The organism is Lacisediminihabitans sp., assembly GCF_036404185.1.
GTDB lineage: Bacteria > Actinomycetota > Actinomycetes > Actinomycetales > Microbacteriaceae > Lacisediminihabitans.
Genome location: NZ_DASWPB010000109.1, coordinates 1 through 57,671, shown reverse-complemented (window position 1 = coordinate 57,671; position 57,671 = coordinate 1). Strand labels below are relative to the sequence as shown.

At 68.3% G+C, this 57,671-nt stretch carries 50 protein-coding genes, 1 tRNA gene and 1 other RNA gene (1 of these 52 running past the window's edge); 17 read left to right on the top strand and 35 right to left on the bottom strand.

Going from position 1 to position 57,671, the window contains the following annotated elements; all coding sequences use genetic code 11:
* Positions 1-1,753, bottom strand: partial view of a phosphoketolase family protein gene (locus VGC18_RS08000; protein ID WP_414672867.1) — the 5' portion only. 704 nt of this gene lie to the left of the window's left edge; 1,753 of the gene's 2,457 nt are visible here — the first part of the coding sequence; the start codon lies at positions 1,751-1,753; the stop codon falls past the left edge of the window.
* A 315-nt stretch (positions 1,754-2,068) separates the two neighbouring features.
* Positions 2,069-2,165: signal recognition particle sRNA small type (gene ffs / locus VGC18_RS07995), an RNA gene on the bottom strand.
* A 102-nt stretch (positions 2,166-2,267) separates the two neighbouring features.
* Here ffs and VGC18_RS07990 point away from each other — a divergent pair.
* From VGC18_RS07990 to VGC18_RS07980, 3 genes are all read left to right on the top strand, one after another.
* Positions 2,268-2,717 (top strand): MaoC/PaaZ C-terminal domain-containing protein, encoded by a 450-nt coding sequence (locus VGC18_RS07990; protein WP_331096055.1) that lies wholly within the window; start codon positions 2,268-2,270, stop codon positions 2,715-2,717.
* Between the two features lie 121 nt (positions 2,718-2,838).
* Positions 2,839-2,923, top strand: a tRNA-Ser gene (locus VGC18_RS07985).
* A 387-nt stretch (positions 2,924-3,310) separates the two neighbouring features.
* Positions 3,311-4,348, top strand: coding sequence for an ice-binding family protein (locus VGC18_RS07980; protein WP_331096053.1), 1,038 nt, complete (start codon positions 3,311-3,313; stop codon positions 4,346-4,348).
* Between the two features lie 67 nt (positions 4,349-4,415).
* On the opposite strand, the gene VGC18_RS07975 is transcribed toward VGC18_RS07980, so the two are convergent.
* Positions 4,416-4,850: a hypothetical protein gene (locus tag VGC18_RS07975; RefSeq protein WP_331096051.1), complete on the bottom strand. Its 435-nt coding sequence runs from the start codon at positions 4,848-4,850 to the stop codon at positions 4,416-4,418.
* 277 nt (positions 4,851-5,127) lie between these two features.
* Here VGC18_RS07975 and VGC18_RS07970 point away from each other — a divergent pair, with 277 nt between their 5' ends.
* From VGC18_RS07970 to VGC18_RS07940, 7 genes are read left to right on the top strand one after another with little or no spacing between them, the layout of a single operon-like run.
* The gene (locus VGC18_RS07970; protein WP_331096049.1) at positions 5,128-6,174 is read left to right on the top strand and encodes a response regulator; all 1,047 of its coding nucleotides are present in this window, start codon (positions 5,128-5,130) and stop codon (positions 6,172-6,174) included.
* Entirely contained in the window at positions 6,171-7,163 is a 993-nt protein-coding gene (locus tag VGC18_RS07965; protein ID WP_331096047.1) for an ATP-grasp domain-containing protein, read from the top strand. Before VGC18_RS07970 ends, VGC18_RS07965 begins: the two co-directional genes overlap by 4 nt.
* Entirely contained in the window at positions 7,163-7,885 is a 723-nt protein-coding gene (locus VGC18_RS07960; protein WP_331096045.1) for a PHP domain-containing protein, read from the top strand. The genes VGC18_RS07965 and VGC18_RS07960 overlap by 1 nt, the downstream gene beginning before the upstream one ends.
* Positions 7,882-9,378 carry a glycosyltransferase gene (locus VGC18_RS07955; RefSeq protein ID WP_331096043.1) on the top strand — a complete coding sequence of 499 codons (1,497 nt, stop codon included), beginning with the start codon at positions 7,882-7,884 and terminating at the stop codon, positions 9,376-9,378. Before VGC18_RS07960 ends, VGC18_RS07955 begins: the two co-directional genes overlap by 4 nt.
* The gene (locus tag VGC18_RS07950) at positions 9,375-9,521 is read left to right on the top strand and encodes a hypothetical protein (protein WP_331096040.1); all 147 of its coding nucleotides are present in this window, start codon (positions 9,375-9,377) and stop codon (positions 9,519-9,521) included. Before VGC18_RS07955 ends, VGC18_RS07950 begins: the two co-directional genes overlap by 4 nt.
* On the top strand, positions 9,518-9,865 hold the full coding sequence (locus tag VGC18_RS07945; protein ID WP_331096037.1) for a response regulator: 348 nt from the start codon (positions 9,518-9,520) through the stop codon (positions 9,863-9,865). The genes VGC18_RS07950 and VGC18_RS07945 overlap by 4 nt, the downstream gene beginning before the upstream one ends.
* Complete coding sequence (locus tag VGC18_RS07940; protein WP_331096035.1) at positions 9,862-11,664, top strand: ATP-binding protein; 1,803 nt, start codon at positions 9,862-9,864, stop codon at positions 11,662-11,664. Before VGC18_RS07945 ends, VGC18_RS07940 begins: the two co-directional genes overlap by 4 nt.
* Positions 11,665-11,677: 13 nt before the next feature.
* Here the strand turns inward: VGC18_RS07940 and VGC18_RS07935 are convergent, their stop codons facing one another.
* The 12 genes from VGC18_RS07935 to VGC18_RS07880 all read right to left on the bottom strand — a co-directional run bounded on the left by VGC18_RS07935 (position 11,678) and on the right by VGC18_RS07880 (position 24,628).
* On the bottom strand, positions 11,678-12,475 hold the full coding sequence (locus VGC18_RS07935; RefSeq protein ID WP_331096033.1) for a TIM barrel protein: 798 nt from the start codon (positions 12,473-12,475) through the stop codon (positions 11,678-11,680).
* A 46-nt stretch (positions 12,476-12,521) separates the two neighbouring features.
* The gene (locus VGC18_RS07930; RefSeq protein WP_331096031.1) at positions 12,522-14,681 is read right to left on the bottom strand and encodes an alpha-galactosidase; all 2,160 of its coding nucleotides are present in this window, start codon (positions 14,679-14,681) and stop codon (positions 12,522-12,524) included.
* Positions 14,678-16,714: a beta-galactosidase gene (locus tag VGC18_RS07925; protein ID WP_331096029.1), complete on the bottom strand. Its 2,037-nt coding sequence runs from the start codon at positions 16,712-16,714 to the stop codon at positions 14,678-14,680. Before VGC18_RS07925 ends, VGC18_RS07930 begins: the two co-directional genes overlap by 4 nt.
* Entirely contained in the window at positions 16,711-17,601 is an 891-nt protein-coding gene (locus VGC18_RS07920; RefSeq protein WP_331096027.1) for a carbohydrate ABC transporter permease, read from the bottom strand. Before VGC18_RS07920 ends, VGC18_RS07925 begins: the two co-directional genes overlap by 4 nt.
* Positions 17,598-18,587 (bottom strand): sugar ABC transporter permease, encoded by a 990-nt coding sequence (locus tag VGC18_RS07915; protein WP_331096025.1) that lies wholly within the window; start codon positions 18,585-18,587, stop codon positions 17,598-17,600. Before VGC18_RS07915 ends, VGC18_RS07920 begins: the two co-directional genes overlap by 4 nt.
* 76 nt (positions 18,588-18,663) lie before the next feature.
* Positions 18,664-19,959 carry a sugar ABC transporter substrate-binding protein gene (locus tag VGC18_RS07910; RefSeq protein ID WP_331096023.1) on the bottom strand — a complete coding sequence of 432 codons (1,296 nt, stop codon included), beginning with the start codon at positions 19,957-19,959 and terminating at the stop codon, positions 18,664-18,666.
* Between the two features lie 97 nt (positions 19,960-20,056).
* Complete coding sequence (locus tag VGC18_RS07905) at positions 20,057-21,214, bottom strand: ROK family transcriptional regulator (protein ID WP_331096021.1); 1,158 nt, start codon at positions 21,212-21,214, stop codon at positions 20,057-20,059.
* 141 nt (positions 21,215-21,355) lie between these two features.
* Positions 21,356-21,895, bottom strand: a complete 540-nt coding sequence (locus tag VGC18_RS07900) for a hypothetical protein (RefSeq protein WP_331096018.1) — start codon at positions 21,893-21,895, stop codon at positions 21,356-21,358.
* Between the two features lie 33 nt (positions 21,896-21,928).
* Positions 21,929-22,240: a hypothetical protein gene (locus VGC18_RS07895; RefSeq protein WP_331096016.1), complete on the bottom strand. Its 312-nt coding sequence runs from the start codon at positions 22,238-22,240 to the stop codon at positions 21,929-21,931.
* The gene (locus VGC18_RS07890; protein WP_331096014.1) at positions 22,237-22,803 is read right to left on the bottom strand and encodes an RNA polymerase sigma factor; all 567 of its coding nucleotides are present in this window, start codon (positions 22,801-22,803) and stop codon (positions 22,237-22,239) included. The genes VGC18_RS07895 and VGC18_RS07890 overlap by 4 nt, the downstream gene beginning before the upstream one ends.
* Positions 22,804-23,076: 273 nt before the next feature.
* A complete protein-coding gene (locus tag VGC18_RS07885; RefSeq protein ID WP_331096012.1) occupies positions 23,077-23,529 on the bottom strand; it encodes an Asp23/Gls24 family envelope stress response protein in 453 nt (150 codons plus the stop codon).
* Between the two features lie 130 nt (positions 23,530-23,659).
* A complete protein-coding gene (locus tag VGC18_RS07880; RefSeq protein WP_331096010.1) occupies positions 23,660-24,628 on the bottom strand; it encodes a diacylglycerol/lipid kinase family protein in 969 nt (322 codons plus the stop codon).
* Between the two features lie 238 nt (positions 24,629-24,866).
* Here VGC18_RS07880 and VGC18_RS07875 point away from each other — a divergent pair, with 238 nt between their 5' ends.
* Positions 24,867-26,090 carry an acyl-CoA desaturase gene (locus VGC18_RS07875; RefSeq protein ID WP_331096008.1) on the top strand — a complete coding sequence of 408 codons (1,224 nt, stop codon included), beginning with the start codon at positions 24,867-24,869 and terminating at the stop codon, positions 26,088-26,090.
* 48 nt (positions 26,091-26,138) lie between these two features.
* Here VGC18_RS07875 and sufU read toward each other — a convergent pair whose 3' ends face one another.
* From sufU to VGC18_RS07860, 3 genes are all read right to left on the bottom strand, one after another.
* A complete protein-coding gene (gene sufU, locus VGC18_RS07870; protein WP_331096007.1) occupies positions 26,139-26,588 on the bottom strand; it encodes a Fe-S cluster assembly sulfur transfer protein SufU in 450 nt (149 codons plus the stop codon).
* Entirely contained in the window at positions 26,585-27,865 is a 1,281-nt protein-coding gene (locus VGC18_RS07865) for a SufS family cysteine desulfurase (protein ID WP_331096005.1), read from the bottom strand. The genes sufU and VGC18_RS07865 overlap by 4 nt, the downstream gene beginning before the upstream one ends.
* A 122-nt stretch (positions 27,866-27,987) precedes the next feature.
* Complete coding sequence (locus VGC18_RS07860; RefSeq protein ID WP_331096002.1) at positions 27,988-28,158, bottom strand: hypothetical protein; 171 nt, start codon at positions 28,156-28,158, stop codon at positions 27,988-27,990.
* 295 nt (positions 28,159-28,453) lie between these two features.
* On the opposite strand from VGC18_RS07860, the gene VGC18_RS07855 reads away from it, so the two are divergent.
* Positions 28,454-28,990: a hypothetical protein gene (locus VGC18_RS07855; protein ID WP_331096000.1), complete on the top strand. Its 537-nt coding sequence runs from the start codon at positions 28,454-28,456 to the stop codon at positions 28,988-28,990.
* Positions 28,991-29,012: 22 nt separating this feature from the next.
* Here the strand turns inward: VGC18_RS07855 and VGC18_RS07850 are convergent, their stop codons facing one another.
* The 9 genes from VGC18_RS07850 to VGC18_RS07810 form a co-directional block, all read right to left on the bottom strand.
* Positions 29,013-29,615 (bottom strand): GNAT family N-acetyltransferase, encoded by a 603-nt coding sequence (locus tag VGC18_RS07850; RefSeq protein ID WP_331095998.1) that lies wholly within the window; start codon positions 29,613-29,615, stop codon positions 29,013-29,015.
* Between the two features lie 58 nt (positions 29,616-29,673).
* Positions 29,674-31,158: a multidrug effflux MFS transporter gene (locus VGC18_RS07845; protein ID WP_331095996.1), complete on the bottom strand. Its 1,485-nt coding sequence runs from the start codon at positions 31,156-31,158 to the stop codon at positions 29,674-29,676.
* Between the two features lie 256 nt (positions 31,159-31,414).
* Positions 31,415-32,314 (bottom strand): 1-phosphofructokinase family hexose kinase, encoded by a 900-nt coding sequence (locus VGC18_RS07840; protein ID WP_331095994.1) that lies wholly within the window; start codon positions 32,312-32,314, stop codon positions 31,415-31,417.
* Between the two features lie 88 nt (positions 32,315-32,402).
* Entirely contained in the window at positions 32,403-33,617 is a 1,215-nt protein-coding gene (locus VGC18_RS07835) for an ROK family transcriptional regulator (RefSeq protein ID WP_331095992.1), read from the bottom strand.
* A gap of 69 nt (positions 33,618-33,686) precedes the next feature.
* The gene (locus tag VGC18_RS07830) at positions 33,687-35,123 is read right to left on the bottom strand and encodes a GH1 family beta-glucosidase (RefSeq protein ID WP_331095990.1); all 1,437 of its coding nucleotides are present in this window, start codon (positions 35,121-35,123) and stop codon (positions 33,687-33,689) included.
* Positions 35,124-35,271: 148 nt separating this feature from the next.
* The gene (locus tag VGC18_RS07825; RefSeq protein ID WP_331096072.1) at positions 35,272-36,357 is read right to left on the bottom strand and encodes a Gfo/Idh/MocA family oxidoreductase; all 1,086 of its coding nucleotides are present in this window, start codon (positions 36,355-36,357) and stop codon (positions 35,272-35,274) included.
* Between the two features lie 23 nt (positions 36,358-36,380).
* Positions 36,381-37,172 (bottom strand): ThuA domain-containing protein, encoded by a 792-nt coding sequence (locus VGC18_RS07820; protein WP_331095987.1) that lies wholly within the window; start codon positions 37,170-37,172, stop codon positions 36,381-36,383.
* Positions 37,173-37,308: 136 nt separating this feature from the next.
* Positions 37,309-38,316, bottom strand: coding sequence for a sugar phosphate isomerase/epimerase family protein (locus tag VGC18_RS07815; RefSeq protein WP_331095985.1), 1,008 nt, complete (start codon positions 38,314-38,316; stop codon positions 37,309-37,311).
* A 44-nt stretch (positions 38,317-38,360) separates the two neighbouring features.
* Positions 38,361-39,542, bottom strand: coding sequence for a Gfo/Idh/MocA family oxidoreductase (locus VGC18_RS07810; protein ID WP_331095983.1), 1,182 nt, complete (start codon positions 39,540-39,542; stop codon positions 38,361-38,363).
* 385 nt (positions 39,543-39,927) lie between these two features.
* On the opposite strand from VGC18_RS07810, the gene VGC18_RS07805 reads away from it, so the two are divergent.
* From VGC18_RS07805 to VGC18_RS07790, 4 genes are all read left to right on the top strand, one after another.
* Positions 39,928-40,974 carry a LacI family DNA-binding transcriptional regulator gene (locus VGC18_RS07805; RefSeq protein ID WP_331095981.1) on the top strand — a complete coding sequence of 349 codons (1,047 nt, stop codon included), beginning with the start codon at positions 39,928-39,930 and terminating at the stop codon, positions 40,972-40,974.
* Between the two features lie 708 nt (positions 40,975-41,682).
* Entirely contained in the window at positions 41,683-43,014 is a 1,332-nt protein-coding gene (locus VGC18_RS07800) for an ABC transporter substrate-binding protein (RefSeq protein ID WP_331095979.1), read from the top strand.
* Positions 43,015-43,103: 89 nt separating this feature from the next.
* Positions 43,104-44,066, top strand: a complete 963-nt coding sequence (locus tag VGC18_RS07795; RefSeq protein ID WP_331095977.1) for a sugar ABC transporter permease — start codon at positions 43,104-43,106, stop codon at positions 44,064-44,066.
* Positions 44,063-44,950 carry a carbohydrate ABC transporter permease gene (locus tag VGC18_RS07790; RefSeq protein WP_331095975.1) on the top strand — a complete coding sequence of 296 codons (888 nt, stop codon included), beginning with the start codon at positions 44,063-44,065 and terminating at the stop codon, positions 44,948-44,950. The genes VGC18_RS07795 and VGC18_RS07790 overlap by 4 nt, the downstream gene beginning before the upstream one ends.
* Before the next feature lie 288 nt (positions 44,951-45,238).
* Here VGC18_RS07790 and VGC18_RS07785 read toward each other — a convergent pair whose 3' ends face one another.
* The 7 genes from VGC18_RS07785 to VGC18_RS07755 form a co-directional block, all read right to left on the bottom strand.
* Positions 45,239-47,122, bottom strand: coding sequence for a glycoside hydrolase family 127 protein (locus VGC18_RS07785; protein ID WP_331095973.1), 1,884 nt, complete (start codon positions 47,120-47,122; stop codon positions 45,239-45,241).
* Between the two features lie 68 nt (positions 47,123-47,190).
* A complete protein-coding gene (yicI, locus tag VGC18_RS07780; RefSeq protein WP_331095970.1) occupies positions 47,191-49,539 on the bottom strand; it encodes an alpha-xylosidase in 2,349 nt (782 codons plus the stop codon).
* 72 nt (positions 49,540-49,611) lie between these two features.
* Positions 49,612-51,615, bottom strand: coding sequence for a beta-galactosidase (locus tag VGC18_RS07775; protein ID WP_331095968.1), 2,004 nt, complete (start codon positions 51,613-51,615; stop codon positions 49,612-49,614).
* A 45-nt stretch (positions 51,616-51,660) separates the two neighbouring features.
* The gene (locus VGC18_RS07770; RefSeq protein WP_331095966.1) at positions 51,661-52,620 is read right to left on the bottom strand and encodes an aldo/keto reductase; all 960 of its coding nucleotides are present in this window, start codon (positions 52,618-52,620) and stop codon (positions 51,661-51,663) included.
* Entirely contained in the window at positions 52,617-53,480 is an 864-nt protein-coding gene (locus tag VGC18_RS07765; RefSeq protein ID WP_331095964.1) for a carbohydrate ABC transporter permease, read from the bottom strand. The genes VGC18_RS07770 and VGC18_RS07765 overlap by 4 nt, the downstream gene beginning before the upstream one ends.
* A complete protein-coding gene (locus VGC18_RS07760) occupies positions 53,477-54,427 on the bottom strand; it encodes a sugar ABC transporter permease (protein ID WP_331095961.1) in 951 nt (316 codons plus the stop codon). The genes VGC18_RS07765 and VGC18_RS07760 overlap by 4 nt, the downstream gene beginning before the upstream one ends.
* A 65-nt stretch (positions 54,428-54,492) precedes the next feature.
* A complete protein-coding gene (locus VGC18_RS07755; RefSeq protein WP_331095959.1) occupies positions 54,493-55,686 on the bottom strand; it encodes an ABC transporter substrate-binding protein in 1,194 nt (397 codons plus the stop codon).
* 288 nt (positions 55,687-55,974) lie between these two features.
* Between VGC18_RS07755 and VGC18_RS07750 the strand changes: the two genes are divergently transcribed.
* A complete protein-coding gene (locus VGC18_RS07750) occupies positions 55,975-56,709 on the top strand; it encodes an alpha/beta hydrolase (RefSeq protein WP_331095957.1) in 735 nt (244 codons plus the stop codon).
* Here the strand turns inward: VGC18_RS07750 and VGC18_RS07745 are convergent.
* A partial coding sequence (locus tag VGC18_RS07745; protein WP_331095955.1) for an ROK family protein occupies positions 56,706-57,671 on the bottom strand: 966 nt, incomplete at its 5' end. The genes VGC18_RS07750 and VGC18_RS07745 overlap by 4 nt on opposite strands.

Here is a 57,671-nt window from a genome sequence, read left to right as displayed (position 1 = left end):
CGACCGATCGCAGGCAGTGGTCATACGTGGACAGCAGCGTGTTCGCGTCGAACGGCAGGTAGACGCGCACGACGTCCGCGCTCTTGTTGACGACGTGATCGATGAATCCGGGATCCTGATGGCTGAACCCGTTGTGATCCTGCCGCCAGACATGGCTGGAGAGCAGGTAGTTCAGGCTCGAGATCGGCCTCCGCCAGGGGATCCCCCGCGCCACCTTCAGCCACTTGGCGTGTTGGTTGAACATGGAGTCGACGATGTGGATGAACGCCTCGTAGCAGTTGAAGAGCCCGTGCCGGCCGGTGAGCAGGTAGCCCTCCAGCCATCCCTCGCACTGATGCTCGCTGAGCATCTCCATCACGCGGCCCGCGCGTGCCAGATGGTCGTCGGTGGACCACAGCTCCGCATTCCACTGCTTGCCGGTGTGCTCGTACACGGCGGGGGCAAGGCGGTTGGACGCCGTCTCGTCGGGCCCGAAGATGCGGAAGGTCGTGGGGTTGTCCTCGATCACGCTCGCCAGCCACTGCCCGAGCACCTTGGTGGCCTCGGCGATCGTCGCCCCCGGCCACGGCACATCGACGGCGAAGTCGCGGAAGTCGCGCAGCGAGAGCTCCTTGCGCAGCAGGCCGCCGTTGGCGACCGGGTTGGCACTCATTCGGCGGTCACCCGCCGGTGCCAGCTCGGTGGCGAGGGCGACCAGGGCGCCACTCTCGTCGAACAGCTCCTCGGGACGGTACCTGCGCATCCAGTCCTCGAGGATCCTGGTGTGCTCCTCCGTGTCCCGCGCGTTCGCGAGCGGCACCTGGTGGGCGCGGTATGTCCCCTCGATCTGCACGCCGTCGACGAACCTCGGACACGTCCACCCCTTGGGCGTGCGCAGGATCATCATCGGCCACGCGGGAGTGGCACCGCCCTGCTCGTCGCCTGGGGCGGCGTCGTACAGCCCGGCCCGGGCATCCGCCTTGATCGCGGCGATGTCGTTGAGCACCTGGTCGAGCACGGCGGCGAAGCGCTTGTGCACCTCGATCGGGTCTTCGCCGTCGAATCCGCCGGTGACCAGGTAGGGCTTGTGACCGTACCCGCGGAATAGGTCGAGCAGCTCGTCCTCCGGGATGCGCGCGAGCACGGTCGGATTGGCGATCTTGTAGCCGTTGAGGTGCAGGATCGGCAGCACGACGCCGTCGTGACGGGGGTCGACGAACTTGTTCGAGTGCCAACCGGTGGCCAGCGGGCCGGTCTCTGCCTCGCCGTCGCCCACGACGCAGGCGACCAGCAGGTCGGGGTTGTCGAACGCCGCGCCGTACGCGTGGCTAAGCGAGTAGCCGAGCTCTCCCCCCTCGTGAATGGAGCCTGGGGTCTCCGGGGCGACATGGCTCGGGATGCCACCCGGAAACGAGAACTGCCGGAACAGCCTGCGCAGCCCGTCCTCGTCCCGTGTGATGTGGGCGTAGATCTCGGAGTATGTGCCGTCGAGGTATGCGTTGGCGACCATGCCCGGGCCGCCGTGACCCGGGCCGGTGATGTAGATGGCGTTGAGGTCGCGCTCCTGGATCGCGCGGTTCAGGTGGGCATAGACCAGGTTGAGGCCGGGGACGGTGCCGAAGTGACCGAGGAGCCGGGGCTTGATGTCGTCGCGTGTCAGCGAGCGACGCAGCAGCGGGTTGTCGAGCAGATAGATCTGACCGACGCTGAGATAGTTTGCGGCACGCCACCACGCGTCCAGAGCCGCCAGGGTCCCGGCATCGAGCCCGCGCACGGTGCGACGAGGGAACGCCGGGTCGTAGGCGTCCGCCGGGCGGCGGCGTGCGCGCTCTGGCCGGACGGCGCTCGCCGATGCCACGACCTGTGCCGGATCACCGCCGGCTGCCGTCGCGCCAGCCTTCGCGCGCGCCGTACCTGCGGTGCCTCTGGTCTTGGCGACGCCTCTCGTCTGAGCCGATGCGGATGCCACGGGGATGCCTCCAGACCGGCCACCGATCGCGACCGCTTGCTCCCATACTTGTTGACGGGTCACCGACACGCCAGAGGCGACGCACGCTCGTACCGCATACCCGGCACGCGCTCCCCCACGAAAAAGGACCCCTCGCGCACCCGCCAGAGCCCGGTTACCCTTGCTGCGTTTCCGCCCTGGGGGAGTTGGCCTGGATGGCGCCACGCGAGGAGCCTCGACCAGTGTACCGGCATGCGGATGCCCGGCCATCCGCTCGCCCTCGGCTGGCAGCGCCGGCGCTACGCTCGGGGAGGCATCCGCCGAGCCGAGAGGAGCCAGCATGCCGCTCTACCTGGACGACCTGCACCCCGGACAGACCTTCGTCACGCCGGGCCGGACCATCACCGAGGCGGACGTCATGTCGTTCGCGGCATGGACGAACGACAACAACCAGGTGCACACCGACGCCGAGTTCGCGTCACGGACGCGCTACGGGCAGCGCATCGTGCACGGGATGCTCGGAGCCTCCCTGTGCCTCGGCCTGATCGCGCGCACCGGCGTCTTCGAGGGCAGTGCCGTGGCGTTGCTGGGTGTCGACGACTGGAAGTTCCTCGCGCCGATCTTCATCGGCGACACCGTCACCTGCACGGTCGAGATCCTGTCGGCCCGGCGCACCGCATCGGGGCGGTACGGCATCGTCGAGCGGCTCCTCACGCTGCGCAACCAGAACGGCGACGTGGTGCAGAGCGGCCGCATGGACCTCATGGTCGCGGTCGAGCCGATCGCGTGACCGTACGTTTCGGCCCCGGAGCGACCGATGCCATCTCGCTGCCGAGCACGAGGAACACCGGGTGGGAGGGCTCCTGTCGGTCCGGTAGGATTCCGTGAGGTCGTTCTCGCATCGACCGCTCGGAGGATTCGCCTAGTGGCCTATGGCGCACGCTTGGAAAGCGTGTTGGGTGCAAGCCCTCGGGGGTTCGAATCCCCCATCCTCCGCCCATCCTTCGCAGCGCCCCCGGCCCTGGTCAGCATGTTTGCCGCTGCGAGCGGCACGGGGGTTGCCGCCCCGCCGCGTTGCCGAGGCGATTCCGGGTGAACGATTCCGGGTGAATCGGGTCGCTCCCCGACACCAGACCGCGTCTTCGGAACGAGATGGCATGCCTCATCCGTCGTCTGGTGCCGAAGATGCGGTCTCACCACGATGACCCCGCTCTCATCGGCCGACCTGCCTGATGACGGAATCGGGAATCCGACAGGGACGACGCAACCTGCGCGCCGGCAACCGGACTGTCTATCTTGACAGAACTGTCTACTCAGACTTAGCCTCCGAGTGTTGCCCCGGACCCTGGTGACGGTTTCAACCGCACTACGATCGGGGTCCCGATGTCTCTGGCACATCACACGCACGCCGCACGCTCGTCCACCGATGCGCCGCGCCGATGGCGAGTCATTCTGCCGGTGACGGCGATCGCCGGGATGACTGCCCTCGTCGTGCTCGGCAGTGCCGGACCGGCCAGCGCCGCCGGGTCCACTCAGGCCGCGGTCGGGCTCGGCACGGCGGACAGCTACGAGGTCCTCGCCGGCAGCACCGTGACGAACACGGGCGCGACCACGGTCGAGAACGGCGACGTCGGGCTCAGCCCGGGAACCGCGGTCACGGGCTTCCCGCCCGGCGTAATCGCCAACGGAGTGATCCACGCCGCCGACGCGCAGGCCCAGCAGGCACAAGCCGACCTCACCACCGCCTACAACGACGCGGCGGGGCGCTCGCCCGACGAGTCCGGCATCATCGACCTCGCCGGCCGCACTCTCGTCCCGGGCGTCTACTCCGGCAACGCGCTGGCCCTCAACGGCACGGTCACTCTGGACGGATCCGCGAGCTCCGTCTTCATCTTCCAAGCAGCCAGCACTCTGATCACTGCGTCCGCCAGCACCGTCGCCTTCACAGGAGGTGCGAACTCCTGCAACGTGTTCTGGCAGGTCGGCTCGTCAGCAACCCTCGGCACCGGCTCCACCTTCGCCGGAACGATCATGGCTCTGACCTCGATCACCGCCAACACCAACGCGACTATCGATGGGCGGCTCCTGGCTCGTAACGGCGCCGTCACCCTCGACTCGGACGTGATCACCCGTCCAGCCAGCTGCGGGCCGCGAACGGGGATCGTCGCCAGCACCCCCACCCCCGAGCAGATCGCAGCGGCGCAGGCAGCCGCAGCACAGGCGGCAGCCGCACAGGCGGCAGCGGCGGCAGCAGCGGCCGCGGCGGCGAGAACGGGCGCGCCCAGCGGGTCACTGGCCGAGAGCGGGTCGGACCTGCTGCCGGCGACCGCCGTTGCCCTGATTCTGGCCACCGGCGGAGCGCTGATCTGGCTGCGCCCGCGTCGTTGGAGAATCGTGAGCGCCGCGCGATCGCGGCGCTGACGCCTCGTCCCACTCTCGGCACCGCCCGCGGCACGATGTGACGCGGGCGGGCACGCGAGACAGGCGATCAGGCCCGCGTCCATTCGCCGTGGGGTCTGATTTTCGGTCGGGCTATCCCGTATTGCCCGGCGATCTGCAGGCCGGTGTGGTTCGCCTCGCACGCCGACGCCAGGGCATCGGCTGCGCCGCTGTAAGGCTGCGCAGAAGGATCGAACACGGCCCCGCCGACGGATGCGGGGGTCTCACTGATCGCGGTCCTGGCGGCTGCGACCAGATCGCGCAGGCCGTAGCCGGTCTGGAACGTGAGCGCCGCGTATTGCTCGGGGATGGTGTCCACCGCCCCGGCGTACTGCTCGGCGGACAGTTTGCCCTGTCGGTAACCCGTGTAGGCATCGAGCGCCGTGGCCTGGATCGCCGAGACGACTGCGCACGTCAGGGCTATGTCGGAAGCGTCGACCGGAGACGAGCTCGGGGCCCACGGCGCGAAGAACATCACGGTCATGAAGCGCCTTGGCGGCCTCACCGTCCTCAGCGGCGCACACCTCATCTACATCGCCTGCGTCTACATCTACATCGCCTGCGTCTACAGCAAAGCCTAGGTGCGATGCCGAGCGGATCTGACCCTGGGGCGCCAGCGCTGGCCGACGCCTCGCCCGATCGGCTGTGGCCCCGGACCGCTGGCGAATCCCGTCAACGCGGTACCGGCGCTCCGTTCCCGAGTTCCTGCACCATATACTCCGCTTAGAGGTCGCCGCGTGCGCGAGGGTTGGGAGGCCAGGGTGGCTGAGGGGCACAGGCGCGTGCTGGTCGTCGACGACGATCAGGACCTCGTGATGCTGATGAAGACCGTGCTGGAGCGGCGCGCGGAGTGCATCGTCCAGATCGCGACCGACGGGGCTGCCGGGATCGAGGCCGCGGACTCGTTCGAACCAGACCTCGTGATCACAGACATCGAGATGCCGGGCCTGGGCGGGCTGGAGATGCTCGAGACGATCCGACACGATCGTCCGTGGCTGCCGGCCATCGTGATCACGGCGCACGTCTCCGTCGACTACGCCGTGTCGGCACTGCGTGCACAGGCCAACGAGTTCCTCACGAAGCCTCTGGACAACGCGAAGCTCGTCGAGGTCGTGGGCCGTCTCGCGGACGAGGGGCGGCGCAGGCGACGTGAGGCGACCCAGCCCGTCGAGGTGGTTCTCGCGGTCGGGGCGCATCCGGACGACGTCGAGATCGGCGTGGGCGGCATCCTCGCGGCGCATCACGACGCCGGTGACCGTATCACCGTCCTCACGCTCTCCCGGGGCGCAAGGGGAGGCGACGCCGATCGACGGCAGCACGAGTCGCTCGCGGCGGCCGAGCTGATCGGCGCGCGGCTTTTCCTCAAAGACCTGGTGGACACCGAGATCGGCAGCGGCGGCGCCACCGTGCGGCTGATCGAGGACGTCGTTCGCGAGGTCGAGCCCACGATCGTCTACACCCACTCTCGTCACGACCGTCACCAGGATCACCGGGCGGTGCACGACGCCACCGTGGTGGCGACCCGACGGGTCGGGACGGTCGCCTGCTATCAGAGCCCCTCAGCGACGGTCGACTTCCAGCCCGCCAGATTCGTCAGCATCGACGGCTTCCTGGACCGCAAGCTGGCGCTGCTCTCGTGCTTCGACTCGCAGATCGGCAACCGCGACTACCTCGCCCCGGACTTCGTCACCGCGACCGCTCGATACTGGTCCCGCTTCGGCGGGGGCACGGCGGTGGAGCCGCTCGAGATCATTCGCGAGACCGCGGAGCTCTCACGTGTCGTCGAGCGGACGGAAAGCCGGAGTTGACCGCGCGCGTCCTCGTGACCGGCGCCGGGGGTCCCGCCGGCGTCGCCGTCATCCGCTCGCTGTTGCGCCGCTGTGACCTGACCGTGTTCGCCGGCGACATGGACGGATGGGCGAGCGGGCTCTACCTCGTGCCCGCGGAACGGCGGCGTCTGCTGGAACCGGGTGCTTCCGACGGCTTCGTCCCCGGACTGGTCGACATCGTCGCCCGGGATGGCATCGACGTCGTCATCTCCACCGTGGACGTCGAGCTCTCCACTCTCGCGCGGCGGCGCGCCGAGCTTGCCCCCGCCGTGCTCGCGGCGCCCTCCGCTCAGACGCTCGAGGACTGCCTGGACAAACTGGCTCTCGCCCGACGGTGCGCATCGACGGGGCGAGCGCCGCGCACGGTCCTCGCCGGCGCCGAGGCGGCGGGCATCGACTGGGAGTTCCCCGTCTTCGCCAAACCGCGCCGCGGAGCGGGGAGCCGTGGGATCCGTACCGTACCCGACCGTGCTGCGCTGAGCGCGCTCCCGGCGGACGAGGACCTGATCGTGCAGGAGCTCCTGCCCGGCGACGAGTACTCGGTCGACGTGCTGGCGGACGCCGACGGAAGGGTCGTGGCCGCCGTGCCGCGGACAAGGGCCCGTGTCGACTCGGGCGTCGCCATCGCGGGGCGCACCCTGCACGACCCCGAACTGGAGGAGACGGCCGCCGCGGTCGCCCGGGCGGTCGACCTCGTCGGCGTGGCCAACGTGCAACTGCGAAGGGACCGACGTGGACGCGCGGCCCTCCTCGAGGTGAACCCGCGGTTCCCCGGCGCATTGCCGCTCACCATCGCCGCCGGCGTCGACATCCCCTCGCTCGTCGTCGACCTGTTCCTCGGCGAGCGCCTTCCCGAGCGGCTCCCCTTCCGAGATCTCGCCGTCGTGCGGTTTCTCGACGACATCATCCTCGACCCCGCAGAGGTGCTGGTCTCGGCGCACGCGGGGCACCGCGACGAGGACGCCTGATGCGTCGCGTGCTGCAGGAGGACCACCACGTGCACTCCGTCTTCTCAGACGACGCCGTCTCCACCCTCGCGGAGAACATCACGGCCGCCGCCGCGGCCGGCCTCACCGTCGTGCGCCTGGTCGAGCATGTGCGAGCGAGCACCGACTGGGTGCCCGACTTCGTCGCTGCCGTCGCCGCCGCATCCGTCCCGGCCGGCCTGACGGTGCTGACCGGCGTGGAGGCGAAGATCCTCGACACGGCCGGGCATCTGGATCTGCCGGCGCTGCCGGACGGCATCGACTCGATCGTGATGGCTGACCACCAGTTCCCCGGCCCCGACGGGCCGTGGTCGCCGTCGACGACCCGCGCCCGCCTGGAAGACGGATTCCCGGTCGAGCACGCCCTCGACCTTCTGACCGAGGGGCTCATCGGCGCCATGCACCGGTTCCCGGGGAACCAGCTCGCGCACTGCTTCTCGATCCTGCCAAAGACCGGACTCTCCGAGCAGCAGCTCGGCGGCGAGCGGCTCGGGGCGTGGGCGCGCGCGGCGGCGCAGACACACACGATCATCGAGGTCAACGAGAAGTGGGCCTGCCCCGGCCCGGAGGCACTTCGCGCGGCACGGTCGGCCGGCGCCCGGCTCGTGGCGTCGACCGACAGCCACGACGCCCGGGACGTCGGCCGTTACGATCGCGTCGCCCGCATCCTCGACACCGCCGACGACGGGACGGTGCGGGCGTGAGCATCGACTGGCCGAGCATCCTCGACGACGGCGTGATCGTCGTCCTGCTGCTGTGCGTCGCGGCGGGCACGCTGCCCGTGATCTCCACGGCCTTCCAGTTCCTCGTGCTGCCGTTTCACGCCTTCGTCAACCACTACGGCCGGGCTGCACCGTACACGCCGAACGTCGCGGTCATCGTGCCCGCCTGGAACGAGGGCCCCGTCGTCGGCGCCTCGATCGACAGGCTCCTCACACTGGACTACCCGCAGGACCGGCTACGCATCTACGTGGTCGACGACGCGTCCACGGACGACACGCCGGAGATCGTCCGCGCGAAGGAGCGGGAGAACCCGGGGCGGGTGTTCCATCTGCGCCGCGAACAGGGCGGCGAGGGCAAGGCGCACACCCTGAACCATGGCATCTCGCGCGTTCTCGCCTCCTCGTGGGCACAGGCGATCCTCATCATGGACGCCGACGTCATCTTCGCCCGCGACTCCGTCGCCAAGATGACCCGGCACCTGGCGGATCCGCGCGTCGGGGCGGTGACGGCGTACATCGCCGAGGGCAGCCGCGACCGCAACTACCTCACCCGCTTCATCGCGATCGAGTACGTCCTGGGGCAGCTCGCTGCACGGCGCGCCCAGAACGTGCTCGGCGCCATCGCCTGCCTGGCCGGCGGAGCCCAGCTCCACTCCCGCGAGAACCTGGAGGCGATCGGAGGGCGGATACCGACCGGCACGCTCGCCGAGGACACGATGACGACGTTCGAGTCACAGCTGCACGGGCGGCGCATGGTGTTCGAACCGCACGCGCTCGTGCTGGCAGAGGAACCCCGCACGATCGACGCCCTCTGGAAGCAGCGCCTGCGCTGGGCGCGCGGCAACGTGCAGCTCACCCGCCACTACCGCCGGCTGTGGTTCCGGCCTCGGCGCGGCCATCGGCTCGGCAGCGTCTCGTTCGGGCTGATGTGGTTCAGCACCTTCCTTCTTCCGGTGGCCATGCTGCTGGCCTCCTTCGGCCTCGTCGTGCTGCTGGTGCTGCACAGCGACCTGGCGGCGACCGTGTTCCGGATCATGTGGGTCAGCGCGGCCTGCACCTACCTGTACTCGATCTTCTTCGCCCTGCAGCTGGACGCGCGCACCGGTCGCCACGCGTGGCGAGAGGCGCTGCTGTTCCCCGGTGTGGGCTCGTTCGTGGTCATGGTCTCCGCCCTCTTCCCCGGCCTGCTCGAGAACGACGTCCCGGGCCTCTTCGGGTTGCAGCTGACTGCTTCGGGCCGGATCGACTGGACGCTCTGCATCTATGTCTGGGGCGCTGCGGCGATGCTCGGCGCATGGCTCGCCCGTGCCGTGGAGGGAACCCGGGCCGGCCGGGTGCTCGCGCCGCTGCTCTTGTATCTCGTCGGCTATGGTTCCCTGCTGTGCGCGATCACCATCGACTCGTATGTCAAGGAGTGGCGCAAGGCGGACACGGCCTGGATCAAGACAGAGAAGGTCGGCAGGGTTGTCGGATGACGGATTCTGACGCGGACGATGAGAAGGGATGGCGCAGCATCCGCCGCGATGCCCGCCTCGAACGCCGGCTGCTACCGCAGGCCGTCGCCGCACTGGCGCTGGTGGCCGTCGTCGTCGCCATCCGAGAGGTGTTCTTCGCATGAGCGCGAATCCCCTCGCACTCGTCGTCGAGGACAGCGATGACCAGGCGCGACTGCTGAGGCACTATCTGGAACGCGACGGCTTCGACGTGGTCGTCGCCGCCAGCGCCGAAGAGGCGCTGGCGCTGCTCCCCCGGGTGAGCCCGATGCTCGCGATCGTCGACCTTCTCCTGCCCGGAATGTCCGGAACGGAGTTCGCCGCACGGCTGCGCACCGACCGTCCCGGCTGCATCCTGGCCATCAGCTCGGTGCTCGACGTCAGCAGATACCCGACCGCCGACGACGTCCTGCCCAAACCGTTCACCGGCGCTCAGCTGCACGCCCTGACCGCGAAGGTCCCGAGATGAGTGGCCCGGCGAGCACCGCACGTCCGTCGATGCAGGAACGATGGCACGGCTTCTTCGACAATCCGAGCCCGTTGGTCAAACAGGTCCCGAGCGCCGCGGCTCTCCTCATCAGCGTCATACTGGTGCTCGTCGTCCCAGGGCTGGAGTTCCGCCCGCTCGGCGACGCCGTGGGCGGCATCGCGATCGTGGCGGCCGCCACCATTCTGGCGCTGGTGCTCACGGTGCGCTCGGTCGACGACGGATGGCCGGTGCTGGTCATCCCGATGCTGGACATCATCGGCTTGGGACTGTTCCGTTTCGGCACCGGGGGTCCGGGCTCGCTCTTCGCCGGGCTCGTGCTGCTTCCCGTGATCTGGCTGGCCGCCGCCCCGGGGATCCGCTACGTGTTCCTGGTCCTCGTGCTCACCTCGTTCTCGCTGCTGATCCCGTACATCGCGCACCCGCCCCCCGACGCGACGGAGTGGCTGAGGGGAGCGGTCTCCCCTGTCGTGTTCGCGATGGCGGCTGCCATCGTCAACGAGCTGTCGCGACTGCAGCGCGTTCGCACCCGTCTCGCGGAGAGCCTCGCCACCGACCGCACCGAAGCGCTCGAACGCAACATCGAGGTCGTCGACAGGCTGCAGAAGAGCGAGCAACGCTACCGCGAGCTGCTCGGCATGTTCCAGAGCGTGTGGCAGGCGACCACGGGGCAGGCGGTGATCGGAACCGACACGCAGGGGGTCGTCATGGCGTGGAATCCCGGCGCCACCACGCTCCTTGGCCGGAGCGAGGAAGAGGCCGTCGGCAAGCTCCACGTGGACGAGATCTTCCCGCCGAGCGCACGCACAGAGCTCACGGACGGGGCCGCGTCCGTCGACTCCGACGACACCGTTCCGCCGTGGCTGCGCGCGCTCTTCAGCCTCGCGGACCAGGACGTCGCCGTCGACCGCGACGTTCACATGGTCGACGGCGACGGGCGTCCGGTTCCGGTGCGGCTGACAGTGACGTCGCGGCGTGACGGCGACGGAGCCGCCTTGGGCTACCTCTTCGTCATCACCGATGAGACACGCACCGCCGAGGTGTCTCGCATGAAGGACGAGTTCGTCGGGATGATCTCCCACGAGCTGCGCACCCCGCTGAGCTCCATTCTGGGCTATCTCGACCTGCTGCAGAACGACCCGGAGCATCCGCTCGAGGAGGAACAGCTCCAGTTCCTCGCGGTAATCGAGCGCAACGCCAAGCGTCTCTTGAGGCTCGTGGGCGACCTGTTGTTCACGGCGCAGGTCGAGTCAGGCAAGTTCCCGGTGGAGCCGAGGGATGTCGACATCGTCGCCATCGTCGCCGCCGCACTGGAGACCGCGGCTCCTGCCGCGGCGGCTGCAGGCGTCGAGCTCGCCCGCGAGCTGCCCGGCGCTCCGGTGATGCTACGGGCCGACCCGGTCCGCATCGGGCAGGCGATCGACAACCTCGTCTCCAACGCCGTCAAGTTCACGCCCCGCGATGGCAGGGTCACGGTCGGCTTGGAGACCTGCGACGCCGCCGTGAGGATCACGGTGCGCGACAGCGGCATCGGCATTCCGAAGGACGAGCTCGGCGAGCTCTTCACCCGGTTCTTCCGCGCGTCGACCGCCACGCGCAACGCCGTGCCCGGTGTCGGTCTCGGCCTGACGATCACCCGTGCGATCGTCACGGCGCACGGAGGCCACATGGACGTCACGAGCGAGGAGGGGGTCGGCACCGAGTTCCAGATCGTCCTGCCCCGCCACGGCCGGGCGGTGGTCGACGAGCGGCCGAGCGCAGCTGCGCGGGACGGCGGATAGGCGAGCCCGGGCGTCACCCGCGAGGTCCGGCCGGTGCGTCGACGGCCGCGACGACTCGCTCGATCTCGGCGAGCGATGAGACCGTGTCGACGGTGGGGCGGTACTCCAGGCCGAAGCGCCCGCGGTAGCCGGCGGCCCGCAGCAGCCGGATCACCCCGCCCCAGTCGGTCGATCCCGTGCCCGGCTCATGACGGCCCGGGGACTCGGCCAGCTGCACATGGCCTATGAGGTCGGCGTGCCCGGCGATCGCGCGTGCGATGTCCTCGCCAGCGACAAGGGAGTGATAGACGTCGAGCAACAGCCTCAGGCGTGGCGCCCCCACCTCTCGGACAACGTCCAGCGTCTCCCCGGCGGCCCGGAGGAACGTGCCGACGTGGTCGACCCGGTCGTTGAGGTTCTCCAGCAGGAGGGTGACAGGGGTCGCCTCCGCGAGTCCCGCCGCCCGGCCCAGCACGTCCACCAGCGCCGCCCTCTGCTCGTCGCGGGAGACGCCGGGCCGCGCGTCGCCGGCGACGACGACGACGTTCTGCGCGTCCAGCCGCACGGCGACCTCCAGCGACTCGCGAACGGCGGCAAGCCATTCGTCGTGCGTCGCGGGATCGGTGAGCTGGAGCTGCGGGTCGACGGTCATGGTGAGCAGGCTCACCCCCGTCTCCTCAAGAGCCCTGCCGATGGCCAGGAGATCCTGATCTCGCCAGCCCCACATCTCCACCGCCTCGATCCCGTGGCGTCGCGCGGCGCGGATGCGCGCGGGCAGGTCGTCACCGAACTCGGCGAAGAGCCACACCAGGTTGGCGGCGATCGCTGTCACATCCACTCCCTTGACCAGAGCCGGTCACGAGCATCCGCTCGTGCCCTCAGGTGCCCTCAGTGATTGCGTCGACCTCCAGCACGAGCGCCTGCTGAGGCGCCAGGAGGGGCGCAGCCAGGCCGACGCGACCGAGCGCGAAGCCGGTGCCGACGACGTGACCGCGCTTCAACCACGGCGGCGGGTCGAGGTCGATCAGCAGGGGGTCGGGCAGGGCGTCGACGATCGTCACCCGGTAGCGTGTTGCCGCCTCGAGTCCGGGCAGCGCGATACGCGGCGGAACCGAGCGGACGGAGGTCTCCGTGCGCGCGTACCGGTAGATGCCTCGCGACCGGGATCGGTCGACGACTCCGGTCAGCTGCGTCCCGTCGTCATCGGTCTCGCCGTGAAGCAGGACACCGGCGTGGAGCAGCGGACGGTTGGCCCGATAGAACGCGAACCAGTCTCGTGCCCGCTGCCGCTCGATGTCGTTCCATCTCGACACATCCGCCTCGATGCCCGCCCATGAGAAAAGAGTCGAGGCGAGCCGGTAGCCGATGTCACTCTGCCGTCCTGTCGTGTGCGCCCGCTCCGGCCCGACGTGGCTGCCGATCACCTCCGGCGGCAGCAGGAGCTCGGTCCAGCGCTGGATCGCAAGGCGCTCGGTCGGGTCGTTGGTGTCGGAGGCCCAGACACGGTCGGTGTGCCTCAGTACCTCGAGATCGATCCGAGCGCCTCCCGATGAGCAGGACTCGATGCGGAGACCCGGGAACCTCTCGCGGAACCGGTCCATCAGCCGGTAGACGGCTCGCGTCTGCGCACCGAGCGCGGCGCGGCCGCCTGAGACGGCCTCCAGCACATCCCTGTTCTGATCCCATTTGACGTACTCGACGCCATATTCCTCGACGATCGACGACAGGCGGCGGAACACCTCGTCCTGGACCTCCGGAAGCGTCAGGTCCAGCACCTGCTGACGTCGCCACGTCCGAGGGCTGCGATGCCCCGGGCCGAGAATCCAGTCAGGATGCTCGCGCGCCAGGACGGAGTCCGGACTCACCATCTCCGGCTCGACCCAGAGTCCGAACTGCATGCCGAGCCGACGCACCGACTCGACCAGCGGATGAAGGCCGAGCGGCCACACCTCCCGGTCGACGTACCAGTCGCCCAGTCCCGACGCATCGCTGCGTCGACCACGGAACCACCCGTCATCCAGGACGAAGAGCTCGACGCCGATCTGCGCGGACGCCTCGGCGACCCTTCTGAGGCGATCGAGGTCCTGGTCGTAGTACACGGCCTCCCAGGTGTTGAGGATCACCGGCCGGTACGATGCGGCCTCGCCGCCGAGCGCGCGCAGCGAGCCGTGGAAGCGATGGGAGAGACCGTCGAGCCCGGCGTCCGACCACGCGAAGTAGGTCTCGGGCGATTCGTACCGCTCGCCGGGCCCGAGCACGACCTCACCCGGTCTGAGAAGCTCACCCGCACCGATCAGGGGACGGCTCTCCGGGAGGGCGTCCCTCCGGTACACCGAGTCGCCGCTCCATGCCAGATGAACCGCCCACAGCTCTCCGGAGGAGTCGGTGAAGCCGGGGCTGCCCACGACCTGCAGATAGGGACTGTCGTGACCGGTTCGGCCCCTGCGACTCTCGCGCACCACGGACCCCATGGTGAGCGGCGCCCGTTGGGGGGTGCGCTCACGGGTCCACCTGCCGGTGAAGTCCAGGACCTCCCGCGCCCGGTCTCCGACGGGCATCGTGGCCTCCAGCGCACCGAGCCGCACAGGACATCCGCTCAGGTTCGCCAGAGTGAGCCTCACGGTGACGAGTCCGGCGACATCGATGCGAAGGTGGTAGCCGAGTGCCAGCCCGCGCGACTCCGCCTCGAACGAGAGCTGCGTGGCGGATGCCTCCAGCGACGTCTCCTGCCAGTCGGCGACGAGGATCGTCCCGTCGACGTCGCCCTGCATCCCGGGCCGGCCCGCCCATCCGTCCGCCTCCGCCGGAAGGACGGTGAGCGGCCATGTCTCGTCCAGGCCGCTCGGTCCGACACCGCGAGAGGTAGCGAAGGCGATGTCGGACAGCGAGCCGAACGCCCCCGATGCACCCCAGTGCAGCACCTCCGGAAGCGTTCCCGGCGCGCACCGCACGACCACGGCCACTCCGCCGGAAGCGAGGGTGAACAAATCGTCGTCCGCCCGAGCACCGGGCTCCGGCGCCTGTTCTATGGCGCTCACGATTCCCGGGTCCCGGTGCGCTCGCCCTCACGAACGATCCGCACCTCGCCGGCCGGCACCGTGACCGCGGCCCCGGCGATGCCCGTCACGAGCTCCCTCCCGCCGACTGGGACCTCGACGTCCCGATCCGAGTGGTTGAGGAGGAACAGGTATGAGCGACCGTCCCCGCTCCTGCGCACCGCCTCGACCTCGGGCGACTCGAGAATCGGTCGCAGCGCGTTCTCCGCGATCAGCCGTGCGACCACCGCATCGATCCCCAGCCGGTCGATCGAAGCCGACACGTACCATGCGGAGCCACCGTTTCGCGGATTCCTCGTGACGGCGGGCCGGCCCCTGAGCGGGCCGGCGGCATAGTGCGCCACCACCTCTGCGGCCGGGTCCTCACGCATGAGCTCCGTCCACTCCGTCGCCAGCCATCCCGTGTCCAGCAGCACGGTCTCGCCGTCCCGAAGAGGGAAGAACTCCTCGGAGGATGCGCCGAGCAGCTCACGGAACGCGCCGGGGAAGCCGCCCAGCCGCACGCGGTCGTTCTCGTCGACGATTCCGGACAGGTGCGTCACGAGGACGCAGCCGCCACGGTCGACCACGGACGCGATGTTCGCCGCGTCGGCGTCGCTGACGAGGAGCAGGGTGGGCACGACGACGACCTCGTAGCCCGCCAGGTCCGCCCAGGGACCCACCACGTCCACCGGGATGTTCCGCTCCCAGAAGGCGCGATGCCAGGCGCGAGGGATGCGCCCGTAATCGAGGCCGTGCCGGGGTTTCAGCCCGCGGGTGAGGGCCCAGCCTGCGATGTCGTCGAAGAGCAGGGCGACCCGTGCACGAGGCACGGTGGTCCCCGCGATCTCGCCGATCCTGCCCAGCAGCTGGCCGAGCTCGACCGTCTCGCGCCAGATCTTGCTGTCGGTGCCGGAATGCGGCACCATCCCCGGAAAGTACTGCTCCGCGCCGCTCGGCGACGACCTCCACTGGAAGAAGAGCGCCCCATCGGCTCCTCTCGCTATGTGACCCAGCGAATTGCGGATCAGCTCGCGCGGTGCCTTGGCGCGGTTGACGGGGTGCCAGGTGCCGTGACTTGTGGAGTGCTCCATGAGCAGCCACGGGCCCTTCTCGGGCGCGAGGTTGCGCATGCGATCCCCGGAGAACGCGATGTCCTGAGCGGTCAGCGGATCCGTCGGGAGCGTGTAGTGGTCGTTCGCGACCACGTCGACCTCGGCGGCCCATCGCGGGTAGTCGACCACGTCGTGCGCGGGACCGACCATGAAGTTCGTGGTCACGATGGCATCGGGGTCGGCCTCGCGGATGACGTCGCGCTCCGCGAGCAGCTGGCCGAGCAGCTCGTCGGAGGAGAACCGGTCGAAGTCGAGCACAAGGGCGGGGTTCTGGGCCTCCGAGCCCCGGGGCGGATTGACCTCGTCGAAGTCGGAATAGATGTGGCCCCAGAACGCCGTGCCCCACGTGTGGTTGAGGACGTCCACGGACGCGTAGCGGCGGCGGAGCCAGTCCCGGAACGCCGCGGCCGAGACCTCGCAATAGCATCGGCCGTTGCCGCCGCCCAACTCGTTGCTGACGTGCCACATCGCCACGGCCGGGTGCGGGGCGTAGCGCTGCGCGAGTTCGCGGGTCACCCGCAGCGAATGGTCACGGAACACCGGAGAGCTGGGACACCAGCCGAGGCGCGCACCGGGGAACTGGGGTATGAGGTCGCGGTCCCGCGGGAGGATCTCGGGGTGCAGGGCGTGCAGCCACGGCGGGGGCGCCGCCGTCGGCGTCGCCATGTCGATCCGGATCCCGCGCTCATGCAGGAGGCCGACGATCTCATCGGTGGCGGCCCAGTCGAACTCGCCTGGCCTGCGCTCGACCGTCGCCCAGCTGAACACGCCGAGGGTGACGATGTTGACACCAGCCTCGACCATGAGGTCGAGGTCTTCCCGCCAGACCTCGCTGGGCCATTGCTCCGGGTTGTAGTCCCCCCCGAAGCTCAGTCCTGGCGTCGGCCAGGGGCGGGCCGGGCGGGGCGAGGATGCGCTCATCCTTTGATACCTCCGGAGATCAGGTCGAGCCGCCAGAACCTCTGGAGGAAGAGCACCAGAGCGACGAGGGGGATGATGGAGACCGCGGCGCCGGTGATCGCGAGGGAGTACAGAGCCGGCGAGCTCGACCCCTTGGACAGCAGCGTGAACAGGCCGACGGTGAGGGGGTACTGGCTCTGGTCGGAGAGCATCACGTAGGGCAGCAGGAAGTTGTTCCAGATGCCCACGAACTGGAGCAGGAAGACCGTCACCATGCCCGGAAGCAGCATCGGGATCGCGACGGACTGGAAGATGCGCCATTCTCCCGCGGCGTCGATGCGCGCCGCCTCGATCGTCTCCTGCGGAATCGCCGACCCCGCGTACACCCGGGAGAGATAGATGCCGAACGGGCTGATGATGCTCGGCAGGAGCACCGACCAGACCGAACCGGCCAGCCCCACGGCCGAGAGCAGCAGATACTGCGGTATCGCCAGGGTGATGCCGGGGATCAGGACGCCGGCGAGTATCCCGTAGAAGATCACGTTCTGCCCCCGGAACCGGTATTTGGCGAGCGCGTATCCGATCATCGTCGACACGAACGTGGACAGCAGCGCGCCGACCCCGGCGTACAGCAGCGAGTTGAGGGCCCACTGGCCGAACTGTCCGCCGTTGTAGGTGAACAGTCCCCTCAGGTTGTCGATGAGCCCGGTTCCCGGTGCGAACGTGAACGTGGAGAAGAGCTGCGCGCGGCTCTTGGTCGCGGCGACGAACACCCAGGCCACCGGGATGAGGCAGTAGACGGCACCGGCGATGAGGATGATCGTGGGGAGCACGCGGCCGCGGGGTGCAGGTCTGCGGCCGGCGCGCGCGACCGCCTCTGGCGCGCGGCGCCCGACGATGGCGGTCAACGGGCGCTCGCAGCCGTGCGCCGGTTGGAGATCCAGAGGACTACAGCCGAGACGATGACGGTGCCGAGTGCGAGCACGGTCGAGCCGGCGGCCGCGCCCGGAAGGTCGTCGGTCGCGAACGCCTGCTGATAGATCGTCATCAACGGCGCCCAGGTCGAGGTGATCGTGGTCGTCAGCGGCTGGAGGGTCGTCGGCTCCGCATATAGCTGGAGAGTGCCGATGAGCGCGAAGATCGCGGTCAGCGTGAGCGCGGCGCGCACGAGGGGGACCTTGATCTGCAGAGCGATCTGAAGCTCACTCGCCCCGTCGAGGCGTGCGGACTCGTAGAGCTCGGCGGGAATGCCGCGAAGCGATGTGTAGATGATGATCATGTTGAATCCGGTCCCGCCCCAGATGGCGATGTTCGCGAGAGAGCCGTAGAGACCCGGGTTGTTCAGGAATGGGATCGGCCCGAGGCCGATCGCCTGCGTGATGTACGAGAACGGGCTCGTCGCCGGCAGGTACATGAAGCCCCACATGAGGGCGGCGACGATGCCGGGGACGGCGTAGGGCACGAAGATGGCGGTGCGCGAGAACGTCTTGGCGCGCACGGCGGGGACATCGAGCAGCAGCGCGAAGAGCAGGGCCAGCCCCAGCGTGAGCGGCACGGCGATCACGCCGTAGACGGCCATCCGGCCGAAGCTGACGAGGAGCTCCGAGTTCGAGAACACCGAGAAGTAGTTCTCCAGTCCGACGAAGACCTGAACCTTCGTGCCGAGGATGCCGCCGCCCTCGAGGCGATAGGCGGTGAAGCTGATCCAGACGGCGTACGCCAGCGGGATCAGCATGAAGATCACGTAGAGGATGATCGCTGGCGCGCTGAACAGGTACGGGGCCATCGAGGGACGGCGCCGGCCGGTCCTGGAGGCGCGAGCCGGGGCCGCCCGGTAAGGGATGGCCGTGACTGGCTGCGCCGCGTCGGCCGCACCCGGGTTGCGTAGAGACATGTCGCTTCCTTCGGGCCGCTCGGACGACATCCGTGGGCGTGGACGCCGTCCGAGCGATTCGTGAAATGGGTACGGACTACTTGTTGGTGACCTTGAAGCCGTTCTTCTTCATGTCGGCGACCACGGCCTTCTGCGTCGCTGTGAACGCGTCCCGCCAGGCGGTGTGATTGTTGATCGCCTTGCTGAGACGATCGGTGAACGTGGTGCTTGCCACGTCGACGTCCGGGCCCCACGTGATGGGCTTCGCCGTCTTCGAGATGGTCGCGGCCAGTTTGTAGAAGTCGGTCTGCTGGGGCATCAGCGCCGGCGGCTTCTGGCTGGAGGCCAGCTTCTGACCGGCGATCGCGGCGGGATACAGGGCCTGCTTGTTGATCATCCCCTCCAGGCCCGCCTTGCTGGCGTTGTACCAGGCGGCGAACTCCGCGGCCTGCTGCGGGTGCTTCGAGTTCTTCGTCACCACGAGCGCCGATCCGCCCTGGAAGGGAACGGTGGTCTCCCCCGCCTTCCATGCCGGCAGCGGCGCCATGGCCCACTTGCCGGCCGTCCCCGGCGTCACGGATGCGAGCACTCCGGGCGCCCAGACGGCGGACGGCCATGAGAGGATCTTGCCGTCGTTGAGCGACTTGTCGTATTGCGGGGTGAGAAGCGGCTCGGTGAGGATGACGCCGTCGTCGGACAGCTTCTGGAAGAAGTCCGCGACCTTGAGCGATGCCTCGTCTGCGATGCCCACGGTCCACTTGCCGTCTTTCACGCTCCACCACGTGGCGCCCGCCTGCGTTGCGAGCCCGGCCCATGAGCCAAACTCGGTGGGCGGCATCGAGGCGATGTAGGCGCCGGGATCGGCTTCGTGGATGACTCGAGCGTCGGAGGCGAACTCGTCCCACGTCTTGGGTGCGCCGAAGCCGTATTTCTGGAACAGGTCCTGTCGGTAGGTGAAGGCCATCGGTCCGACATCCTGGGGGATGCCGTACACCTTGCCGTCGAACGTCGTCTGAGCCCAGGTGCCCTCGGTGAACTTGTCCTGGATGCCCTTGGTGTACTTCGTGATGTCGCTGGCCACGCCTGCGGTCACCAGAGACGGCAGAGTCTGGTACTCCACGAGGGCGATGTCCGGCGCGTTCCCGGCCCGGGTCGCGGTGCGCAGCTTGGCGGCGGAGTCGTTGCCACCCCCCGCATCCGTGTACTTCACCTGAACGCTCGGGTGCGTCTTGTTCCAGGTGTCCACGACCTGCTGCGTCTTGGCTGTCCAGCCCCAGATCTTGAGGCTCACCGTCTTGTCGGACGCCGAGGCGCCGTCGCCGGCCGCGCAGCCGCTCAGCGCCACGGCGAGCACTGCGACAGCGGCGAAGCCCATGAGGGATCGCTTTCGCATTGAGAATCTCCTTTGATCGCTATGCCCACTGGACACCGCGGGCTCGTCCAATATGGACGAGCCTCAGGAGTTTGTCAACTTCTGAAACAAAGAGAGATCATGTCTGCCGGCCCGCGAGGGCGGCCTCCACGGCGACGATCCCTGCCGCCCTGGCCCACTCGGAGAAGTCGAAGGGGCGCACGTCGAGCACGAACTCACCCGCGTCCCACGACACGGTGCGACGAATGGAGGCCTCGATCGCCGTGCTGGAGATCTCGTAGAGGGCCAGACCGTCGCCGGTGAGGATCACCCGGCCAGGGTCCATGGAGTTCACGACGGTTGCGATGACCACTCCCAGGGCGCGTCCGGCATCGTCGAAGGCGCGGCGGGCCCGCCGATCGCCGCGACGCGCGGCATCCAGAGCCGAGGCGTAGTCGAGACTGCCGGAGTTCCGGACTATGGACGAGCTGGCCAGATAGCTCGAGACGCAGCCGCGGTGCCCTCGGTCGCACGCCGGTCCATCCGGGTCGACGATGGTGTGGTCGATGCGGCCCGGCCGGCCGTGCGCCCCCGCGACCAGGGCGCCGTCGATGACGTAGCCGACCCCGATGCCCACGCCGACGGTGACGAGGGCAAGGGTGACCCCCGCCACGGAGTCCGCCAGCATCAGGCTCTCGGCCAGGGTCAGTGCCTGCACGTCGTTCTCGACGGTGGTGGGGAGCCCGACGTCCGCGGCGATGAGGTCCGCCAGTGGCACGCCGTCCCAGCCGAGATAGACCGACTCGTGAACGACGCGATGCTCCCGCGGCTCGCTCATCGAGCCCGCCAGGGAGACGCCGAGGCCCGCGATGTCGGGGAGCTCCTCCTCGACGGCCGAGAGGATCGTGCCGATCTCGTGCACCACGTCCTCGACCTGCCGCGACCGGATAGGCCAGTCGCCGGCGAACACCACCCGCCAGGAGAGGTCGACCACGACGACGTACACGGTGTCGCCAGTGAGCTTGACACCCATGAAGTGCCGCGCGTCTGGCACGAGCTCGAGCAACTCGCTGGGCCTGCCCGTCGACGCGCGAAGCTCGGTGGCGCCCTCGGCGATCAGACCGGCCGCAAGCAGCTCCCGGGTCACCCGGGTCAGATTCGCTCGCGAGACCCCGAGCATCCGCGCCATCTCCGCGCGGCCGAGGGGGCCGCGCCGCTGCAGGAGCCGGAGCGCCGCGCGCGTCGTCGCGGACAACTCGGGCCAGCGTCCCGCGCGGGGATGACGATCTCCAGGCACAGGCGAACCCTACCTGCCAGCCGACGCCTTTCGTGCTCGGCCGCCCCAGGTGCGACCCACGGGGCGCCTCCGCCGCCACGCACCTGGCCGAACGAGCGGCGCGCCGTCATGGTGCATCGCCGGGCAGCGACGCGGCGTCGGTCAGCGGCCGCCCTCGTCGTCCCAGCCCTCGATCTGAGCGTCGTCGGCGAGCGAGTCGCCTCGGCCGGCAGCGCCGTGGCTTCTGGCGGGGTCGCGCCGGGCCTGGAAGGTGACGGATCGGGCGAGGGTCACGACGGCCGCCGCGCGGTCCTTCTCGTGCTCAGCCGCGACCTGCAGGCGTGCCGTCGCAGCATCCTCCCTGTCGTGCACCTCGGTGCTGATCTCGGCGAGCCGGTCTGCCAGGATGTCGGCGAGGCCGTCGCGCAGCTCTTCCAGGCTGGTGTTCGCTATCTCCAGCCGGCGGTCCGAGACGCTCAGACGGGCGGCGGGGTATCCCGCACTGGAAAGGAAGGCCCGCGTGTCCCCGCTGAGGATGCCGGCGACCTCCTCGCGTTCGGGCCGGCGCGTGAAGACGACCTCGACCGTGTACCGGTCCGGAGCCTCCTCGGTGAGCAGTGTGGTGGGCAGCGAGTCGACGAGCACCGTTTCCAGTCCCAGCGCTCCGCCGTCACCGCCCGGGGCCTGTTCTCGTGTGTCCATGCCCGGACGATACGCCTCCGGCCTGTGTGCCTCTCAGGTTCGGTCGGCCACGGAGGCCGATCGGCCCGTCGAGGCGTCGGAGGCGATGGCGTCGAGGATGCGGTCGACCCAGCTCGCATCCGCAGCGGATGCGGCATCCTGCTCCAGCATCGCTTGAGCGAGGATGCGCAGGCGCTCCATGGCGTCGAGCGCCTGCCGACATGCCTCCGAGCCTTCGATGGACGGGTCAGGCGGTGTGCGACCGGCGTCCAGGTAGGCGCTGAGCTCGTCGAGCGTGTGCCCATTCGGTTCATCGCGCTCCACGGCGAGGCACCACGCCCGGTCGGCGAAGTCGTCCCCGGTCACCGCCAGGCGCCCATTCTCACGATGAGGTACTTGCGCGCACGGGCCAGGAGCCCGCGGACCGTGGTGGCGGGCACACCCAGCTCGGCGGCGATCTCGTCGTAGCTGTATTCACCGACCTCGCGCAGCACCCAGCACTGTCGCTGCATCAGGGGAAGCTCCGCCAGCGCCGCGGAGAGCTCCTCGACCTGCGAGCGCGCCTCGGCCCGACGCGCGGGTGCGGCGGCATCCGGTGCGGGGCGATCGTGATCGTCGATGTCCACATGCGGGTGACGTGCCCGAACGCGGTCGACCGCCTTGCGACCCACGATCCGCATCAGCCAGCTCTTGACAGCAGAGGGGTCCTCGAGCTCCGGAAGCTGCCGCCACGCGACGATGAAGGCATCCTGCACGACGTCGTCCACCTCGTCGTTGGTTCCGAGGATCCTTCGCGCGTATCCGCGCATCAGCGGGCTGTGCCGAGAGACGAGAACGCGGAAGGCCTGGACGTCGCCATCGGCCGCACGACCGGCGACGATCCGGTCGTCGGCGATCGCCAAGTGCTCGGCATCGCCCTGAGAACCCATGCACCCCTCCCCTGCGCCAGCCATCCGCCTACTCCCTCGGACGATACCGGCAGCAGCGGTCGTTGGGTTGCCATAGGGGCATCTCCACACCCCGTCACACCGTTGCGGAGGGCGCGACGCCGACGCTCTGTTCGCACGGCGGCCGCCTGAACACCGGCCGCTGCGGCGCCCGCCGATGAGCGGAGGCCGTGGCGGACGTCTCGCGGAGCCCACATCCAGCGTCGGTCCCGGGAACCTCACGCGTCGGTCCCGAGAACCTCACGACGGCACGGCTCACCGAGTGGCGGCTTCTCGCCCCTTGTCGTCGCGACCGTCGTCGGCCGGAATGTGCACGTCGTTGACCGCGATGTTCACCTCGGTCACCTCCATGCCCACCAATTCGGTCAACGCCTTCAGCACCGTGGCGCGCACGTCGTCGGCCACCTTCTGCAGAGGTACGGGGTAATCGGCCACGATGGTCAGATCCACCGCCAGCTGCGTCTCGTTGGCCCGCACGCTGATCCCCTGGCCGGGGTCCGAGACGTTCAGGGCATCGCGGATGGCACCGATCGCCCGGGCGGTGTTGCCGCCGAGCGCGTGGACCCCGGGCACCCCCTGGGCGGCGATGCCGGTGATCTTCGCGATCACCGAGTCGAGGATCGTCGTCGTGCCCGCCTGCGCGGCGGCGACTCCGTTGGTCTTTCCAGACCCGGTCTTCTCGGACGGGGCCGGTGTGGCGTTCGACATCAGAAACTCTCCCAGTCGCGGTGCGAGTCCGCGATCTGCTCACTCGAGAACGGCGACTACACCTATGTCGTGCCGGGGACGCGGAACATCACAAACCGACCAGCGCAGTCGGGCCGACCGCCGCGGGACGTCAGGCGTGCCCGCCATCGATCTTCACGCGCAAGGCGCTGGGCAGGACAGTGATGCGGGCGCGGATGACCGTGCCGAAGTCGTCGCCGTCGAGCTCGATGGCATGGGGCGCCTCGAAGCGCACCGTGAACCGTCGGCCTTGGGCGTACGCGAGCGCCCGGATGTCCGGCGCGAGCTTGAGCATGTGCCTGCCGAATCGGGAACGGTGCGCGATGCCCTGAACCGTGAGGCGCGTTCCGATGCCCGCCCATCCGAATCGTCCCTTCGGGCGCAGCATCACCACGTCCAGCAGCCCGTCGTCGACGACCGCGTCCGGGATCAAGAGCATGTTGCCGGTGAGCGTGCCGCAGTTGCCGACGATGACCGTGTGCGCTCGCGCGGACCCCACCCGCCCGTCGTCGACACGGTAACGCAGGTGGAACAGTCGGTTGGCGACGATGGACCGGGCGATCGGGGGTATGTACGCGAGCCAGCCGAGGTGCTTCTTGGCCAGTGCGCTCGTGTTCACCGCCATCGCGGCATCCAGCCCGATGCCCGCCATGACCGCGAACACGTGACGGCTTCTGTTCCCCTCCTCGTCTTCCAGGTCCGCCGCGGCGATGTCGATGAGGCGATCCGCATCTCCGAAGGCAACGGCGACGGCGCCGTCGATGTCGTTCAGAGGAAGTCCTAGGTTGCGGGCGAGAAGATTGCCGGTGCCTGCCGGGACCACGGCCACCGGGATCCCGGTCCCCTGCAGGATCTCGGCGACCGCACGCACCGTGCCGTCGCCGCCCGCAACGATGACGACCGCGGGCCCGGCGGCGAGCGCATCCGCCGCCGCCTGTCGCCCGGAGTCCTCGGCCGACGTCTCGTACCAGCGCGAGGCATCCCAGCCTCGGTGCCGCTCCCCGGCCTCGACGGCGCGACGGACGCGATCCAGAGGAATCTTGACCGGGTTGTAGACGACCGCAGCATGCTCAGACCCCACCCCATCAGCCTATGGGTCGCGTGCCCCGTGGCCGCGCACACGTCCGGGCCGCCGGAGACGGCTCATCGGGATGTCGAAGGAGCCTCACGTCTGCTCTCGCGGGTCGTTGGAAGAACGAGTTCCTGAGAGAAACCGCCGACGGCGTGACGTTCCGCCCGCTCGACCCGACATAGATGTAGTCGCCATACACGGCTTCCCCACTCGGCACGCGCCGGTACAAGACCCCCAGGAGATTCTGATGTCGAACCTCAAGCCCGCCGCATCTGGAGAGGACGCCGCATCGACACCCACGGACGGCGTTGCCGTGACCGTCCGGAGCGCACTGGAGACCGCTGCTGGCGATGGAGATCCGCGGGGATCGACCGGAGCCATCCGGCGCACCGGGCGTCCGCCCGGCCAGCCGCGTTCACCCCGTCAGAGCACCGACTTCGCCGAGCTTTCGGCGCAGATCCGCGGCGCCGGACTGCTCCGCCGCCGACGCGTCTCGTACTGGGTCAGGTTCGGGATCATCACGATCGCGCTGGCCGCCCTCGTTGTGCTCTTCGTCCGCGTCGGCGACACCTGGTGGCAGATGATCACGGCCGGGATCTTCGCGATCGTCCTCACACAGGCCGGGTTCCTCGGGCACGACGCCGCACACCGCCAGGTGTTCCAGTCCAGCCATTGGAACAACTGGGCCAGCCTGGTCATCGGCGACCTCTTCGTCGGCATGAGCGTGGGCTGGTGGAACAACAAGCACAACCGCCATCACGCCAACCCCAACCGCATCGGATACGACCCGGACATCAACATCCCGGTCGTCCAACCCGACTCGCTGGTCGAGCTGCGCAGACGCAGCCGCCTCGTCGAGTGGACGCTCGCCCACCAAAGCGTCGGCTTCGTACCCTTTCTGTTCCTCCAGGGGTTGATCCTGCACATCCAGAGCCTTCAGCGCGTGTTCGGCCGGGCCGACGTGCCGCATCGGCACGTCGAGATCGGCCTGATCCTCCTTCGCCTCGGCGGGTTCACCGGCCTCGCCTTCCTCGTGCTCTCGCCGGGGCGGGCTGCGGCGTTCATCGGGGTGCAACTGGCCGTGTTCGGCTTCTACCTCGGAGCCGTCTTCGCGATCAATCACATGGGCATGCCGATCGTGCCCAAGAGCGTGAAGCTCGACTTCTTCCGCCGCCAGGTGCTCACCGCTCGCGACATCCGTGGCGGTCGGCTCATGTCCTTCGCCATGGGGGGCCTGAACTACCAGATCGAGCACCACCTCTTCCCGTCGATGCCGCGCCCGCAGCTGCGCCGCGCGGCGCCGCTCATCCAGGCGTACTGCGCCGAGCGCGACGTGCCCTACACCCGCACCGGCCTGCGCGAGGCGTTCCGCAGCGTGACCGAGTACATCGACGGAGTCGGGCTCGGGCGTCAGGACCCCTTCGAATGCCCGATGATCGCGGCGCGTCAGGTCGGTGCACCGGTCGACTGAGCGGAGCCGGTCGCCCGTGTGAACCGTCCCCGCGTTTCCGTGCCGCTCTCAGGCGTCCGGCGCGTGATCCAGCGCATCCTCCAGGGCCACCCACGCCAGCATGGCGCACTTCACCCGGGCGACGTAGCGGGAGACGCCGTTCAGCGCGACGGCGTCTCCGAACGTGGCCTCGTCGAGCTCCAGCGTGCCGCGCGAGCGCATCACCTCGCGGAAGCGCGCGAGGAGCTCGCGGGCCTCGGCGATGCTCGAACCGGCCACGAGGCCGGTCAGCAGCGATGCGGACGCCTGCGAGATGGCGCAACCGTGCCCATGCCACCGCACCTCGTCGATGCGGTCGCCGATCAGGCGGACGCCTAGCGTGATCTCGTCGCCGCAGGTCGGGTTGACCTGGTGCGACTGCGGCTGAAAGCCGGTGGTCTCGCCACGGCCCTCACCGGCGCCGGCGTGATCGAGTATGAGCTCCTGGTAGAGCGTCGCGAAGTCGGAGGAGGGTGTCATCGCATCCTCTCGAAGAACTCGGCCGCGTCGGCGACCGCTGCGAGGAAGGCGTCCACCTCGCCGTCCGTGGTGTGCACGGCGGCGCTCGCCCGAACCGAGGCGGTCAGACCGAGCCGTCGGTGCAGTGGTTGGGCGCAGTGGTGCCCGACACGCACGGCGATGCCGCGGTCGTCCAGGAACTGCCCCACGTCGTGGGCGTGCACACCTCGGAGGTCGAACGCGACCAGCCCCACCCGTTCGCCGTTGCCGATCACGCGGACACCGGGAATCTCGGCGAGCCCGGACGCCATGCGCTCTCCGAGCCCGCGCCCGTGCCCGGCCACCCTGTCCATGCCGATTCCGCGCAGGTACCTCACCGCGGCGGCCAGCCCTACGACCTGCGAGACGGGCTGTGTGCCGGCCTCGAAGCGCTGCGGTGGCGGAAGGAACTCCGCCCGCTCCATGGTGACCGTCGTGATCATCGAGCCTCCGGTCAGGAACGGGGGCATAGCCTCAAGCAGCTCCCGACGCCCGTACAGTACCCCGATCCCGCCCGGTCCGTACAGCTTGTGGCCGCTGAACACGGCGAAGTCCACATCGAGCGCGCGCACGTCGAACGGCAGCTGGGGAACGGCCTGGCAGGCATCCAGCACGACCAGTGCTCCCACCGCGCGGGCCCGGGCGACGAGCTCGGAGACCGGGGCGAGCGTGCCGGTCACGTTCGAGACGTGGGCGAACGCGAGCACACGGGTGCGTTCCCCCACGACGCCATCGAGCTCGTCCAGGAGCAGGGCCCCGTCGTCGTCGACCGGCAGGTGGCGCAGCGTCGCGCCGGTGCGCTGCGCGAGCTGCTGCCAGGGGATGAGGTTGGCGTGGTGTTCGCGCTCCGTGGTCACGATCTCGTCACCCGGGCCGAGGGCGAGGCGGCCGAACTCCGCCGAGCTCGACGCGTTCGAGAGGGAGTAGGCGATCAGGTTGATCGCTGCCGTCGCGTTGGTCGTCCACACCGTCTCGTCGGCACGCGCCCCGATGAAGTCCGCGACCGCCGCCCGGGCGTCCTCGAACTCCTCGGTCGCCTCGGCCGCCAGCGTGTGGGCACCGCGGTGCACGGCGGCATGACGGCGGATCAGGAACTCGCGCTCGGCGTCGAGCACCGCCTCGGGCTTCTGCGCGGTCGCCGCAGAGTCGAGATAGACCAGGCGATGCCCGTTCACCCGCTCGGCGAGGATGGGAAAGTCCGCTCGGATGGCGGCGACATCCGCCTCCGACAGCGCCACGGTCTCTATCTCGCTGGGCATGGTTCCCACCTCCTGCACGTCCGCTCTACGCTACGCCGATGGACCGGGCGCGACCGGCGGACGGCCTCCACGACGCCATGCCCGGACGCTGGCGGGGCGCCGCCCACGGCGGCCCCGAGCGCTCAGTCGAGTTTCGTGAGTACGTGCACCGGAAACGCGAAGGCCAGCGCGATGGCGACGATCCCCGAGAAGAACGTCAGACCCTGCCAGCCCGTCGCCTCCGGCGCGAATCCCATCAACGCCATGCCGCCGAGGAACAGCGCGAACGACACGATCAGCGCGACCACATTCACCCGACCAACTCCCGTCTCCCCGCGCGGCCGCGGGTGCCCACCATGCAAACCTACTCGCTCCGGTCGCCCCGATGCGTCGTGGGACGAGGTGGGCCTCCGGGCCGGGGCGGAATGGGGGTTCTATCACGATTCGATTCTCGCTAGTGTGGCCTGGCGGGCAACGGGGCGACAGGCGCGTCTCGTTCCCGAGTCGTCTGCGGTCATGCCCCGTGGTCGCCCCCGGCCGGCCACCGACTTCGTGAGCGCGGTCCGCAGTGAGGGTGGAGGGGTGTCCATGCCTGCCGAGCATGCGATCATGACCGAGCCTCGCGTGCTGCGCCCTCATCGCCATCTGCTCGCCAGCGGTCTGATCGCCGCCCTGGCCCTCACCACCCCGGTGTTCGCGGTGGCGTACTGGCTCACGATCGGCTCGGGTCGATGGCCGGTCATCGTGGCTGTGCATGTGCTCGTCGCCGTGATCGCGCTTCTGCTCGTGCTGCGATACCGGCGCACGCTCGTGACGGTGTCGCCGGAGGGGATCCGCGAGCGAGGATTCCTCGGCCCGTCGGCAGAGATCGCCAACGTCGAGATCGGGTCGCTCTGTCTGGTCGAGATCTGTCGCGACAACACGCCCGACACCCAGCCCAATCTCTTCGTCCTCGACAGGCAGGGCGTCGCCCGGATGAGACTTCGCGGGCAGTACTGGTCCCGCGCCGACATGGAAGCCATCGCCGAGGTGCTCGACCGGCCTCTGGCCGGTCCGTCGGACGCGGTCACGCTGTCCGAGATGCGCTCGACACGACCGGAGTGGCTGTACTGGTTCGAACGCGTCTCGCTCCTGGGCTGGCTGTGACCCGGAGTCGAGGATGCGGGCGCTAGACGCGCGCATCCGTGTGCAGTCCCACCCGGGTGCCGCTCGTGCCTGAGGGGAGCGGGGCGAACCCGAGACGCCGGTAGAACCCGGCGGCGTTCTGGTTGTCGGGGCCGTATTCCAGCCAGACGCCCGGGACGCCACGCGACCTGAGCTCCGCGAGGAGCGCGCGGACCAGCCGCCGGCCGAGCCCCTGCCCCTGCAGCTCGGGCAGCAGGTCGATGTGCAGGTGGGCCGGGTACTCGTCGAGCTCGGGGATCAGGAGGCGCTCCGGATCGCGTCCCTCGCGCACGAACCGCTGAGTGGGGGTGTCCTCCCCGGTCAGGGGATGCTTCGCCGCGAAGCCGGGCAGCCACTGCGCGCGCAGTCGCTCGACGAAGGAGCGCGTGTCCGGCACACCGAGGATGTACCCGCGGGCGCGGCCGTCGACGTCGACGACGAACGCCGTCTCGGGCTCGAGGTCCACGTACGGCAGCGCGTAGATCTCGGGGAGCAGGTCGTCGTCGTCGAGCCAGCCGGTGGCGTCCTCACCCGATCTGCCCGTCCTGATGCAGATCTCGCGGATGTCCGCTCGGTCGCCCTGCCGATATCGGCGGATGTCTGCCACGTGTTCTCTGCTCCGTCCTGGTCGAGCCTGTCCTGCTCGACCTCCTCGTGGTGGGCTCTCAGTGCGCCAATGGGGGGACCGTGCGCGGTCGCACGACGAACCAGAGCGAGCATACGGACATGATCGAGCAGCCGAGCATCACGATGCCCATCGGTGCCGCGCTGGCCACGCCGAGCAGCCCGACCAGCGGCGAGATGAGACCGGCGATGGCGAAGTTCGACGCGCCCTGCAGCGACGCCGCGGTTCCGGCCTCCGCGCCGTGGCCGTTGAGCGCCAGAACCTGCACGCACGGGAACCCGAAGCCGCATGAGGCGATGAAGAACCACAGCGGCACGATGACACCCCAGATGCCGCCGGTTCCGGTGCCGCCCAGGATGACGATGAGCGCCGCCGCCGCGGTCATCGTCGCTGTGGACACCGAGAGCACCCACTGCGGACCTACTCGCTTGGCCAGGCGCGCGGCGCTCTGCACGCCGATGATGATGCCGACGGAGTTGGCGGCGAACAGCGCGCCGTACTGCTGGGCGTCGAACGCGTACACGCCCTGGAACACGAAGGAGCTGGAGGAGAGATAGGCGAACAGGCCCGAGAAGTTCATCGCGCTGACGATGACGGTGCCGACGTAGACGCGATCGCCGAGCACCGCCGCGAATCGTTGGCCCACGCTGGAGTGGCCGGCGGCATGCCGGATCTCTTTGGGCCGGGTCTCGACGATCCACAGCACCAGGCACGCGAGCATCGCCGCGCTGTACGAGGCGATCACCCAGAAGATGCCGCGCCACGGCATGATCAGCAGCAGCTGCGAGCCGAGCACCGGCGCGATCACCGGGGCGAGCCCATTGACGAGGGCCAGACGCGACAGCATCGTGACCAGTCGGTGTCCGCTGAAGAGGTCGCGCACCATGGCCATCGCGACGACGCTGCTCGCGGCCGCCCCCAGTCCCTGCAGCAGCCGGAACAGGCTGAGAAGCTCGATGTTGGGCGCGAACGCCACGCCGAGCGACGCCAGGATGTGCACGGCTGTGGCGAGGATGAGGGGCATCCGGCGCCCGACCTTGTCGCTCCACGGGCCGACGATGAGCTGCCCGAGCCCGAATCCGATGGTCGTGGCCGTGAGGGTGAGCTGGATGGCGGCGGTGGACACGTGGAAGTCGGACTCGAGCCGCGGCATCGACGGCAGGTAGGTGTCCATCGTGAACGGGCCGAGCGCGGTCAGCGCGCCGAGGATCAGGATGTAGGCGACGCGACGGCGAGCCGGCAGCGCGTCACCGGGGTGCACGACCTCCGCCGACGCCGTGAACGGGCCACGACGGGCGGGCTGGATGGTCGGGATGCCGCCCGTCGGCATGCCCGCGGTGACTCCCACGACCGGCATGCCGGAGGTGGACGTGTCGAGGATCTCCGAGGCGTCGGATGCGCCAGGACGCCGCCCCGTCCGATGCTCGGCGTGGATGTCCCGGCGCCCCCGATCGGGGCCGCCCGGGGAGGCGGGTGCGGGTTCGTGGTCGGAGACGACGGGGATGGGCTCGGTGGCGGTCGACATGGCTGCTCGGTGGGGGTCGATGTTCGTGCGGGATTCGTGGGCGGTGCTCGGAAGACCGGACTGAGCCGCGTGCCGTCGGAGGCGGATCGGTCACTGCCCGTCCGCGTCGGCGACGCCCGCCCGGAGAAGACGACCTGCGCGAGGCCGTGCGACGACGATCCGCGTCGGGCGGCGAGGAGGCCGATGACGTCGAATCGATTCGACACCATCATATCGGATCTGGATCGGAGCGGCACGGGGCCGACGCGCCGCCCGGCTATGCCTCGGCGGCGAGCACGCCCTGCCCCGGCACCATGGCGTTGCGCTCACCCGCGCTGGCCGCCGCCGCCAGCGCATCGTCCGCGGATGCGCCGCGTTCGAACGCCGCGAGCAGGCCGCCGAGAAAAGCGTCACCGCTCCCGGCGGGGAATCGGCCCCGCCGGGCGGGCGGCGGGACCACGGCGGCGGCATCCCCCAGCAGCGCAGCGGCACCGGCGATGCCGTCGGTGACCACGACATCGGCGCCGTATCGCTGGCGCAGCCGTGCGCAGGCGTCGGCGGCCGTGGCGAGCTCCTCCCCCAGCAGCTCGGATGCCTCGCGCCGGTTCACCTTGATGAGCGACGCCTCGGGAGCGGCGGCGCGCAGCCCATCGCCGGAGCAGTCCGCCGCGACACGGGCGCCCGTCGCACGGAGCTCGCTCAGGAGGGCGGCGAGCTCCCGCGGCGGCACCCCGGGCGGCAACGAGCCCGACAGCACAGCCCAGGGCGACGGATGCTCCGGAGTGGTCGCGGAGACGACGCGGCGGACGGTCGCGGCATACGCCCGCCACTCCTGCGAATCCAGTCGCGTCGCCGGCTCGTAGAGATCGGTGCTCGTGGCGGACCCGGCACGCTCGACGACGGCGATGCAGGTGCGCGTCACGGCGCGCAACGGCACGAGATCGGCGGCGATCCCGTCGGTCGCGAGCATCGACGCCACCCACTCGCCCGTCGGGCCGCCCAGCGCGGCGACGGCGCGCACCGCAGCCCCCGACGCCGAGGCCGCCCTGGCCGCGTTGAGCGCCTTTCCGCCGGCCACTCTCGTGATGGCGAAGGGCCGCGTGATGTCGCCGACGCGGAGCTCGTCGACCTCGTATGTCACGTCCAGGCTGGCGGAGAGCGCGAGCGCGATGATCATGGTCGCAGCCTAGGGGGCCGCCGGGCACGCCAAGGCCGATGCGGCGTTTCGAGCATGTTCCTGCGCGAATCCGCTCTGGACCTCGCCGTCAGCGCTGAAGGGCGATCGGGTCGGCGATCAGGCGTGTGAACGCGAGCTCGGCCGCGCCGACCGTCAGGACGGCGGCTCCGAGCTCGGCACGCACGACCTCGACCTGCTCGGCGGACGCCGCCAGCGACTGTGCCCGCACCTCGGCGTCCAGCAGCGCCGGGTCGAGGCCGAGGAGCGCTCCGAGGAACCCGCCGAGCACGACGCGACGCGGGTTGAGCACGTTGACCGCGTTGCGGATCGCGATCGCCAGGTACCCGAGCTGTCGTTCCACCTCTCGCCGCGACGCCGCGTCGAGCGGCTCGGCGTCGACCGAGGCAGCCTCGAGGTCGTCGACGCCGAGGGCATCGCGGAGACGGGCCTGGGAGACCTCCGTCTCCAGGCATCCGACCGCCCCGCAGTGGCAGCGGTCGCCGGCGGAGTTGACGAGCATGTGGCCGAGCTCCCCGGCGTAGCCGGAGCTGCCGGCCAGCGGACGGCCGTGCGTGATCACACCGCCGCCGATGCCCCCGGCACCCCCGTTGAAGTAGACGAGGTCGTCGATGCCGCGCCCCGCGCCGAACAGGTGCTCCGCATTGGCACCCAGGCTGGCGTCATTGGCCACGAGCGCCTTCAGGCCCGTCGCCTCCTCCAGCAGCGCGGCGAACGGCTCGTCGACCCACTCCAGGTGGGGCGCCATGCGCACCACGCCGTCCGCCACGCGCACGCTGCCCGGCACGGCCGCGCCGACGCCCGCGACACGCAGACCCGTGCCGGACGGCGTCGCCAGGCCCTCGAGCTGGTCCGCGACGATGCGCGCCGCTTCGGGCGCGGTCGGAGGGGCATCCGTCGTGTGGCGAGCGCGGCGGTGCACGGTGCCGTCGAGGCCGACCACCCCGACCACCACTCCATCGATCTCGGGATTGACCGTCACCACGACCACGTCCGGATTGGCCACGACGATCGGGCTGGGCCGCCCGACACCAGTCGGCTCCCGAGGTTCCTCCTCCTTCACGAGCCCGAGCGCGGACAGCTCGGAGACGAGCGCGCCGATGGTCGACCGGCTCAGTCCGGTCACGCGCGTCAGCTCCGATCGCGAGCGCCCCGGGGTGCCGTGCACCAGGCGAAGCACGGTGCCCAGATTGTGCTGTCGCACGCCGTCGAGGTTGCTTCCGAGCGGCGACCGCAGCGGGGCTCCCGGCGACGGCGCCGAGGGTCCGGGGAGGGCTTCAGTCACGCCACGAAGCATAACGGCATCCACGTTCGACGTCCGAACTTATTCGGGCGGCAGGCGCCTGGCGCCCCTCTACTCCGGGATGCGACGAGTGGCCGCCAGCTCCGCGTACCACCTGGAGCTGTCCTTCGGCAGCCGCTCCAGCGTGTCGTAGTCGACACGCACGATGCCGAACCGCTTGGAGTACCCGAACGACCACTCGAAGTTGTCCATCAGCGACCAGACGAAGTAGCCCCTGAGGTCGACACCCTCCTGCAGAGCGCGATGCGCCGCAGTGACGTGACGCCGCAGGTAGTCGATGCGGTCCGCATCGTGCACGGCCGGACCGTCCTCGTCGAGGGACACGACATCCGGGAACGCCGCGCCGTTCTCGGTGATCATCAACGGCTGCCCCGGGAACTCGTCACGCAGCGACGTGAGCAGCTCGTGCAGCCCCGACGGGTCGATGTTCCAGCCCATGTCGGTGTACGGGCCGGGCTGCTGGAGGAACTCGACCCGGTCGGCGCCCGGCCACGGCGACGCGCCGGCGTTCTTGTGCCCGTCCGCGTGCTGGCGTTCGCCGCGGCCGTCCCACAGCCGGACCCGATTCGTCGAGTAGTAGTTGACGCCGAGGACGTCGATGGGCTGGTTGATGGTCTCCAGGTCCCCCGGCCTCACGAAGGACCAGTCGGTCAGCGCCCGCGTGTCCGCGAACAGATCGGCGGGGTACTCGCCCTTCAGCATCGGATGCGTGAACGCCCGGTTGCCCAGGGCGTCGATCTGCCGCGCGGCCTCGGGTCCGCTGTCGCCCTCCGGACGGATCACGTGCAGGTTGAGGGTGACCGAGTACTGGGCCTCGTCCTTGGCGACGGACGCACGCAGCGCCTGCAGCGCGATCCCGTGCCCGAGGTTGAGGTGATGCACCGCGCGCAACGCGGCCACACCGTCGGTGCGGCCCGGGGCGTGGGCCCCCGAGGCGTACCCCAGGTAGGCCGAGCACCAGGGCTCGTTGAGTGTGGTCCACACGGCGACGCGGTCACCGAGACGCTCGCCGACGGCGACGGCGTAGTCGGCGAACGCGTACGCGGTGTCGCGATTGGGCCAGCCGCCGGCATCCTCCAGCACCTGCGGCAGATCCCAGTGGTAGAGGGTGGCGACCGGGGTGATGCCGCGTTCGAGGAGGCCGTCGACGAGTCGCGAGTAGAAGTCCACGCCGCGGGGGTCCACCGCTCCCCGCCCCGTGGGGATGATGCGTGGCCATGCGATCGAGAAGCGGTATGCGTGAAGGCCGAGGCGCTTCATCAGGTCGAGGTCGGACTCCAGCCGGTGGTAGTGGTCGTCCGCCACGTCGCCGTTGTCGCCGTTCCAGACCTTGCCCGGCGTGTGGCTGAAGGTGTCCCAGATGGACGGCAGCCTGCCGTCCTCCGCGACGGCGCCCTCGACCTGGTATGAGGCCGTCGCTGAGCCGAAGACGAACGAGTCGGGGAACTGCAGACCGCTGTCGCGATAGTCGTCGCTGTCTGTTGCCATCTTCTTTCCTGCCCGGGGCCGGTGGGACCGCCCTCCTTCTGGTCACCCTAGCGCGGCGTCCGATGGCCCGCCGCGCCCCGATCGAAACGATTCGCACCGGTGCCGGGCGGCTCCGAGGCGCGGTCCCCCGTCCGGTTGGTGTCAGCGGTCACCAGGTCGCCGGCGTCGAGTCCAGAGGCACGGGGGCCGGCCGCTCCGCGGTGCTCGCGATCTCGACGACTGTGCGCTCCCTGGCGGCGCGAAGGATCCCGTCCATCACCTCGAGGACGTGGAAGGCCAGCTCCCCGCTCGCCCGGTGGGGGCGCCCCGTCTCGATCGCGCGGGCCATGTCCGACAGCCCGTAGCCGCGGCCGGCGCCCGCCCAGCCGGCCGAGACGGGGATCGTCTCCCACTCCCGGGTGCTGGCCGGGGCGATCTCCACGTCACCGTCGAACTGGTTGGGGTCGGGCACCGCCATGGTTCCCTCCGTGCCGAAGACCTCGAACAGCGGAGCCCGCGACTTCCACACGTCGAAGCTCACGGTCATCGTCGTGGTGAGCCCGTTCTGATGCTCCAGCAGTGCGCTCACGTGCGTTGCGACGTTCACCGGGATCGGAGTGCCGGCGAGCGGCCCGGTGGCCACGACGCGGTTCCGGCTCGACGTCGTCGCCGTGCCCGAGACCCGGGCGATCGGACCGAACAGCGTGACGATGCTGGTGAGGTAGTAAGGGCCCATGTCGAGCAACGGGCCGCCGCCCGGCTGATAGTAGAAGGCGGGGGCGGGATGCCACAGCTCGTGCCCCGGCGCGCTCCAGTGGATCGCAGCCGCGATCGGCTGCCCCACCGCCCCATCGTCCAGGGCCTTGCGCGCCGTCTGGATGCCCGTGCCGAGCACCGTGTCCGGCGCGCTGCCCACCCGCAGGCCCTTCTCCGCCGCGAGCGTGAGGAGCGGCTCCGCCTCCGCGGGATTCAGCGCCAGAGGCTTCTCCCCGTAGACGTGTTTGCCGGCCTCCAAGGCCCGGATGCCGATGGCGGCATGCGCCGCCGGGATCGTGAGGTTGAGCACCGCGTCGACGGCGGCATCCGCCAGCAGCTCGTCGACCGTGAGCGCGCGAACACCCTGCTGGCCCGCGACCTCGCGTGCGCGTTCCTCGTTCACGTCGGCGACGGCCACCAGCTCGAGGTTGGGCAGCCCCGGGATGTGCGCGAAGTACTGCGCGCTGATGTTGCCGACCCCGATCACGCCGATCCGCATCCGGCCGCTCGCCCCTTCCGCGCTCATCGTGCTGCCTCCCCCGCAGCATCCCGCGCCGAGGGGAACCTGCCCGCGGCGACGTCTTCGGCGCTCGGCGCCGGCTGGCCCGATCCGCGTGCCGCCCACAGCAGGCCCCGCTCGATGATGGTGCGCACGTTCGGGTCGTTCACGACCTCGAGCTTGTGGCCCGGCGCGGAGACGAAGATCCGCCCCTCACCCCAGAGCCGAGTCCAGATCGCGGGTGCCGTGACCGGGCGATGCCAGGGGTCCCACGGTCGCACCGACTGCGTGGTGGTGGCGAGCACATCGTTCAGCTCGTCGCTGAGCACCCAGTACTGCTCCGTGACGAGGTCGAAGTCCGCGATGCCCTTCGTGATCGGGTGCACCTTGCCCAGCTCGGTGATGTGCACGGTGTAGGGGATGTAGTTGTCGGACTGCTCTCCCGCCAGCTCCTGCTTGGGGGCCTTGGCCGCATGGTGCGCGAACTGGCCGCCGATCATGTGCAGATAGTCGGCCTCGTTGCGGTAGGCGTCCGCGATCCCGCCGTGCCAGCCCGCCATGCCCATGCCGTTGCGAACGGCGCGATCGAGCCCGGCCATCTGGTCCTTCTCGATGGTGTTCATCGTGTTGACCTGCACGAGGAGGTCGACCGTGTCCATGTAGTCCGCTTCGGCGTAGATCGCCGGCGACTCCTCCACCCGCACGTCGAAGCCGTTCTGCTCCAGGAACGGGATGAAGGAGTCCGTGGTCTGGACGGGCTCGTGCCCGTCCCATCCACCGCGCACGATGAGTGCGTGGCGCGTTGCTTCGGTCATTGTTCGGCTTTCTCTTCTATCGGCCTTCTATCGGCGTCGTCGTGCCGTCACGAGCACGGCGAGGGTCGCGCCGCGACACGGCGCTGCCGGCGGGTCGGCGACGGAGGCTCCTCCGCCCCGGGATCGCCGGGCCGCGTCAGCGGGACCGCGAGAACGCGGCGTCGAATGCCGCGGCGGGCGGGGTGATCTCGGCGAGCTTGCGCACGAACCGCAAAGCCTCGGGCCCCCCGACCAGCCGGTCCATTCCCGCGTCCTCCCATTCGACGCTGGTCGGGCCCTGATAGCCGATCCAGTTCAAGGTGCGGAAGATGGACTCCCATGGCACCTCGCCGTGGCCGGTGGAGACGAAGTCCCAGCCGCGGCGCGGATCGCCCCACGGCAGGTGCGACGAGAGCCGCCCGTTGCGCCCGTTGAGATTGGTCACCGACTCCTTGCAGTGCACGTGGTAGATCTTGTCGGCGAAGTCCTGGAGGAACGTGGCCGGGTCGATCTGCTGCCAGACGAAGTGCGAAGGGTCGAAGTTGAAGCCGAAGGCATCCCGGCCGCCGATCGCCTCGAGCGTGCGCTTGCACGACCAGTAGTCGAACGCGATCTCGCTCGGGTGCGGTTCGAGCGCGAAGCGCACTCCGACCTCGTCGAACACGTCCAGGATGGGGTTCCAGCGATCGGCGAAATCCTGGTAACCGTCGTCGATCATCGACTCGGGGACCGGGGGGAACCCCGCTATCGTCTTCCAGATCTTCGAGCCGGTGAACCCTGTCACCGTCGTGACGCCGAGGGCCGCGGCCGCACGAGCCGTGGTCTTCAGCTCCTCGGCGGCGCGCTGCCGCACGCCTTCCGGATCGCCGTCGCCCCACACGTGCGGCGGAACGATGTCCTGGTGGCGCCGGTCGATCGGGTCGTCGCACACCGCCTGTCCGACGAGATGGTTCGAGATGGCGAAGACCTTCAGGCCGTTGCGCTCGAGAATCTCCAGACGGTTCGCCACGTAGTCGGGGTCGGTGGCGGCCCGGTTGACGTCGAGGTGGTCTCCCCAGCTGGCGATCTCGAGGCCGTCGTAGCCCCACTCCCCTGCCAGTCGCGCCACCTCCTCGAACGGCAGGTCGGCCCATTGGCCCGTGAAAAGCGTGATTGGACGCGTCATTCGCCACTCCTCCTTCGTGTTTTCGTCGTGCCCGTGCCCGCGACTCAGTCCACGCCGTGCCACGCCGAGCGATCACTCGCGGACGCCTCCACCGCGGCCAGCACGCGCTGCACCTGCAGCGCGTCGTCGAACGACGGATGAGGCTGTCGGCCGGCGGCGAGATCGTTCACGAGATCGACGACCTGATGGATGAAACCGTGCTCGTAGCCGAGCCCATGGCCCGCCGGCCACCAGTTCGCGACATACGGATGCACCGGCTCCGTCACGATGATCCTGCGGAATCCCTGTGCCTCCGCGTCGTCGCCGCCGTCGAAGTACTGCAGCACGTTCATCTCCTCGAAGTCGAACGCGATCGAACCCCTCGATCCGTTGATCTCAAGTCGGATTGCGTTCTTGCGTCCCAAGGCGAATCGCGTCGCCTCGAACACGCCGATCGCGCCGCCGTCGAATCGCGCCGTGAACGCGGCGGCGTCGTCCACGGTCACGGGGCCCTTCGCACCGTCGGACGAGCCCTTGCCGCCGAGCCCGATCAGGTCGCCGCCGACGGGCCGCTCGGTCACGAACGTCGAGAGGATCGCCGACAGACCGATGATGCTCGAGCCGGTCACCCACTGCGCCATGTCGATGATGTGCGCGCCGATGTCGCCGAGAGCGCCGCTGCCGGCCTTCGACTTGTCCAGGCGCCAGGTGAGCGGCGCCTCCGCGTCGCTGAGCCAGTCCTGCAGGTATTGGGCCCGCACGTGACGGATCTCGCCCAGCCGGCCCTCGTCGACGAAGCGCTTGGCGAGGGAGACGGCGGGCGTCCGGCGGTAGGTGAAGCCGCACATCGCGAAGACGCCGCGCTGCGCGGCCGCACGGGCGGCATCCGCCATCTCGGCGGCCTCTGCCACCGAGTTCGCCAGCGGCTTCTCGCAGAGCACGTGCTTGCCGGCCTCCAGCGCGGCGATCGCGATCTCGCGGTGGGTGTCGCCCGGCGTGCAGATGTCGATCAGGTCGATGTCGTCGCGCTCGATCAGACGGCGCCAGTCGGTCTCGACGCTGCGCCAGCCCTGTCGCTGCGCGGCAGCGGTGACGGCCTGGCGATCGCGGCCCGCGACGGCGGTGAGCTCAGGGGTGAGGGGGAGGTCGAAGAACCGGTGGGCGGTGCGCCACGCGTGCGAGTGGGCCGCGCCCATGAACGCGTATCCCACCATGCCCACGCGCAGCCGCCCCGTGTTGTCTGCCATAGCGACTCCCTTGTTGCCGGTGCTGTTGCTGTTGCGTTGTTGGTGCGGTTGCTGGTGCTGGTGCGTTGTTGCTCGTGCGCCTCTGGGCGATGTCCTCGGGACTCGTCGCGCCGGCCCCGCAACGGCGCCCTATGCGGGTCGGAATGGCGCCGATCGCGGGGCGGAGGGCGAAGAACTCACGGCGCGCTCGTCTCCGGCACATCGTCGGCATACCATCGCCACACCATGGTCACACTGTCGCCACACCATCGCCTCCGAGGAGAACGGCGTTGCGCAACTCGTGCGACCGCGACGACGAGTTCGAATCGATCCTCTCATCCGAACGCCCGCGATTTCAAGCATCGCCGTGTCGACAAGTTGCGCAACTAGTGCGTACGATGTCGGCATGTCCGAGCAGCGGGGCCCGTCGGCCGCGCACGAGCACGGCGACTCGCCTGTGACCATGGCGGAGCTGGCCCGTCTCGCGGGAACGACGGTGCCGACGGTGTCGAAGGTGCTCAACGGTCGCTCGGACGTGGGCATCGCCACGCGGGAACGGGTGATGCGCCTGGTCGAGCAGACCGGGTATCGCCGACGGCGGAGTTCGGCCGGCACCGACATCGGCGGCCTGATCGACTTGGTGATCAGCCGGGTGAGCGGCCCGTGGGCCAATCTCGTGCTCAGCGGTGCCGAGCGTGCGGCGGCGGCCGCCGCCCTCGACGTGGTCGTCACCGTCGCGCGCCCGGATCAGGCCGACGGCACCGACTGGGTGGCCCGCCTCCTCGCGCGCAGGTCGCGCGGCGCCGCGATCGCGCTGCTCACGCCGAGCCGGCCTCAGCTGCAGCTCCTGGCCGCGACGGGCATCCCGGTCGTGCTGCTGGACCCCTCATCGGATTCGTCGGTCGACGTCCCCAGCATCGGCACGACGGACTGGGCCGGAGGGTACGCGGCGGCCGCACACCTCGCCGCGCTCGGCCACCGTCGGGTGGCTGCACTCGCCGGCGAGGGCGACTACCGCTACGGCAGGGCCAGGATCGATGGATTCCGTGCGGGACTGGAACAGGCGGGCATCCCGCTTCCCGGCCGACGCGTCGCCCCCGCGGGGTGGAGTCGGGCAGAGGCCGAGCCGGTGGCGCGGCGCATCCTCGTTGGCCCCTCACGGCCGACGGCGCTGTTCGCGTGTTCGGACGAGATGGCCATCGGTGCGTACCAGGCGGCCCGCAACCTGGGCCTCGACGTGCCCGGCGACCTCAGCGTCGTCGGCTTCGACGACCTGCCGGAGTCGTCGTGGACGAGCCCGCCGCTGACCACCGTGCGCCAGCCCGTCGAGGAGATGGCCGCCGCGGCGATGCGGATGCTGCTCCGGCTCCGCGAGGGGATGCCGGCCGGCTCGGCGCGTGAGGAGCTCGCGACGGAGCTCGTCGTGCGCCAGTCCACGGCCCCGGCGCCCTGACGCGGAGCCCTCGCCGTCCCGCCTCTTCGACAACGCGTCGTCCGCCCTCGCCGGGACCGCATCGATCGGTCGACCCCACGCTCGACCCTCGACCCGCGGCGCCACACCCGCCCCGCGACCCCAACCCGCGACCCCAACCCGCGACCCTCGACCCCACACCCAACCCGCGACCCCACACCCAACCCGCGGCGATTCGATGTGGGGTCGCCCATTCGATGTGGGGTCGCCCATTCGTCTACGTCACGGTGTACCGCTCTACGCCACGGCAGCCCGCTCGACGCCACGGCGGACTGCTCTACGTCGCGGTGCACGACTCGACGTCGCGGGATGCGGGTTCGACGTCGCAGGATCGGGTGCGCGGATCGACGTGCACCTTTCCCGCTCTGCTCCCGCTCTGCCGGACAACGGCTCGTGACACAACGGCTTGCACCGCTCCCGGGCAACGGCTCGGTAACGGTGTGGCCCGATGAGGGATAGTCGTATAACGTGTCCGTGAGAGCGCTCCCACGACTTTCATCACATCTTGATTTCAGTTGCATGCGACACGCGTGGGAGGCCCCCATGAAATGTTGACACGTCCAACAAAAGACTGAAGGATAACCAAGACGGCCGTGGAAGACGTGGCCTCGACCGACGCATCAACCTGACATTCAACGACGAATCATCCGGACCCCGCCCCGGCAGGGATCGGACGGAAGGGATCTGATAATGGCATCGGAATCCACAGGCGCAGCGTTCACCCGACGGGGCTTCCTCGGCCTCGCGGGCGGCGTCGCGGCCACCACTCTTCTCGCAGCCTGTTCCGGCGGCGGAGGCGGTGGAGGCAGCACCGGAGGAAGCGGCAAGCCGCTGAAGTTCTGGAACATGCCGTGGGGCAACCCACAGTTCAACAAGCTGGACAAGCAGATCACGCTGGCGTACAAGCCGGCCAGCGGCCTGCCCTCCGCGACGTACCAGGAGATCCAGTGGGCGAACTTCACCCAGACGTTCTCCTCCGCCGTAGCCTCGAACACGGGACCAGCGGTCAGCTCCGGCGGCGGCACGCAGGCGTTCCAATTCGCCCACCAGGGCAAGATCGCCTACGCGGACAGCCTGCTGAACTCGTGGAAGAGCAACGGCCTGCACGACGACTTCCTCGAGGGCCTGCTCGACACCATGAAGACCGATCAGGGCTACGCGGCGATCCCGTACAACCTCGACGTTCGCTGCTCGTGGTACAACAAGACGCTGCTCTCCCAGGCGGGCGTCGACGTGCCGACGACGTGGGACGAGTACAAGCAGGTCTGCGCGGCTCTGAAGAAGATCGGCGTATACGGTTTCGGCCTGGGCGCCGGCGCCGGCAACTTCACCGGAAGCCACATCCTCACCGCGTTCATGATCAACAACGGCGGAGGCCTGTTCAACAAGAACAAGGAGCCGGATGTCGTGACCGATGCGAACATCGAGGCCATGGAGTACGTGCTCGAACTGGTGAAGAACGGATACTCCGACCCGGCGGGCGCGACGTACACGAGCGCGAACGTTCAAGCTCAGTGGAAGGCCAAGAAGTTCGGCTACGGCTGGGATGGTGCGGGGCTTGCGGCCAGCGTGGGCGGCGACGTCGCCGCCGACATGGTCGTCGGCGATCCGCTCACGAGCCCCTCGGGCAAGAAGGGCGGCCTCTACTTCCCGAACAACATCATGATGTACAAGAACACCCCGAGCCAGAAGGGCTCGGAGGCGTTCCTCACCTATTACTACAAGAACATGTCGAAGCTGTGGACGCAGAAGACCGGCATCGGCCTGCCGCCTCTGAAGTCCATCGCCGACACGTCGGTGCTCAAGGCCGACCCGGTGACGGTGAAGATCCTCAAGGACTGGAACCCGATCTACCAGACCTGGGCGGCTCCAGGCGGAAAGGGCCTGTTCTACAACATCGCGAACACGGTCGACGGAACTCAGCCGATGATCACGTTCTCGCAGTCGATCCTCGGCGGCAAGACCGATGCCAAGAGCGCTCTGACGACCCTGCAGAACGCCATCGAAGGCCTGATGAAGTAGCGATCGCGTGCGGGTGGGCCCTGGCCGCGCGCGAGGGCCCACCCGCACTCACCTCAGAGATCTCGCTCTAGCTCGAAGGAGAGTCGTCGATGTCGACCGAGTCCGTGACCGGTGCTCTGAAAAGGGCGCGGAACGGTGTGGGGATCGCTGGATCGGGTCGTTCGCCCAGCTCCGGCAAGCGGGGGCGGGCCATCTCGCACACCTGGACCTTCCTGCTGTTCGCGCTGCCGTCCCTGTTGCTGCTGCTGCTGCTGAACCTGTACCCGGTGGTCTACGCGGGCTGGCAGTCGACGCGGAACGGCGACCTGATCGACGCGGGCGCGTTCGTCGGATTCCAGAACTACATCACGGTCGTGCAGGAGCCGGTGTTCTGGCATGCCGCGCTCTTCACCCTGGTCTTCACCCTGGTCGGCGTGTTCGGCTCCTGGGCCGTCGGGCTCGGGCTTGCGCTGCTGCTGCGGACCCGCATCCCCGCCAACGGGGTGTTCAAGGTGCTGCTCCTGCTGCCATGGGTCGTTCCCACCGTGGTGTCGGCGACATCGTGGAACTGGCTGGTGGCGACGCCGCAGTCGCCGCTTCCCGTGCTGGCGCAGTGGCTCGGCTTCGGCAACGTGCTGTTCCTGGCCGATCCGCTCCTGGCGCAGATCACGGTCTGCGTGTTCAAGGTCTGGATCAGCTTCCCGTTCATGATGATGATGATGTCGTCCGCGCTGGCATCCGTGGACACCAACGTGTACGAGGCCTCGAAGGTCGACGGCGCCAGCACCTGGCAGACGTTCACCCAGATCACACTGCCGATGATCTCGCGCACCACTTACGTGTCGTGGATCCTGATGACGATCTTCTGCGTCAACGACTTCCCGACGATCTTCCTGCTCACCGGAGGCGGCCCCGTCTCGGCGACGCAGTCGCTCGTGGTCCTTGCCTACATCACGGTGTTCCAGAACTACCAGGTCGGACCGGGCGTCGCGATCGCCTTCATCATGACCATCGTCCTCGTCGTCATCTCGGTGCTGCTGTACCGCCAGATCAGGAAGGTGAACATCGAATGAGCACCGACACCACCAGCGACGTCATCGGCCGCCTCCAGGTCGGCGTCACCGGCGAGCGGCGCCACGGCCTTGCCGAGCTGGGCGAGCGCGGCAAGTGGTGGCGGCTCGTGGGCATCCTGATCATCACGGCCATCGTGCTCGTGCCCATCATCGCGGTCGTCATCCTCTCGCTCACACCCTCGCTGGGCTCCAGCGCCACCGGTCTCACCTTCGAGAACTACGCTGACGTGTTCACGCAGACCTCGGTCGCCACCTGGCTGACCAACAGCCTTCTCGTCGCGCTCGTCACCGTGGTGGTCGCGGTCGTCGTCGCCGCGCCCGCCGGATACGTGCTCTCCCGGGGCCGCAACCGGCTGGTCTCCAGCTACGCGCTGATCCTGTTCGTCGTGCAGTCGCTGCCGGTGGTGACCGCGGTCATCCCGCTGTTCTTCCTGTTCGCCAAGCTGAACCTGGTCGACAACCTCGTCGGCGTGATGATCATCTACATCGGCTCCACCATGTCGGTGGCAATCTGGATGATGGCGGCCTACTTCGACTCCATCCCCATCACGCTCGAGGAGGCGGCCTGGATCGACGGCGCCAGCGTGTTCGGCAGCTTCACCCGCGTGGTGCTCCGGAACTCGCTGCCCGGCATCCTCTCGACCGCGATCTTCTCGTTCCTCCTCGCCTGGAACGACTACCTGGTCGCGGTGGTGTTCCTCCGTTCCGACCAGAACTACACCCTCCCCATCGGCCTGCAGACCTTCTTCCAGCAGAACCAGACCAACTGGGGACTCGTCATGGCGGTCGCGGTGGTGATGATGCTGCCGCCCATCATCGTGTTCTCCGTGCTCAACCGATACTTCTCGGTCGGCGGCATCGGAGGTTCGCTCGCCGGGCGATGACTGTGTGCCCACAAGCGTCTCGTGCGCACACCGAGCAGCCGCGGACGCCGCACATCGAGCAGCGGAGACGAGGCGGCACGGGACCGAGCACACATCGCACCGACGCGCACACACAGCACCGACGCGCGCGGGGTGCGGGGTCGCGGACTGAGGGTGGGGTCACGGATCCAGTACGGGGTCGCGAATTGAACGTGGGGTCGCGAATTGAGGGTGGGGCCGCAGGCGGAAGTGCGGGAGCACGGGCGTCCGCGATGCCTCCGAACGCGACGCCGCCGGACGACCCGACGCTCAGCTGACGGGCACCCACACCCGCATCGCCCCCGGCCGCCCGTTCCCCCAGGTCGCATAGGGCCGCATCCGCAGTTCGACCGTGCCCACCGACTCGTCGCACGCTTCCCCGGTCAAGGTGGAGTAGAGGGCCCCGTCACCGCGGCGAACCCCGCCGCGCGCCGTGATGGCGGGGCCCAACGGCGTCATCCCGTCGCCGACGACGATCGGCAGCGACGGGTCGACGGCGACGTCGTCGACATCGGATGCGTTGTCGCCCTGCTCCAGGCAGTACACGATCGGACCGCGACGGACCGCCACGCAGCCGCGAACGGCGTCGACGCGGCGGTGCGCCGTCAGCACGCGGGCCGGCATGCCCAGCTCGAGCACCACGACGCTGCCCGCGGTGAGCGCGCCGTCGAGCCGCAGCCATCCGGCGTCCACTGGCACGTCGAGCGGCCTGCCGTCGATGGTGACCTCATGGCTCACGCACCACGACGGGATGCGCAGCGCGAGGGTGCCGCCGCCGCCTTCGACGACGGTGATGCGGATGCGTCCGTCGAGCGGGTATTCAGTGTCGACGTCCAGCACCACGCGTTCGCCGACGAGCCGGGTCTCGATGTGCGACGCCGTGTACTGGAGGAGCTGCAGCTCGGCGCCGCGCGTTCCCGCGAGGTAACCCTCGATGCTCGCGAACGTGCGCATCAGGTTCGGCGGGCAGCATGCGCAGAAGTACCAGCCGAGCCGCCGGGCCGCCGCCTCCTCCTGCACGGAGACGTGGTCGGGGCGCAGCTGCAGCGGGTTGCTGTAGAAGAAGGCGGCGCCATCCTCCGAGACGCCGTCGGCCACCACGTTGTACAACGCCGTCTCGAAGAAGTCGCCGAAACGTGCCTTGCCCGTGGCCTGGTACATGCGCCACGCCCAGTGCATCGCCCCGATCCCCGCGCACGTCTCCGCATAGGCTCGGTCACTCGGCAGCTCGTACGCGTCGCCGAACGCCTCGTCCCTGTGCCGGGAGCCCGTGCCGCCGGTGAGGTAGCTGCGACGGGTCGCCATGTCGTCCCACTGAGACGTCAACGCTCGCAGCAGCGTGTCGTCCCCGGTCTCCAGAAAGACGTCGGTCGCACCGCTGTTCAGGTAGAGCGCACGCACCGCGTGGCCGCGCATGACGGTCGTCTCGCGCAGCGGCGCGTCGTCCTGGAAGTACGCCGCACCGAACGCGCCCCGGCCCAGCCATCCGCTGCCGCGACGATCGATGAACGCTTTCGCGGTGTCGAGATACTCGGCTCGCCCCGTGAGCCGATAGAGCTCGACGAGCGCGTACTCGATCTCCGGGTGCCCCGGGTATGCGGGCGACTCCGGCCCTCCGAACAGCCGAACGACCAGATCGGCGGCACGCGTCGCCGCGGCAAGGAGCCGGTCGTCCCCGAGGGCTCGCACCGACGCGACAGCCGCCTGAATGAGGTGACCTGTGCAGTAGAGCTCGTGACCCGCCGCGAAGTCCGTCCAGCGCCGCTGCACGCGGTCCGCCCGCTGAAACGCGGAGTCCAGGTACCCGTCCTCGTCCTGGACCGCGGCCAGCAGCGCGACGGTGTCCTCGTAGAACCTGCGGAGCGCCGGGTCCTCACCGTGGCCGAGCTCCCACGCGACGGCCTCGAGCACCTTGTGCACGTCGCTGTCGGCGAAGACCGGGCCGCGGAAGGGGGCGTCCGTCTCCCCGATCAGCCCACGCAGGTTGTCGAGTGCGCCCTCCGTCTCGAGCCGCTCGATGCCGTGGGGGATGGTGACACGCCGGTTGCGGCGCTGCCAGCGGCCCAGGAGTCCCTCGCCGAGGACGATCTCGCCGTCGACGGGGGCGATGACGCCGTGGCGCGACACCGCCGTCGGGTGTGCCGTGCTGGTCACGTCGGTCTCCTTCCTTCGCCGGCGCTCGCCGGCCTCTCCGATCTTGGGCGATCGCGCCCGTACCCGCTTCAGAGGGGCGGGGCCGGCCGATCGTGCGTGGGCTCGCTCCGGCTCTCCCCCTGCACCGTCTCGACGCGGACGTGCCGCCCGTCGGCGTGCGCCGAGAACGCGCCGTCTCGATCACGGGCGAGCGCGACGTCGGTGGCGGCGCCATCGACCCCGACGACGCGCACCGTCGTCGGCTCCGCGCCGGGATAGACCCGCAGGGTCAGCCCGTCGAGGTAGTCGTAGTCCGGCCGGTCGTCGTGCGCCCCCACCGGCAGCACCGCACCGTCGCGCACATACAGCGGCAACGAGTCGAGACCGTGCGTCTCGGTGCGCCATCCGCCTGCGGCCACGTGCTCGCCGGTGAGCAGGCTCGTCCAGCCGCCCTCCGGCAGGTAGAACTGCACGGTTCCGTCGTCGGTGAACACGGGCGCGACAAGGATGTCCGGCCCCAGCATGTACTGCCGATCGAGGTAGGAGACGCCCGGGTCGTCGGGGAACTCGAGCAGCATCGGTCGCATCACGGGGACACCACGCCCGGATGCCTCGGCACCCGCCGCGAACAGGTAGGGCATGAGCCGGTTCTTCAGCCTCGCGAAGCGCCGAGTCACGGCCACGGCACTCGTCGCGCTCTCGTCGTACTCCCCCGTGACGGGATCGAGGTCGAACGTCCACGGCACGCGGTACGACTCGCTGCCGTGCAGGCGCGAATGACTGGAGAGCAGGCCGAACGCGACCCAGCGCTTGAAGACGCCCGGATCGGGAGTGCCCTCGAAGCCGCCGATGTCGTGACTCCAGAACGCGAAGCCGCCGAAGGCGAGCGAGAGGCCCCCGCGCAGGGTCTCCGCCATCGACGAGAACGTCGAGGTGCTGTCGCCGCCCCAGTGCACCGGGAGGCTCTGGCCACCGGTCGTCGCCGCTCTGGCGAACAGCACGGCCTCGCCCTCTCCGCGCTCCTCGACCAGCACGTCGTGCACCGCCTTGTTGTAGAGCTGGGCGTAGAGGTTGTGCATGCGCTCCGACGACGAGCCGTCTGCGAAGCGGGCGTCGAGCGGGATCCGTTCGCCGAAATCGGTCTTGAACGCGTCCACGCCTCCGGCGATCAGCGCTCGCAGCTTGTCCTGGAACCAGGCCGTGGCGTGCGGGTTCGTGAAGTCGACGATCGCCATGCCCGGCTGCCAGAGATCCCATTGCCAGACGTCGCCGTTCGGACGCGTGACCAGGTACCCGTGCTCGGCGCCCTCGGCGAACAAGGGCGAGCGCTGCGCGATGTACGGGTTGATCCAGACGCAGACGCGCACGCCCTTCTCGTGCAGTCGTGCGAGCATCCCCTGCGGGTCGGGGAAGACGCGCTGATCCCACTCGAGGTCGCACCAGTTGAACTCGCGCATCCAGAAGCAGTCGAAGTGGAAGACGCTGAGCGGCAGGTCGCGCTCGGCCATCCCGTCGATGAAGCTCGAGACGGTCGCCTCGTCATAGCTCGTGGTGAAGCTGGTCGAGAGCCACAGGCCGAACGACCAGGCGGGCACGGATGCCGGACGCCCGGTGAGCGCCGTGTAGCGCTCGAGGATCTGCTTGGGCGTCGGCCCGTAGATGAGGAAGTACTCGAGGCTCTCGCCCTCGACCGAGAACTGCACCCGCTCGACCGACTCGGAGCCGATCTCGTAGGAGACGTGGCCGGAGTCGTTGACCAGGACGCCGTACCCGCGGTTGGTCAGATAGAACGGGACGTTCTTGTAGGCCTGCTCACTCGACGTGCCGCCGTCGGCGTTCCAGATGTCGACGGACTGGCCGTTCTTGACCACCGGTCCGAACCGCTCCCCCAGACCGTAGACGAGTTCACCGATGCCGAGCGCAAGCTGCTCGTGCAGATAGGTGGCCGCCGGACCCCCTGCGGTGCCGGAGCGGGCGTTGCCGATCGGACCGCCGTCGACCTGGGCATCCGGAGCGAGGCTCAGGTAACCGACGGACTTGCTGCCACTGCTGGTCAGCAGCCGGCCGCCCGCGGAGAAACGGAGGTCCCATGGGCTCCCCCGCCCGATCGTCGCGGTGAGGCCTCCGGTCGTGATCGAGCCCGACTCGTCCGTCACCTCGACGAGCCCGTGCCCGTCCTCCGCACCGACGAGGGAGAATCCGGGCTGCCGGGTGCCGCCCTGGAAATGCTCGATGCGCACCCCGACCACTCCCTCGATCGGAGAGCTCAGGGTGACGGTCAGTGCGGGCCGGTTGAGGGTGTCACCGCGCGAGACGACGGCCTTGGTCGGGGCGGTGACGACGATGGAGTTCTCCCTGGGCACCAGGTCGTACGCCTGCTGCGCATAGAGTGCGGCCACGCCGGGGCGCAGCTGCCAGAATCCGTCGGTGAATTTCATAACTTCCTCTCGAGGGGCGCCTGCACGCCGCACTCAACGTTTTCGCCTCCGGACCTGACGTCCGGAAACAGGCTAATTGTTGATCGACTCTCGGATCACGAGAATTGCGCCGGCCACGACCAGGACGCTCCCCTCGTATGTGCTGCCGGTGAGCAGATCGGTCCCGAACGCGGTTGACCATCGATCCTCGTTACCGTGATTGATGAGGAAAAGATAGGAGTGGTCGCCGGCACGCCGACGGACAGCCTCCAAACCACCACCGGCACCACGAGCATCCGGTTCGACACCGGCTTCGGCGAGAACCATAACCAGCAGGGCGGTGAGCGCGGCATCGTCCAATTCCGTCGACACGTAGTAGGCATGGCCGGAGCCCACTGCGTTGTGAGTCACGGCCGGCCCTCCCCGCGCGAATCCGGTTGTGTAGTGTGCCCACGGCTCCGCACCGCGCAACTGCACCGATTCGGACCACACTGTGCCGATCGCTCCGTTGTCGAGCTGAACGCTCTCACCGTCGGCCAACGGCAGTAACTCTTCGACTCGGATGCCAAGTGTCTCGGCGAACATTCCGCTGTAACCGCCCGGAATGATCTGCAGATTCGCATCGAAGGTTCCGCTGAAGTACCAGACGACTGCCTCGCCGCCATCCGCCACGAAACGCCTCACATTCGTGGCTTGTTCCGGCGTCGCGACGAGCTGGCTGGGAATGAGCAGCAGCGAGTAACCGCTCAGGTCGTCCTGAGGCCGCACAAAATCGACGCCAATCCCCAAGAACCACAGCGCCCGATGAACACGGCGGACCGCCGCCTGGAAATTGAACCGATCGCTCGGCAGGCTCGAGCTCTCCGTTGCCCACCAAGAATCGATGTCCCAGACTATGGCGACCCTGCGTCCGTTCACCCGGCCGGCCGGCTCTAAAGACAAGTCGCCCAGCTGATCGATGAAAGCGCCGAGCTCCACAACCTCCCGAAAGACACGACTGTCTTCGCCGACGTGGGGAACCATGGTCGAATGGAAAGCCTCCGACCCACCCAACCCGGCTCGCCACTGAAAGAAGAGCGCGCCTTGTGAGCCATAAGCGATGTGCTGTGCAGTGGTCCGAAGGATCTCTCCGCGAGGCTTGGCGACGATGCGACCAGGCTTCACGGTGGCATTCGCCGCCTGCTCCATCAGCAGCCACGGTCGTCCTTGCGCAAACGAGCGCGCCTGATCCGCACCGAAGGCTGCGTGCGCAGCTCCCTCCACGCCGTCGGCATCCAGATAGAAGTCGATGGACACGAAGTCTGAAGCAGCAGCGAGCTCCCAGTGGTTGTAATTCAGCCAGGTCGAGAGGATGAAATTGGTGGTCAGAGGCACATCGGGGCTGGTCTCTCGCAGGATCGCAATCTGTTCGCGGTAGCAGTCAAGCAGCAACTCGGCAGAGAATCGCTTGAAGTCCAATTCGTGAGCTGGGTTGGACAGGTACTGAGTCTGTTGGGGAGCGAGGATTTCGTCCCAGTCGCCGTAGCCCTGAGACCAGAATGCGGTGTACCAGGCACGATTGAGCGCGGCCAAATCGATATAGCGCTCGCGCAGCCAGCGTCGGAATGCCTCATCAACCGCCGGTCCATAGCTGACGCTGCCGTACTCGTTGTGCACGTGCCATCCCTGCAGCGCCGGGTGATGTCCATAACGGTCGCCGATCGCCCTGGTGATCCGACGGGCAGCCTCACGGTATGCGAGCGCGGCCGGGTTGTAGGTATCCCTGCTGCCATGCACGAGCCTCACACCCGCCCGGGTCACCGGCATGGCCTCCGGATGAGCTTTGGTGAACCATGGTGGAGGCGAGGCCGTAGGGGTGGCCAGCACGACGCTGATGTCGTTGGCCCAGAGCAGGTCGATCGCTCTATCGAGCCACTCGAAGGCATATACCCCTTCCCGTGGTTCGAGGCTGGACCAAGAGAAGATCCCCAGGGTCGCCGTGGTCACCTTCGCCTGTTTCATGAGGCGGATGTCTTCCAGCCAGATCTCTTCCGGCCACTGCTCAGGGTTGTAGTCCCCGCCGAACAGCAATCGGCCGTTCCGTGTCAGATCAACCACGTCTCTGCCTCCTCTTGCTCATGCTTTCTCTCATCACGACGTCCCTCATCGGGAGGCACCGATCCAGGACTCAGCAGGAGGGACCAGCTCTTCGAGTTCCTCCCATAGAGAAGAGGGGATGCTCACCGCGTCAAGGGCAACCGTGGCGCCTAGCTGTGCGGATGAAGCGACTCCGAAGATCGAACTAGTAATCGCGGGGTTTCGGGTACTCCACTGCAGGGCGGCAGCGGCGAGAGGGATGTCAAGCCGACTGCAGGCCTCACCCATCGCCGAGATCGCCGCCGCGACCTCCGCGCGAATCGGAACATAGGCGTAGGTCGTGGCAGGTACCGGCCATTTGGCCAACGCCCCTCCCCCATACACGGCGGCGTTCAGGACGGCGACACCTCGTGCGCGGGATGCGTTGACCAGAGCCTGCGCCGATCGGTCGACGAGCGTATAGCGATTGTGCGTGATGACGGCGTCGAAGAGATCAGTCCCGACAAACTTCTCCAACAGGCCAACAGGCCCACCGGAGATACCGATCCGTTCCGCGACACCAGAACGCTTCATTTCCACCAACGCGGTGACGGGTCCGTCGTTGGCCATGGCTTTCTCAAAACCGATGTGCTCGGGATCGTGGAGGAAGAGCATCGGGAGCGAGTCGAGATGCAGTCGCCCTAGAGACTCTTCGAGTGAGCGCCACATCCGGTCTGAGCTGAAATCGCCGGTGCGCACATCGCGGTCCAGTTTGGTCTGAATCACCAAGCCCTCCGGCAGACCACCGTGCTGATGGATCGCGTCACCGATGAGGGTCTCGCTCAGACCGCCCGAGTACTCGTTCGCCGTGTCGATGTATCGCACGCGCTCCCCAGAACCTTCACCGACAAAGACCTGATCCAGAAGCTCGACAGGATCGAGCGGATTGGCGGCACGCGCCCAGGATGAGGTCCCGAGACACAGTCGGCTGACGATCGGCCCGGCCGTGCCTAAGCTGGTTGGAGGAATTTGCTCGATGCTCGTCATCCTTTGAGACCGCCGGAGAGCAGATCGAGACGCCAGAAGCGCTGGAGAAATAGCATCAGCAGCACGAGCGGGATGATCGAGACGGCCGCTCCGGTGATGGCGAGTGAATAAAGCGCGGGGGAACCCGATCCCTTCGACAGCAGTGTGTAAAGCCCGACGGTGATCGGATAATTGTTCTGATCGGAGAGCATCACGAATGGCAGCAGGAAGTTGTTCCAGATGCCGACGAATTGCAGCATGAAGACGGTGACCATTCCCGGAACCATCATCGGCAGGCCGATCGACCTGAAGGTACGCCACTCGTTCGCCCCGTCGAGCCTGGATGCCTCGATCGTCTCGGTGGGAACGGCGCTGGAGGCGTAGACCCGTGACAGATAGATCCCAAACGGACTGATGATCACCGGCAACAGGACGGAGAGGTACCCGCCTGCTAACCCCACTTGAGAGAGCAACAGGTACTGAGGGATGGCAAGGGTTATGCCAGGGATCAGCACCCCGCCAAGGATGCAGTAGAAAATCAACGAACGCCCCCGGAACTCGTACTTCGCAAGGGCATAGCCCGCCATTGTCGAGACGAGAGTGGACAGAAGGCCGCCGAGTCCGGCGTAGAGCAGCGAATTGAGCGCCCACTTGCCGTATTGGCCCCCGCCGTAGGTGAATAGCGATGCGAGGTTGTCAAACAGACCACTCCCTGGCGCGAAGCTGAATGTGGTGAACAGCTCGGCCCGGGACTTGCTCGAGGCGATGAATACCCATGCCACCGGCACCAGGCAGTACACGGCGCCGATGAGAAGGACGACCGTCGGCCAGACTTTGCCCTTCGGCCGGACAGACAAGGTATGCGACTTGATCGCGCTCATGACGCGCCTCCCGATCGACGATTGGTGATGCGAAGCACGACGGCGGAGAGGATGACCGTGCCGAGGGCGATGATGACGGACAGCGCGGCGGCACCCGGCAGATCATCGGTGATAAAGGCATCCCGATAGATGATCATGAGCGGTACCCACGATTGGCTGATCGCATTGGTGAGCGGCTTCAGCGTCGTCGGCTCCCCGTAGAGCTGGAGCGCTCCGATCAGGGAGAAGATCCCGGTGAGGATGAGCGCGGGGGTCACCAGCGGAATCTTGATGCGGAATGCGATCTGGACCTCATTGGCGCCGTCAAGCCTGGCCGACTCGTAGATCTCGGCTGGAATGCCACGCAGCGAGGTGTAGATGATGATCATGTTGAAGCCGATGCCGCTCCATACCGCGATGTTGGCGAGTGAGCCGAACAGCCCGGGATTGTCGAGGAATGGGATGGTCCCCCAACCGAGCGCCTTCGTAATGTAGGAGAAGGGACTGGTTCCCGGAAGATACATGAAACCCCAGAGCAGCGCGGCGACGACGCCGGGAACCGCATAGGGGATGAAGATCGCCACCCGCGAGAACCCCTTGGCCCGAACGGCGGGGACATCGAGGAGAAGGGCGAACAGCAGCGCTCCGCCGAGGGTGACCGGAACGGCGATGATGCCGTAGATCGCGAGCCGCCCGAATCCCGCGAGAAGCTCCGGATCCTGGAACACCGCGATGTAGTTGGCGAAACCGGCGAAGACCTGCACCCGGACACCGAGGATACCGCCGCCCTGAAGCTGATAGTGCTGGAAGCTGAGCCAGATGGAGTAGACGATCGGCACCAGCATGAAGACGAGGAACAACACGATCGCCGGCGCGAGGAACATGTACGGCGCGAAGGTCATTCTCGACGGATGCTTGCGCCGCTTGGGCGCACGCATGCGTGGCGACACCGCTTGGTCGGTTGACATGGAATTCCCTAACTCTTCTGGCGGGCCGGTCGCCCGAACGCGACCGGCCCGCCGTGACGAAGCGACTACTTGTTGGTTACCTTGAAGCCGGAGCTCTTAAGGTCTTTGACGACTGCTGTCTGAGTTGCCTTGAACGCATCGCGCCACGGGGTGCCCGCCGCGATCGCCTTGTTGAGTGCGTCGGTGAACGTCGTCTGTGCCACGTTCACATCGGGTCCCCAGGTGACCGGGATCGTCTCGGAGGAGATCTTCGCCGCGAGGGTGTAGTAATCCTTCTGCTGTGGCATGAGGGCCGGCGGGTTGCTGGCCTCAGCAGCCTTCTGCCCAGAGATCGCAGCGGGATAGGCGTTCACCGTGTTCAGGATGAGCTTCGCACCCTGCTCGCTCGCGTTGAGCCATTTGGCAAACTCCGCTGCTTCTTTCGGGTGCTTCGATCCCTTGGTGATGATGACGGCCGAGCCACCCTGATAGGCGACCGACTCATCTCCCGCCGTCCACTGCGGCAATGCCGCGAGGGTCCATTTTCCGATCGTGTCTGGTGCAATGCCCTCGATCACACCCGGTGCCCAGAGCGCAGACGGCCAGGAGAGAACGTTGCCCTCGTTGACATCCTTGTTCCATTCCGGCGTCAGGATCGGGTCAGTCTTGATGGCCCCCTCCTTAGCGAGTTTTTCGAAGAAGTCGGCGACCTTGAGCGAATCCTCGTCCGCAATGCCGACGGTCCATTTGCCGTCCTTCACCGACCACCACTTCGACCCGGCCTGGGTCGCGACGCCCGCATAGAAACCGAACTGGTCGGCGGGCAACGACGCCAGAGTGGCATCCGGGTCGGCGGCGTGCACGGCCTCAGCGGCCTTGCCGAAGTCCTCCCAGGTCTTCGGAACGGCGATACCGAGCTCGGCGAGCCGGTCCGTGCGGTACGGAACAGCCATCGGACCGACATCCTGCGGAACCCCATAGACCTGCCCGTCAAACGTCGTCTGCGCCCAGGTCCCGGAGGTGAACTTGCTCTTGATGTCCTTGACATAGCTGGTGATGTCGAGTGGGACCCCGGCGACGATGAGCGAAGGAAGCGTGGTGTATTCCACCGCAGCAAGGTCGGGAGCGTTGCCCGCCCGGCTCGCGGTGCGCAGCTTGGGAGCAGAGTCATTTCCACCACCGGCATCGGTGTATTTGACCTGGACATTCGGATGTGCCTTGTTCCAGGTATCTACCAGTTGCTGGGTCTTCGGCGCCCATGACCAGAAGCTGAGGCTCACCTTCCCGCTGGAGGAGTTCGAGGAGGTCGTGCTTGAGCTGCATCCCGCAAGGGCGAGCCCTACGACGGTGATGGAGGTCAGTATGGCGAGCGTTTTTTTCGAACGCATAGATATATCTCCTTTGACATGTGATTACGACGCTCCCCTGGGCCGGGGCGCTTGGCGGTTTCCCACCGGATGTTGAGACCAGCATGCCCACCCAAAATGATTTTGTCAATTGAGGCAACAAAATGGTCACGAAGCAGCAGAACCTCCTTGAGACCCTGTGTCGCCGCATAGGCTCAAGGAGTGACTCTCGACGATGACACGCATTTTTTTCCTGTGACCGGCGCAGGCCAGCCAACCATGATCGTCCTGCCTGGCGGGGGCTACTCAACACATGCGGACCACGAAGCAGACGACATCGCCGTCTGGTTGAACGCTCTCGGAATCAATGCCGCGGTACTGCGATACCCCGTCGCTCCCTCGACCCACCCCGCGGCAATCGGCGAGGCACGCCATCTTCTTCGCCGACTTCGAGACGGTAGCACTCCCCTGAACGGAGACACTCATCGAATCGGCGTCATCGGGTTTTCAGCGGGAGGCCATCTCGCTGCGCTCCTGTCGGCTGCGCCAACGGACGAAGAATCCATCGGTTTCCCTGATGAGGACGGCCGTCCTGACTTGGCCATCCTCGCCTACCCGGTCATCTCGTGGATACATGACGTCCACCAGGGGTCCTTGGAGAGCTTCTTTGGAGACGTCCCAGTGTTTGCCCAGCGACAGAAAACGAGCGCTGAATTCCTCGTCGACGCCGCCACTCCTCCAACTTTTCTTTGGCACACGGCCGATGATGGCGGAGTAAGCGTCCGACATTCGCTGCGTTACGGGGGCGCACTCAGCGAACAGGCCATTCCATTCGAGCTGCATGTCTTCGAACGCGGTGAGCACGGGAAGGGGCTCGCCCGCGGTCTCGGTCCGCTCGAAGCATGGACTCACCTGGCGCGCACATGGTTGGACGACCGAGGTTGGCTGTCCGCCTAGACCACGAGTCGGATTGCGCTGATCGCGGCGGCCCAGGCGTAGTCGGAGAAGCGGAACTCGTGGAAGTCGACGGTGACATCGTCGGCGGCGGGATCGAGAAGATTCGAGATGGTTGTCAAGATGGTCTCGTTGGCGAGGCCGACCAGCGGCAGCCCTTCACCGGTGACGATGATCTTCTCCGGATCGATGAAGTTCGCCAATTGCACGATTGCGACCCCCAGTGCCTTTCCTGCCGCCTGCATGGCGGCGAGAGCTGTCGGTTCCCCCGCCCGAGCCAGCTTGAGTGCGGACGGATAACTGGCCGCATGTGCGTTACGCACGATTGACGGAATGGTGACGTAGGCGGAGACACAGCCAACGTGTCCGGCATCGCAGGTTGGGCCACCCTCCGTGACCGGTATGTGCCCGACTTTCCCCGGATGCCCTCGGGAGCCGGTGACCAACTCGTCGTTAACGACGATGCCACTGCCAATGCCTGCGCCGAAGCCGATGAGAGCGATAGTACGGCAGCCGACGCCAGCTCCGAACCAATGATGCGCTGCGGTCAGTGCCTGCACGTCATTGGATATCACGGTCGGCAGGCCGGTCGCCTCTGAGACCAATTCCGCCAGCGGGACGGTGTCCCACCCGAGGAACGGCGAGTCGACCAGAAGAAGACGGCCACCGACGTCCTGCACGTCGCCGGCTGAACACACCCCGATCGCAGCCAACCGCGGATACCTCGCGTGCAGACGATTCGCGACCTCACCGATAAGCCGGACCACGGAGGAGACGTCCCGATTGACAAGAGGGTGCTCTTCGCTCTCGCTCACCTCAGCGTGGAGATCGGTCACTGCGGCGTAGAGCGCGTCACCGGTCAATTTGAATCCGAGAAAATTGGCGCTGGCAGGACGCAGGTGCAACAGCTCCGATGGCCTGCCTCTGCCCGCCCTGGCCTGCGGCTCTCCCTCGAAGATCAGGCC

Coding starts and splice junctions, on each gene's coding strand:
- VGC18_RS07990 (WP_331096055.1), top strand. CDS start 2,268: ATGCCGCTCTACCTGGACGACCTGCACCCCGGACAGACCTTCGTCACG.
- VGC18_RS07980 (WP_331096053.1), top strand. CDS start 3,311: ATGTCTCTGGCACATCACACGCACGCCGCACGCTCGTCCACCGATGCG.
- VGC18_RS07975 (WP_331096051.1), bottom strand. CDS start 4,850: ATGACCGTGATGTTCTTCGCGCCGTGGGCCCCGAGCTCGTCTCCGGTC.
- VGC18_RS07960 (WP_331096045.1), top strand. CDS start 7,163: ATGCGTCGCGTGCTGCAGGAGGACCACCACGTGCACTCCGTCTTCTCA.
- VGC18_RS07950 (WP_331096040.1), top strand. CDS start 9,375: ATGACGGATTCTGACGCGGACGATGAGAAGGGATGGCGCAGCATCCGC.
- VGC18_RS07945 (WP_331096037.1), top strand. CDS start 9,518: ATGAGCGCGAATCCCCTCGCACTCGTCGTCGAGGACAGCGATGACCAG.
- VGC18_RS07940 (WP_331096035.1), top strand. CDS start 9,862: ATGAGTGGCCCGGCGAGCACCGCACGTCCGTCGATGCAGGAACGATGG.
- VGC18_RS07925 (WP_331096029.1), bottom strand. CDS start 16,714: ATGAGCGCATCCTCGCCCCGCCCGGCCCGCCCCTGGCCGACGCCAGGA.
- VGC18_RS07915 (WP_331096025.1), bottom strand. CDS start 18,587: ATGTCTCTACGCAACCCGGGTGCGGCCGACGCGGCGCAGCCAGTCACG.
- VGC18_RS07910 (WP_331096023.1), bottom strand. CDS start 19,959: ATGCGAAAGCGATCCCTCATGGGCTTCGCCGCTGTCGCAGTGCTCGCC.
- VGC18_RS07900 (WP_331096018.1), bottom strand. CDS start 21,895: ATGGACACACGAGAACAGGCCCCGGGCGGTGACGGCGGAGCGCTGGGA.
- VGC18_RS07890 (WP_331096014.1), bottom strand. CDS start 22,803: ATGGGTTCTCAGGGCGATGCCGAGCACTTGGCGATCGCCGACGACCGG.
- VGC18_RS07885 (WP_331096012.1), bottom strand. CDS start 23,529: ATGTCGAACGCCACACCGGCCCCGTCCGAGAAGACCGGGTCTGGAAAG.
- VGC18_RS07875 (WP_331096008.1), top strand. CDS start 24,867: ATGTCGAACCTCAAGCCCGCCGCATCTGGAGAGGACGCCGCATCGACA.
- sufU (WP_331096007.1), bottom strand. CDS start 26,588: ATGACACCCTCCTCCGACTTCGCGACGCTCTACCAGGAGCTCATACTC.
- VGC18_RS07865 (WP_331096005.1), bottom strand. CDS start 27,865: ATGCCCAGCGAGATAGAGACCGTGGCGCTGTCGGAGGCGGATGTCGCC.
- VGC18_RS07855 (WP_331096000.1), top strand. CDS start 28,454: ATGACCGAGCCTCGCGTGCTGCGCCCTCATCGCCATCTGCTCGCCAGC.
- VGC18_RS07845 (WP_331095996.1), bottom strand. CDS start 31,158: ATGTCGACCGCCACCGAGCCCATCCCCGTCGTCTCCGACCACGAACCC.
- VGC18_RS07840 (WP_331095994.1), bottom strand. CDS start 32,314: ATGATCATCGCGCTCGCGCTCTCCGCCAGCCTGGACGTGACATACGAG.
- VGC18_RS07830 (WP_331095990.1), bottom strand. CDS start 35,123: ATGGCAACAGACAGCGACGACTATCGCGACAGCGGTCTGCAGTTCCCC.
- VGC18_RS07825 (WP_331096072.1), bottom strand. CDS start 36,357: ATGCGGATCGGCGTGATCGGGGTCGGCAACATCAGCGCGCAGTACTTC.
- VGC18_RS07820 (WP_331095987.1), bottom strand. CDS start 37,172: ATGACCGAAGCAACGCGCCACGCACTCATCGTGCGCGGTGGATGGGAC.
- VGC18_RS07815 (WP_331095985.1), bottom strand. CDS start 38,316: ATGACGCGTCCAATCACGCTTTTCACGGGCCAATGGGCCGACCTGCCG.
- VGC18_RS07810 (WP_331095983.1), bottom strand. CDS start 39,542: ATGGCAGACAACACGGGGCGGCTGCGCGTGGGCATGGTGGGATACGCG.
- VGC18_RS07805 (WP_331095981.1), top strand. CDS start 39,928: ATGTCCGAGCAGCGGGGCCCGTCGGCCGCGCACGAGCACGGCGACTCG.
- VGC18_RS07800 (WP_331095979.1), top strand. CDS start 41,683: ATGGCATCGGAATCCACAGGCGCAGCGTTCACCCGACGGGGCTTCCTC.
- VGC18_RS07795 (WP_331095977.1), top strand. CDS start 43,104: ATGTCGACCGAGTCCGTGACCGGTGCTCTGAAAAGGGCGCGGAACGGT.
- VGC18_RS07790 (WP_331095975.1), top strand. CDS start 44,063: ATGAGCACCGACACCACCAGCGACGTCATCGGCCGCCTCCAGGTCGGC.
- yicI (WP_331095970.1), bottom strand. CDS start 49,539: ATGAAATTCACCGACGGATTCTGGCAGCTGCGCCCCGGCGTGGCCGCA.
- VGC18_RS07770 (WP_331095966.1), bottom strand. CDS start 52,620: ATGACGAGCATCGAGCAAATTCCTCCAACCAGCTTAGGCACGGCCGGG.
- VGC18_RS07765 (WP_331095964.1), bottom strand. CDS start 53,480: ATGAGCGCGATCAAGTCGCATACCTTGTCTGTCCGGCCGAAGGGCAAA.
- VGC18_RS07760 (WP_331095961.1), bottom strand. CDS start 54,427: ATGTCAACCGACCAAGCGGTGTCGCCACGCATGCGTGCGCCCAAGCGG.